The sequence below is a fragment of the Geminicoccus roseus DSM 18922 genome, from assembly GCF_000427665.1.
Classification (GTDB): domain Bacteria; phylum Pseudomonadota; class Alphaproteobacteria; order Geminicoccales; family Geminicoccaceae; genus Geminicoccus; species Geminicoccus roseus.
In genome coordinates, this window is record NZ_ATYL01000004.1 from 1 (window position 1) to 56344 (window position 56344).

A 56344-nucleotide genomic window follows, 5' to 3' on the forward strand; every position below is an offset into this window, starting at 1 on the left:
TAGCTGACGAAACGTGATCAAGGAGTTGATCCCGATTATCGCCAAAAGGCCCTGGCTGCAGCCATCTCGTCCTCGGCAAAGTTCTGCAGATGGAAGCGGTCATCCTCGTGAGGCGTGGCCTCGACGACGATCCGCGTTCCAGGCCGAAACCGCCACTCGGCGATGGCATCCCGGATCTTCCACTCGATGTCGGTCAGGAGATCGGCTTGCGCTGCAGCCAGGACATCACCTAGGCCGTCGACCCAGATCACCCGGTACCTTCGTGGCTCATTGGTCTTGTTGTTCATTGCATCACGCATCCAATCCTCTGCACCGTGCTGTGAAGCGCGGTCAGTTACGAATCGATAAATGTACAATCGACTGCAGGTGTTGCTGCTGACCAGCAAAGGATTGGGCCATTTCCTGCTGCGATACTCAAGCGGATCGTCGCACGATGCTGGGTAGGCCCAGGGTGCCGGGCTATCGGTAGATGTACCACGGAACCTACAGAATCATCTTGTGCGGTTACGAGCTGTCGCGGACCTTCGCCATCTCGGCCTCGACGTAATCCAGCAACTCGGTCTGCTCATCCTTTGGAGCATCAACCGTCACTGTCGTGCCGTACTTGAACTTCCGCTCAGCGATCATCTCACTGGCAGCGCGCCTCGCTCCCTCGACCTCATCTGCTTCGACACGGGCGATCCGCCCAGTGCTGTTGGACCAATCGATTTGGTATTTCGCTTGTTTGGCCATGTGATTGATTCCTTATTTATGCCCGCTACTGTAGAACCCTAAGCGTAGTAGGCTAGACTTGTCCTATTCCGGCAGGATGTCCAGAACCCAAGGGATAATAGATCAGCGCGATCCTATTACATCCCCATCTGCGCGCTTTCAGCCTCGCTGATCTCGATCATCTTGTCCGTGGCCGCGCCTCGCCTGGATGCTTAGGGAACACACTTCCGTCCTCACGTCCTTCGCGTTCTATTGGGCAAGACGCACTGAGGATAGAGCCGAACGAAGCCGAATCTTTGTCGGTTCCAAATTCATGAATAGTTCAGTGCCAGACTATACAATCAGCAGTGGTGACAAGTGTTCTCAAGCACCTTACGCATGAAGACCTTAAAGATCAGGGAAATTGAAAGGATCATCCATGCGTAGCCTCGCTATCGTCGCGGGCCTGTGCCTCACTGTCAGTGCCGGAGCGAGCGCAGCCGAAGTACCGGAACTGACAGGTACTTGGAGTGGGTCGGGACCTTCGGTGAGCGAGGGTGAAGGCTGGGAGACAGAGCGCTCTACCAACATGTCGATCGACGAGCAGCGTGGACGCGTCTTTCGAGGCGCGGTGAAATATGAGGGTGGGGAAGAGGATTTCGTCGGGATCATTCAGGCCGACGGCAAGGGTATCCTGATCTCAAACGAAGACGGCCATGTTACCGGGATCTTGACCGGCCCCGACGAGATGGAGGTCTGCTACGTCGAGGGTGGCGATGATGCGATTGCTACCTGCTCGACGATGAAACGGGCACAGTAGCCCTCCTGTCCCACAAGGCGGTCGATCCCCAAGATTGTTGATCGCAACGCTGCTGCTGGTTCGGCTTCGCGAGCGAGGATGCCAGCCGAGCCAGCCGCAGAGGGCATTTCAGGTACCGTTGGCGATGCCCAATCAGGCAGAACTGAAAGCCTCATCATGAGGGGCACCGATCCGGCCCTGCAATGTTAGCTCTCACGACAGCAACTGTAGGACAGGACGGGCACATGATGCGGCAGTGGATTCTCGGGGCAGCCTTTGTGAGCATGGCCGGCGTGGCACAGGCGCAGACCACCCCGGCGCTCGTCGAAGCCGAGGACGCGACCACCGTGGAGGCGTTCAACCTTACGGTCGACCAGGTGGAAGATCTTGATCTGATCGGTGCTGATGGTGAGCGGATTGGTGAGGTCGACGATGTTCTGATGACCCCGGAGGGGGAGATCACCGCAGTCTCTGCCGATGTGGGCGGGTTTCTTGGCTTGGGCGAGAAAGACGTCATGATCGAGATCGATCAACTGACTCCTGGCGAGAATGGTCTGGTGACCAACCTCACGAAGGAACAGCTTGAGCAGTTGCCGGACTGGGACGACTGATTAGGCGCGACGATCTCAAGTTCGTCGCAATCAACGTAGGTACCGAAATCCTCAGGAAGCTATCGAGCAGTCTGCTGGAGATAGCTGACATCCAGGTGATCGAGGCTGGCCAATCCACTCAATTAGCGAGGTGTTCGGTGTTGATAGCAGGAGCAGGCCGCTTAGAAAGGCGGCCCGCTCCATTTCGGCTCAACGTCCACTGGCCGCCATCGTTTGACCCTACGGTCCGACCCCTTGTCCTAGCCCAAGCCATCCCGCATTTGGCTTATTCGCGGCGCGGCGCGAGGAAATGCCGATCTTCGAGACACCTCGCTGCTGGAGGCACTCATCTGATCCCGCTCCTTCAGTTCAAGCTCGTTGACCCTTGGGTGGGATGACATTCTGTCTACTGCGCGGCCGATGACCATACGGCTGGTAGTCAGGTTTATAACCTTCATGGCGGACGGGTCACCGACGGGTTTTAAGGCAGCATGGCCGATCCCCGGCTCCTACGGTATTCGAGTTCGCTGGTAGGGGCGCTGTGGCTGAGAGACGGCCCAAGCCATGCTCAAGGAGTTCGTCTTGCTGAGGCGGGTGATCCGGCACGCCCAGCAATGGCTGCGCCGCCGGCGCATTCAGGTAGCCCGGCTGCTGCAGGGCGAGGCCCACCGTCGAGTGGCCCAGCTGTTGCGCTATCTAGGCTGGGTACTGGAACGGCTGCTGCAGCGGCGGTGGAACGACATTCATGGGTAACGGCCGCAAAGTCACCTCGTGTCCGTGCCTGTAACTGTCATAATATCCCTACCCAAAAAATTATGCCTCACATCATCATCTGCTCATAACCCGCTGGAAACCCCGTCATACGCCCTTGCCTTTGCGGGGCCGGCCCTCATAACCGAACACGAATATTTCGTAATGTAAAATGATAGGGGCGCCCGCATGGCGGAGATCTTGGGTACCGTCGGAAATGACCGGCTCGGCGGTACGGCACAGCGCGACCTGACGTACGGCGACCGTGGTGACGACATCCTCTATGGCGCTGCCGGTCACGACCGAATCCAGGGCGGCCAGGGCGCCGACTTCCTCTATGGGCAGGACGGCAACGACCAGATCGAGGGCGACATGGGTGCCGACACGCTGTTCGGCGGCACCGGAGACGACACGATCCTGGGTGGCCAGTCCCCGGACCACCTGCTCGGTGGCGCCGGCGATGATAACCTGCTCGGCGGCCAGGGCGATGATGTCCTGCGCGGCAACCTGGGCAGCGACCGGCTGGGCGGGAACGAGGGCAACGACACGCTGCATGGTGGCCTTGGCAACGACATCCTGTTTGGCAGCTCAGGCTCTGACCGTCTGATCGGCGGCGAGGGCGACGACACCTATTGGGTCAACGTCGGCCAGGGGATCGAGACGATCGTCGATCGGGAGGGCAGCGACACCCTGCGCTTCCATACCCTTATCAACTTCGACGATCTGACCTTCCGCCAGAACGGCAGCGACCTCGTGATCAGCCACGCGAACAAGCTCACGATCGAGATCGTCCGTCAGACCGAGTGGCGGGCGATCGAGCGGCTCGAGTTCGCGGACGATCCGCTCACCTATGTCTGGAACGGGAAAGCCTTCGCCGCCAGTGGCCCGAAGCCCGTTCCCAGCCCTAGCCCGCAGCCAAAGCCGCCGGCCCCGCAGCCCGTACCCGAGCCCACCAAGCCCACGCCCGAGCCCACCAAGCCGGTGCCAGAGCCGACCAAGCCTACGCCTCTCCCGCCCAAGCCTACGCCAAAGCCGCCACAGCCCGACCCGACCAAGCAGACCGGCACGCCAGGCGATGACCACCTGGTCGGCACGGACGGCAACGACACGCTGGACGGCGGCGCCGGCAACGACATCCTCGATGGCGGCAAGGGTGACGACCTGCTCTATGGCGGGCCTGGCCAGGACACCTTCATCGGCGGGCCCGGCAGCGATACTGTCTCGTTCGTCCACGAGATGCGCGGCGTCTATGTCGAGCTGTACGAGTGGCGGCAGATGGTGGCCTACGGCAATCCTGAAGTCGGCTTCTATCCTGGCGGGCCCGGCAACCCGATCGAGAACTGGACTGGCCCGATTGAGGAAATGTCCGGGATCGAGCGGGTCCGGGGCTCCCAGCACGACGACACGATCTGGGCCTACCACATGAATGAGGACCACCACGCGGAAGGCCCGCTCGCGATCTTCGGCCTGGGCGGCAACGATCGGATCCACGGCGACTTCGGCAACGACGAGCTGGAAGGCAACGACGGCAACGACTTCATCTATGGCGACGGCGGCGCCGACACGATCAAGGGCGGTGCCGGCGACGACTTCCTCGATGGCGGCTACAGCCGCGACGGCAGTGATCGCTTGACGGGCGGCGCTGGTGCCGACACGTTCCGCTACGTCGCCGGCTGGGACATCTCCATGGGCCCGGAGGGTGGCAAGGCGATCATCACTGACTTCAAGGTCGGCACCGACCGGCTCAGGCTCGGCATCGAGATCAGCGACGATTATGAGAGCGACGACCCGTCCGGCCGCTATCCAATCCCTGGCGTGCTCGTGGGCGACGCCGAGCTGCGCGATTTGCTCGACACCAACGACGACGGCAAGATCAGCGGGCTCGACAATTTCGTCACGGAGAGCGGCGGCAGCCTGACCATCAACCTCATGCCGGTGATCAAGGAGCTGCTCGATCCGACCCACTATGCCTATCGGGACGTGATGAAGGAAACGCACCTCCTGACCTTGAACGAGGTGACGGAGCTGGCCGCCTAAGCCGCCGCCACCTCGATGCCCGTCAGGAACAGGTGCTGGTCCTGCGGGCTGCCGGCGGCCGGGTCGCTCACCGGTCACCGCCGAGGAAGCTGATCAGGAAGAGGCTGTTCCAGTGGGTCCGCCCGAAGGTCTTCCTGCCGTTCACCCGGTACTCGACCGAGCTGTCCTGCCATCTCGAGCTGATCCGGGACGACCCCCGCTACGGCTGGTCCACCCGGCAGCGCCGGACGGGCGTACGGCCGAGCTGTGATCGGCCGGGCGGTCGTGCTTCGGGCAGGCGCGAACGCGGCGGGTTGACCGGCGAAGCGGGATAGATGGACCTGAAGGACATGGCGGAGATGTTGGAGGCGAGCGGTGACTACCGCGTGCTCCGCCGTCTCGTGCCACGCCGGCACCCGCACCTCGTCGACGGATCAGCCACCCGGATCGGGCTGTTCGCCGACGTGGAGACGACCGGCCTGGATCCGGGCCGCCACGAGCTCATCGAGCTGTCGATGGTCTCGTTCACCTATGCCCTGGACGGCCGGATCTTCGCGGTCGGTGATGCTTTCCAGCGCCTGCGGCAACCCGCGGAGCCGATCCCGCGGGAGATTTCCGTGATCACCGGGATCGACAACGCGATGGTAGCCGGCCAGACCATCGAACCGGCCGAGGTCGACGCCTTTGCCGCACCGGCAGCGCTGGTGATCGCGCACAACGCCGCCTTCGATCGCCGCTTCCTGGAGCGTTTCTGCCCGCTCTTCGCCCGCAAGCCCTGGGCCTGCTCGCTGGCGCAGGTCGACTGGGCGGCGGAGGGGCATGAAGGGCTCAAGCTCGTCTGTCTCGCCGCGGGTGCCGGGTTCTTCTACGACCGCCACCGCGCCGAGCGCGAATGCCCCTGCCGCCATCGAGCTGTTGGCGACCCCGCTGCCCAAGAGCGGCATCCCCCTCACCCGACTCCTGGCACAGGCGTGCAGGCCGACCTGGCGCATCTTTGCGGAAGACTCACCCTATGACCGCAAGGACCAGCTAAAGGCCCGTGGCTATCGCTGGAGCGATCGGGCGGGCCCGGCACCACGCGGCTGGTATCTCGATGTCGACGAGGCGGACCGGGAATCCGAACTGGCTTTTCTTCAAGCGGAGATCTACGGGCACCCGGTCCAGCTCCAGGGCACGCGCATCGATGCCTATGACCGCATTTCGGATCGATGCTGAACGTTGATGTCTCACCTCCACATCCGGCGCGGCGAGACATACCTTAAGATCGCCAGGCTAAAGTGCTGCTCGACGAGATGGGACAGACAATGGTTTTCTTGGCGGAAGTATCTTCCTCTTCGGAAAACAGAGCCCCATGCCCACCATCCAACTGTACTATGACGGCTGGCTCAGCCTGCCGGCCAGTGCCCGCCAACATCTCGACATCACCACCGGTGCTCGGCTGGAGATCGAGTTCACCCAACCTGGTCTGCTTCTGCGGCCGGCAAGGCAAGCCAAGGAAATTGCTGCTCCGGAACCCGAGGCGGTGCTGGCTCAGCCGGCAGCAGCGCCTGTCGAGCCGCCAGCACCCGTGGCAGCCGAGATGGAGGTCGCAAAGCGCGGGCCAGGCCGGCCACGCAACCCCGTGACGCAGGAGTTGGCGCCGCGCATCAAGGTCGGTGGCCGACGCAAGGGCGCGTAAGCCGCCTCCGATTGAGCAACAGTGTCCCACCGTTCCTTAAGGCGCCTCAGATCATTCGCTCAAGATGCTCGAATTCACCCGCCGACGCCCAGACGCGCCGGTGCCCGATGACATACAGGTTCTCTTTGGCGCGGGTGATCGCCACGTTGAGCTGGTTGACGGACTGACCGGCCCAACTGCGGGCGCCGCGCCGTTCCGGCTGCGCTGCGCCCAAGACCATGATCACGCTATCCGCCTCGCGCCCCTGCACCGTGTAGACGGTGCCGACACGCTGCTTCACCCAGGCGTCAGGCTCCTTGGTCCACCTCCGCAAAGCCGGCTCGCGTGCCAAAAGCTCCCGAAGCCGATGGGTTACCACCCGGAAGGGGGAAATGATGTAGAGGTCCAGTTCCGGCAGCTGGGCTTGGTCCAACTGCCGGAGCAGGTTTACCACCGCATCTCCTTCAGCCGCCGACCATTTGTCCTCGCATCGGTCAGGCTGAACATCGATCCAGCGAGATCTGCCTAGGATGGTGCGAATGGCTGACGGTTTCTCACCCCGCCCCTGCTCCATCAGGCCGCCATAGGCGATCGTGTTGGAAAGGGTGAACATCGGCTCGCTACAACGTCGATGCACCACCAGCGGCACACCAACCCATGTCGGCTCCTTGTCCTTGGGCTTGATCGTGGTGCCGAACATGCTCGAGGCATCAGCCAGTGTCTGAGCGGACGCTGCTGGAGCAACAAATCGGTGATGCTCTATCCTGAACGACTGGGCCACCTTGGCCGCCAGTTCCGTCGGCAGGCTGGTTACGGGCGGAAGCTGTATGGGATCGCCCACGACCACTGCCCGCTTGGTCCGAAGCAAAGCACCCACGGCCGCCTGGGGCACTGCTTGGCCTGCTTCGTCGATCAACAACCAACCAAGGCTTGTAGGCGGCAGATAGCCCAGCATCCGCTCGACCGATGCGAAGGTCGTCGAGACGACCGGAACCACTGTGAAGAAGGTCGTCCACAGGTCGGGCATCAAGGGCTTCATTCGGGGCGTCCAGGCTGACTTGCCGAAGAAGCTGCGGAACAGCAGGTCCAGATTGTTGCGGATGGGTTTGGCGGCAGCATCCACGAAAGCGCGGTGAAGCTCTATCGCAGCGACGAACACGTTCTCGCGCAGCCGTAAGGTCTCCGGGTCAATCCAGGCGGTATCCCGATGAAGGTCTGCCCGCTGGTTAGCTGCCCGCTCCAGAAAAGCAGCATCGACGAAGCGATCACCTGCTAGGGCTTCGGCACGCTGCAAAGCACCAGCCATGGCGTTGATCTGAAGATCGAGCGCATGTGCCTCGGCTTTGGCCAGTTCGACCTGTCTTCGCGCTTCCCCTTCGGCTGTGCGTGCTGCCTGAAGAACGGCTTGCGCCTTTTGCAGCAGGCTGGCCGCGCGGCTTTGCTCTGCTACCAGTTCATCACCCCTACGCTGCCAATCCGCCCGACTGGAACTAAACAGCGCGACGACGAAACCTGGCTCCGTTTCAGCATGGGCCGCCAGCGCATAATCCGCATCCTGGAGAGCCAAACGTCGACCAGGTAGGTTGGCCTCTGCGCTCACGCACTGCCGTTGAGCGTCCTGGTAGTGCTTCTCCGCGTCGACCACCCGTTGAACCATTGCAGCATGCCGGATGGCAAGCCCGCTGGAATCGAGAGCTTGCCGCCCTTGTTCCATCTCGCGGAGGCGCTGCGCGACTGCTTGGACGGCCGACTTGAACCTCTTGCGCGCGCTCTGCCAGCGTCTTCTTGCGGCTTCCTCGCCGGTCGGAGGTTTCTCCGCAGCCACGACCTTCGGCTTGCGGCGATCAACAATCCGACCAGTCTTCTTGTCCAAGGTCTCAATCATCTGGGGGTTGCCGCACACCTCCAGCAGATAAGTGCGTAGGCCATGATCTGGATCTGACCATGCATTGCGGCGAAAGGCAGCCCGGTTCGCAGCATTGCCCAGCACCGCTGCAATCAAACCCCAGGTTTCCTCATCCGAGGGCAGAGATTCTGCGGATGGCCGATCGTCGTCTTCCCCTTCTGGTCGAGGGTTGCGGGCGACGCGGTCTGAAATCGATCGAAAGTAGCATGGATCTGTGCGGGATCGGCCGATCTGCTTGAGTGCTGGCAGCTCCGCACTCACGTTCTCGACCGCCTTGTTGTTCGACGACGCAACGACGATCTCGAAGCCCTTCAGGCAGTCATCGATCTTGTAAGCGTGGGTGAAGGCGGATCCGGTCCGGAACTTTTCTCCAGCATGCGTAAAGGCAGTCAGCGGATCATCGAACTCGACAAGCACCTCGGCTCGATCAACGATAATGCCTGCCACCAGATCGCGCAGGAGCGTGGTCTTACCGGTTCCAGGTGGCCCGTTCACCGGCAAAAGCGCCGTCCGATCATCCATCCGGAAAGCCAAGTTGATGGCTGCTTGCTGGAGAAGAACCAGGGGATGGCCCTGCTTCTCTGGCCAGCATCCCTGGGGAATCCCGCCAGGTGCTACGGCTTCGGCCAATTCAGCATCGTCACACTGCAGGTCGATCCGCTGTGTCGGCATCGACATGCCCAGATAGTGGGCAAGCAGTGGCGGACAATCATCCGCAGCGAGTAGGACCTTGGCACGGGTCAAATCGCCCAAAAAGAAGCTGCCCATCGGCGGTGGGTCTGGCGGCTCTTCGGCCTTGTAGTACTGGTAAACGCGCAGTGCGAAGGCAGGCGGCGCTACCAAGTCTGGCGGCAATGCCAGCGCTTGCACGAGATGTTGATAGACTTGGTCGATCATCGACCGGTCGAGCGGTAGGAGCCGGCCATCGCCCCCAGTACGACGCACTGACTTGTCGACCAACTCGATCAGTTCGGCTTCGGCCTCGGGCCAGCGACCAAGCGCGGCAAGATTACGGTTCAGCGCGATGGGCAAGCCCCAGGCAAAGCTAGAGATTGCGACCGCATCGGGCTCAACGGGGCGCCCATCCCGATCCAGCGTCAGGATCCCGATCGGGGCAAAGCCTGATGCCGTGATCCGCTCCACATCCTCGTCATGGAAGGCCGTGAGGAGTTGCTCGGTCGCGTCGTCCATTCGAACGGCACCAAGAATGACCTGGTAGAAGAGCTGGGTGTTCGGCCGCGCCTTCTCTTTCAGCTCCCACGGCAGCATCGGAAGCTTATCGAACTCGGCGATCCGGCGACGATCGCCTTCAACCAGATCAGGTGGCTGTCGATAGGTCTGCGGCGGGGAGAGGACTTCAAGCGCGATCCAGCTGGAAAGGACGTTGCTGGCCTCACCGGTAGTAATCGACGGTGGACGGTTCGTATGGGAAAAGGCTCTGCGAGCTGAAGGAGCGCGTCTGGGCCGCTCTGCTGGTGCTGGTCTGGGTGGCGGAAGGTGTACTTCCTGATTCTCGGGCCCTTCTGGCAGGGAAGGTGGCGGAGGCGGCGCAAAGACAAGTGAGGTCTGTTGTGGCGCTGCTGGTGGTGACGCTTTGGGCGGCGGAGGTGGCGCTACCTGTCCCGTCAGGGATTGAAACAGTTGATTAGCTACACGTTTCAGGTTCAAAGCCCGCGGGGTCTGCCTGAACTCGAGCTCATATAAAAGTTTGCCGAGGCTAGCCAGATCCTTCTCTCGCTTGACACGCCTGCAAATCTCTTCAAGATCATCAATGGATTTAGAAAAAAGAGGCCGCATCATAGCTTATTTTTCATGCGTCTTGTAATTGTAGTTATTTTTATGACATTGCATAAGATATGTCAGTTTTATCGAAATCCTCACCTTTGAACAGCAAGGTGGCCTTGTTGTTCTTAGCAACGGCGTAGGCAAAGCAGTCACCGAGATTGAGCTGAGCAGGGTGCCCCCTGCCCTTGCCATAGCGCGCGAACGCGTCCAGCGCGGTGGCTGCTTCTTCGGCGCCGATCGTGGCGATGCGGATCCTGGCGGCTTTCAAAAACGCCTGCACATCCTCATTGGCCTCCGCCACGCTTGCATGCCGCTTGCGGCAGATGCCCAAGGTCGCCTCGAAGATGGCAACGGGCGAGGTGATGGGTGAAGACGCTGCTTCCAACACGTCTGTCAGCGCATCCGCCTCTGGCTCACGGGTGAGGATGGCGACAATGGCCGATGCGTCGACGAACATCTCATGCGTCGCCGCTGAGCTCGTCGTAGAACTTCTTGTCCGCCATGAGGCCGGTAGCCGGCCTGGCCATCACCCGCTCCTGGATCGGCCGGAGCCGTTCACGCAACGGCACCACCTGGTCCAGACGCCGCAACTCGTTCTCCAGAGCCAGCTTCACGGCTTCGGTCTTGTTGATGCCTTTGCGAGCAGCAAGCTTCTCGGCGAGCTGGTTGACCTCCTCGCGGCGGATGTTGAGCGCCATCTCCGTCTCCTTGTGTAGACAAGGAGATGATGGCATCTTTACGTGCCTACAGCAACGTCTCCCCTCTCCATCCTCAGGACCCTTGACCGGTCGGGAGACGACGAACCCACGCCTACCGACAGATCTTCTCGCACGGTATCCCATCCCGATCGCCGTCCAGACGGGACAGGCCGCACTGCTCCAGGTAGAACCTGGCCTCCGCACAGCTGGTCATCTGCTTGCAGTAGCGCTTGCCGCCGCAGCTGAACGCGCCGCTATCTGCCACCGTGGATCGGGCAACCGGCTGCTGCACCGTCCGACCACCAGCCTGCCGCCACTCCCAAGGCGGGGTGATCTGCGCTTCCGGCAGCGCCCAAAGCCCGCGACCGGCTTGGCGTGCCTCCGCTTCCAAAACCAGGAGGGACGGATCGCGGGCGTACTGGCGATACACCCAGGCGGCTCCTTCGCGCACCAAGGTGCGTTCACGTCGGTATCGCCGACATAGACCCGGCCGACGATGCGCCCGTAGCGGTCCCGATCCACCACCGCAACGCGGGCCTGTCTGCCGAACGCCAGCGCCGATAGGGCTTCCTTCGCCTTGCTCCCGAAAGGCTGCCCACTCTCCGGCGTGTCGATCTCCGCCAGGCGGACCTTGATCTGCTGCTTGTCCGGCGTGAGCAGCGTGAGGGTATCGCCATCGGTGATGCCGATGACCTTGCCGGCATATTCCGCGGAGCTGACTGGGGCAGCCAGCAACAGCACGAACAACATAACCAGGATGCGACTGAGCATGAGGATGTTCATTGGAGCATTTATTCGCATTACATCACTGCTTCAGAGCAAATCTTATGAGTACGCCCCTCTGCCTCAGAGCATTTTTGACATCTTTCCCGTGGCAATCGCTATAGCGGCAGTGCTTCAGCCGCCCTCCTCATCTTCGGCCGGATCGTCCTCTTCGAGGTCTTCATCCTCCGAGCCGAACACCAGCAGTTCGTCGAGCAGCCAGAGCGGCACCGAAGTCTGGATGCGCACAATCGGCCGACCGCGCCGGTCGAAGCCGGCCAGGTCCGCATGGTGCAGTAGCTGGGTCAGCACGGCGCGCATGGCGGCGGGCTGGCTCAGGTCGATGCGGTGGGAAGGCGGGGGCGTCGTCATGCCGACAGCATGCGGGCGGCATGGTTAATGCTGGGTTAGCGCGCCCGTTTGTCCTCTCGCTGGAAGCGCGCTGGTCACCACCAATCTTGCATCGTGCTACTCTTCTCGGCTGCTGTGACGGGAGACGGCCCCTGCCGGCAGCCCGGATGATCGATCCCATCAGTGCCTATCATGCCAAGGCTTCGGTGCTGGCGGCTCGCTATGAAGCGGTGACCGCCAAAACCGTGCATGCCGCCTTGCTCTCCTTCCTGCCGCAAGGCGCTGGGCTCTTGGCGCTCGATGTCGGTGCCGGCTCCGGCCGGGATGCGGCGTGGCTGGCGGGGCTGGGCTATGAGGTGGTGGCGGTCGAGCCGGCGGCGGGGATGCGCGCCGAAGCCCAAGAGCGGCACCCGGATCCGCGCATCCGCTGGCTGGACGACCGCCTGCCGGACTTGGCAGCCGTGCACCGGCTGGGCCTGGCCTTTGACCTGATCCTGCTGAGCGCGGTGTGGATGCGGAGGCGAGGATAGCGGAGAGCTGGGTCAGTTATTGGGACAGAAGGAAGATCACCAGCCCGATCAGTGGAAACAAGATGAGGGCGAGATAGAGACTGAACTCCCAAAGCCAGCGAAACCCATAATCAATTATAAGTGCTACATAGCAAAATCCTGTAATTCCCAAATCTGCAGATGACCTAATCATAAACCGCTTATAGTCAACGTCCTTGTGATCAACAGGTATTAACTTCAGTGCTTCGCTATATTTATCGTTGAAAGTCAGCCGTTCGACATTGGCCTGCTCGATCGTTAGGGCCTGAAAGCGATTGTAAAGCTCTGAGATGGCGAGCGCGCTCTGATGCATGCGATCCGCATCGCCAAGATAATTGCGCGCGGTTTCGACCAGGGTGATGATGATTAGGAAGACGGAGACGACCACACCTCCGATCGCGAGCACCTTGTTTTCAAGCGGAGTCAGCGCGTCGGCGAACGTCAGCTGGCAGAGCGACAAAGCGACAAGATACATCGCAAGCAGCGAGGTCGCCAACACCGACGCCCAGTGACGTGCCTTCAGGCGTGCATGCGCGTTGAAGCGCGAGCCCTTCGTCTTCCACATCTTTGACAGCAGGTGGTCACTGGCGCGGCTAGGGTGGTTCTGCATCGGATGCTCGGCCAAGCACGGCATTCATCAGACGATGGTGGGCGAGTGGAAGCACCAGGCCGTGGAGGGCATGGCCGGGGTGTTCTCGGGCAAGCCGGCAGTCCAGGAGAGCAGCAAGGCGAGCGAAGTGGAGGTCGAGAAGCTGCATGCCAAGATCGGCCAGCTGCTGGTGGAGCGGGATTTTTTGCGAAAGCGTCCGGACGATGAGCCTGGAGCGGCGACGGCAGATGATCGAGCCCGATCACCCGCAGCTCTCGATTGTGCGCCAGTGCGCGTTGGTCTCGATCAGCCGGTCCGGGTTCTACCACCGTCCAGGTGGGGAGAGCCCGCTGAACCTGGAACTGATGCGCCTGATCGATGCGCAATTCCTGGAGATGCCCTGGTACGGCTCCCGACAGATGGCCCGCCATCTCCGGCGCGAGGGCTATCTGTTGGCCGCAAGAGGGTGCGGCGGCTGATGGCGAAGATGGGGCTGGCGCCGATCTACCAGCGGCCACGCACGACGGTGCCGCATCCTGAGCACCGGATCTGGCCGTACCTGCTGAGGGACTTGGTGATCGACCGGCCCAACCAAGTCTAGTGTGCCGATCTGACCTACATCTGTCAACGCCGCTCGTAGAATCCTCAAATGTGCCGAAGTAAAAGTCCCCAGTTCTGCCTGGACGCTCTGGAGGAGGAGGCCTTGGCTCGTCATGGCCGGCCTGAGATCTTCAACACGGACCAAGGCAGCCAGGTAACCCTCCAGTGAGGCTTCCAATTACCCATAACTCGGTGAGGTTGTTGCAAGCATCACACCCAATCGGATGTCGGTGAGGCGTGTCAGCCCCCGCCACATGACGGTGTTCCCGGGCGGCGGGTCGTTGGTGCGGGCCAAGTAGCCGCCAAGCCGCGCGATTTTGAGCAGGTAAGCAGAGAGCGTCTTTGCCTTTGACGGATCAGGTCCTTGGTTGGGCACGAGCCGATCGAGGATCGTGATCTCCATATCCGTCAGAGCAAGCTTGGGCGTGGCAAGCGGCGCCGACCGCTGGATCATCGTCATCCAGAAGATTCGCCAGCTCAGAATGCAGAAGACGGCGATCAGCTTCACCAGCCGCTCGGCGGTTCGGAGCCGTGCCTGTTCAGCCCTGCAACCCGACTTCAGGATCTTGTGGAAGACCTCGATCTTCCAGCGCATGGCGTACCAGCGCAGCTTTTCGACTGCAGCCGCGCAGGAGAGAACGGGCAGATCGGTGATCAGCTTCCAGTCGATTGCAGGCCGGCCGGCTGGAGTGCCTCTTTCCTTGGCATGGATGACCGTGAGGATGAGCGCGGGGTAGCGCTTCTGCTTGCCGACAGGCGGAAGAACACGAATAGAGCGGTAGCGAAGTTCGACGGCCGCCGTGCCGATGCGGCCTTTGCCGTCACGCACCTCGACGTGATGCATGCCTTGAACACGTACTTCCTTCATCTCATCGGCGATCGTGTGGCCGCCATTCCCGGCCAAGCGATCGACGCAGGTCCTGACCAGGAAGTGGGTGCCGAGATTCTGTGCCAGGCAGAAGAGTTCGTAGATATCACTCTCCCGGTCGCCGACATGGATGCAGCGCGCCGGCTCGCCGAGCAGCGACGTGGACTGGCGCATGTTCTCCAGCCAGCGGATGCTCTCCTTGTGCTCGATCGGCACCCGCGTCGGATTGATCCTGCGCTTGAGCGCAGCCAGGCCTTTGAACTTCTGCCGCGACCAGAACCTGATGGCGGCCAAGCCCAGAGGCAGGCCTTCCATCGTGACAGCAAGGCTGGCGTGCATCAGAAGCCCGCACACCGTGTGCATCCTAAAGCGGCCGGTCCTGTCCATGCCGCTGTTCACGCGGTAGGTCAGGCCGATCGACTCGGTCCGTTTGCGTTGATAGGTGAATTCCGTGGTGTCATGGAGCACCAGGATGACGCCGTCGGTTGCGGCAAAGCGCGCGTGCGTCGCCTGGAAGTGCCCGGCCAGGATCTGCTCCTCGCTGACCCGGTCATTGGAGAAGAAGCGGTAGGCTGCCTTGGTGCTGGCCCAGTCCTGGCATGCCAGGGGAAGGCTTTCGCCGATCGCGCCCTCCATCCGCTCAAGCAGCTTGCGCAGGCGTTGGCCCAGCCGTGCGTCGGCGAAGACGCATCCAGCAAGCTCGTCGTCCCACCACCGGTTCGTCACCGCGTCCATGGCATCTCACCCCCTCAGTGGAGCAGACCCCAGACAGGATCATGACCGCGGCAAGCTCGGCAACACGCCCCTGCGCCAGCATCGATGACGATGAATGTGGGTAATTGGAAGCTTCAGCGGAGGGTTACGACACAGTCGCCGGTTGGCATCACGCAATGCCCCGCAGCATGAGCCGGCTCATGGCCGTAGCGATGCTCGCCAACCTGGTTTCGGGCAGTCGTCAGCAGGCTCGGGCGGAGCATGCTCATGCTGGTTGGGATATTATGGCATATTTAACTAAGATTAGTGCAGGCGCGGCTGTAGCGATAGGGTATGGAAATAATTGGCCGATGCCCAAAGGCACCGGCCAACGATTAGTGAAAGCAGCAGCACAATTACAAGGGAACAAAGGAAAAATTGTCTTTGCTGCGCAAGATCATGGAGAGATTGCCTTAGGCCGTCGTGATTAATAAGCGACGTTCTGTTCCCGGCTCTCTCATGCTTGATGCAGCTCGTAACCACGTCGACAGGTCGACCTTCAGCACAAAGCATCCATACCAACCTGTCACGTCCGTACGTCAGTATGTTGAATCACCGGTTATAAACATCCGGCACCAGCACGGTGTGGCATAAGCTCGCACTACTTCAAAGGAAATAATTGGATCTTGTAAAAAAACAAAACTTCAATGCATAAAACTACAAAGAGAAAAATATGCAGATTCATCTACTGATGGTCTGGCGAAAGATCTGCAATCATCACAGCTTTGTCGCGCAACGCATCTGGCAACAGCGGAAGCTGACTCCTCCCTTGTTACGACGAGAGGGAGCGGGTCGAGACGACATGGAGCCTGCTTTAGACGGCTTTCTTCTCCGGCTTACTGCCAAAGAAGCGCGGCGGTACGTCAGAGGATAGGAACAGTGGACGTGTTGCGCGATCCAATCCTCGCCGATTTCAGTCTGGCCGAATACGATGGTGCTGGGGCCCGCTGATCGTAGGGCATGCCGTCCTTACTGTAGCCAGTCGAGAATCAGATGCCACTATACCCACCGCGGCGAGACGTTCGCTTGAGATGATCACCTGCAAATCGTCGAGGCGGTACCGACACCCGTTGGTGGCATCTCACACCTTGCGCTCTCGCTTGCTTTCAAGGCCCGCACCCGAGCAGGAAGCTGCCGAAACCCGATCACATCCTCGGCAAAGGGCAGCCGTGCTCGAAGTAATCGACGACCTGCATGTGCCCGGCAAGGCGATGAAACAACTTCGGATGAGAAGCACGTCGTCCTCATGCTCCATGCTATTCTCCGATCCCCGTCGAATGAGGCACTGTGGACCTGTCGGACTGTGGTCAAGCCGACAAGATGCGCGATGATCGTGCTGGCAATCGTGACCGGGCTCACCATCCGGACTGGAGGCTATGACCGATGTGGCCCGCCGTATGGGGAGAACGACGTCCCGCATACGTGTGACGCCGGTTGTGACGTCGAAAATCACCATCAACCGCCGGATCCTGGGTGGCGATGCCCTGTCCAAGTCTCACCAACTAGGAAGACCTCACTCGGGCGACTGACGTCTCGGAGCGTGGGCTGGTTGATTGACCGCATCGGTCCCGGATGCAGCAAGGCCACCGCTCCGACACAATGAGCGGTAAAACCAGCGCCTTGCATAGCATCCTTAAATGACGTCGCTGGCGATCATCAAATGCCAGCGACTCAAGGAGATAGTGCAGGCACCCTATGCTGATCGAGCGTGGTTCCTGGGCGAGAAGATATAGCCTGCTCCGTGCACCGTCTTGATGAGCGATGGCAACTTTGGGTTAGGCTCGATCTTGCGGCGGAGCCGAGCGACCTGCTGATCGATGCTGCGGTCAAACGCAGCCCAGTCGCGCCCCTTGGTCAGGTCCATCAGCGCGTCACGATTGAGTACTTGTCCGGGGTGCGCAGCGAAGGCCATGAGGAGGTCGAACTCCACCGTCGTCAGATAAATCTCCTTGCCGTTGCGGTCGAGGAGACCGCGGGTTCCAGGATGCAGCTCCCAGCCGTCGAACCGGTAGACCGGCTCACGCTCGATCCTGCCGAACGACGCGGATGACTGCTGGTGGCGCCGCAGCACGGCACGAATCCGCGCCAGAACCTCCCGCGGGTGGAAGGGCTTACACAGATAATCGTCGGCACCCATCTCCAACGCGGTGACCCGATCGATCACGTCAGCCAGACTGGAGAGCATGATGATCCCAACATTCGACCGGCGCCGGATCTCCCGCATCAGTGTCAGTCCATCCTCACCCGGCATGACGATGTCGAGCAGGATCAGGTCAATCGATACCTCCTGGTCCAGGACTTGGCGCATCAGCGGCCCATTTGCGGCCTCATGGGAAATGATGCCCTGAGACTGAAAATACTCAACCAATAACGCTCTTATTAGTTCATCGTCGTCAACGATGAGAATACTGATAGAATTCCGAGTTTCGGTTTTATTAATTTTAAACATTATATTCTTTCTCTAATATTTCTATGAAATGTGCGAACAAATATATATTCGTCACAATTCTATTTGAGGCTGTCAAACTCCGTCACAAGCTAAAAAGCGTAAGCCGCTCGTTGGCACAAAAGCGAAACGCTCTGGGCCTACACCTGCCCACGAAGGCGCTTTCCAAGTGGCCCTTAGCAGATCGCGTTGCGTTGTTGCAGCGACGAGAATGCATTGGGCTAATCCGCGAATTTCTGCAACACAAATACCCATTCATGTTCACTAGGGCTTAGTCCGGCATCCTAGTGGCTAGAACTATATGCTCGCCACCGGAAAATGCTATATCCTAAGCAAGGAAAAAAAATGTACGACAAGAAGCGTATACTCGTCACGGGCGGAGCGGGATTTATTGGGTCGCACCTCTGCCGCCGTCTACTCAAAGCAAAACATGAAGTGGTCTGTGTGGATAATTATTTCACGGGGAGCAGAAGCAACATTTCTTCATTGATGCCGGATCCATTATTTGAAGCGATTCGGCACGACATCACCAGCCCGCTACATCTCGAGGTGGACGAGATTTACAACCTCGCCTGCCCCGCCTCACCGGTGCACTACCAAGCCGATCCGGTCCAGACCACCAAGGTGAGCGTGCAGGGGGCCATCAACATGCTGGGCTTGGCCAAGCGCCACAAGGCGAAGATCCTGCAGGCCTCTACGAGCGAGGTCTATGGCGACCCGGAAATGCATCCCCAGCCAGAAAGCTATCTTGGCAGGGTAAACCCGATCGGGCCGCGCGCCTGTTATGACGAGGGCAAGCGCTGCGCCGAGACCCTGTTCTTCGACTACCACCGCCAGCACCAACTGGTGATCAAGGTAGCCCGCATCTTCAATACCTATGGTCCCGGCATGCGCGTCGACGATGGGCGGGTCGTGTCGAACTTCATCGTACAGGCGCTCGGCGGCAAGCCGATCACCATCTACGGCGACGGCTCGCAGACTCGATCCTTCTGCTATGTCGACGACCTGGTCGATGGCCTGATCCGGCTGATGGGAACGCCGGACCATGAAGCCGGCCCAATCAACCTGGGCAATCCCGGCGAGTTCACGATGCTGGAACTGGCCGAGCTGGTGATCCGGCTCACCGGCTCGCGCTCCAGGATCGAGTTCCGGCCCCTGCCGCAGGACGACCCGACCCGCCGTCGGCCGGACATCACCCGCGCGCGGGTGTCGCTCGGCTGGGAGCCCAGGGTGAACCTGACCGATGGCCTGAAGGACACCATCGCCTGGTTCCGGCGGCAGATCGACCAGCGGCCGGTGCGCATCGTCGAGCCGGTCCTGGCGTTCGGCTGAGCGGGCATCGCCGCATCCACGATCGCGGCTCCTTCCGGCCGCACGTCTCAATGATCCTGCGAGGACCGGTCGCGCCATAGGGCCAACCGGCTCGTGAAGCAGCCACCGCCGAGCTGTCCCGATGCTGTCTGATCATTCCCTGGCGCACCACGAGCGCCGGCAGGTAGCCCGCATGCCTGCGGTGCCGGCTGGTGGCGCAAACCGGGCGCGTCTCTCACCGCAGGTGCTGCGCGACACCGTGATGTCGGCGGGCCCGCTGCTGGTGGCTGTTACCGGCCCGGTCGCTTTCGCGATTTCTGCGGCACTGGCCGAGTTTGCCAGCATCGCGGATCCTGGGCTGCTCACCGTGCAGAATCAGCGCTATCTGGCCATCAGCCTCCTGGGCGCGCTGCTCTACACGCTGATCGAGCGAGCCGGCCGCCGCTCTGACTGGTCCCATCCCTGGCGTGGAACCAGTCCTGCCGACGCCACTAGAGCGTGGCTGCTGACGATGATCGTGCTGGCGATGCTGGGCATGCTCGCGGGGCCTGGCGTCCAGTTGTCGAAGCTGTGGGTGCTCGTGTGGTTCGGGATGGTGCTTGTCATCCTGCCAGCGGCGCACTGGGCCGCGGGTCTCCTGCTCGGCAGGCTCGCCGCGACGGGGCGGCTGGGCACCCGCAGGATTGCGATCGTCGGAGCAACGGAGCAGGCGCGGCATCTGTTGCAGAACCTGTCGAGCACGGCTGCCGGTGACATGCCACATCGGGTGGTAGGCATCTTCGATGATCGGCTTGAGCCGCACCGCATTCCCGCCGAGATCATGGACCTGGCACCCTTGTCCGGCACCGTCGCCGACCTGGTGGCGCTCGGCCGCAGGGAGGCGATCGACGCGATCATAATCGCCTTACCGCACCATGCGGTGCCAAGGGTGAAGCAACTCGCCTCGACCCTGGGATCCCTTCCGGCCGATCTGCTGCTCTGCCCGGATCTGATCGGCACGGCGAACGCCGGCGGGCCGCGGCCCAACGTCCTGCTCGGCGGGCTGCAGTTTCCGGCACTTTACCGGCAGCCTCACAGGGACTGGGGCGGACTGGTCAAGTGGCTCGAGGACAAGCTGATCGCCGGCTTGGCCCTTCTGGCACTGAGCTCGGTCATGCTGCTGATCGGCTTGGCGATCCGGCTGGACAGCAAGGGACCAGTCTTCTTCCGCCAGCCTCGGTTCGGCTTCAACAACCAGCCGTTCCACGTCCTGAAGTTTCGGACGATGTACCACCACCTCGGGGACGTGACAGGGGCGAGGCGGACCGTGCGGGGCGATCCCCGGGTGACGCAGATCGGCCGCTTCCTGCGCCGCACTTCGCTCGACGAGCTGCCGCAACTGATCAACGTGCTGCGCGGTGACATGTCGATCGTCGGGCCGCGCCCGCATCCGATCGAGATGAAGGTGCTGGACCGGCTCTACGACGAGGCGGTGAAGTCCTACCCGGCGCGTCATCGGGTGAAGCCGGGCCTCACCGGGCTCGCCCAGGTCAACGGGCTGCGCGGCGAAGTCGACACCCTCGAGAAGGCGCAACGCCGGGTGGAGTTCGACCTCCAGTACATCGAACGCTGGTCGCTCTCCCTGGATCTGAAGATCATGATGCTCACGCTCACGCGCGGGCTGCTGAGCACGGAGGCCCGCTGATGCTTGCCACCATTCCTTCGACCGGCCGTCTCGACGGTGCCGCCCTTGGCGACCTTGCCTGGCCCGCCAAGCATGAGGTGATCGGCGTTCCGGTCAGCGCTACCGATTATGCGGAAGCGGTCGAGCTGCTGACCGCCGCGGCCCGGCAGCACCGGCCTGCGATCGCCACGGCCCTTGCGGTGCATGGTACTGTCGAGGCAGCCCACGATCCGGCTTTGCTTGCCCAGATAGCGAGCTTCGACCTGGTCTTGCCCGATGGCCAGCCGGTGCGCTGGGCGCTGAACCTCCTGTTCCGCAGAAAACTGCGGGACCGTGTCTACGGACCGGAGCTCATGCTCCGCCTGTGTGCCCGTGCGGCGGCCGAAGGGATCGGAGTCTACCTCTACGGCTCGACCGCCTCGACCGTCGGCCGCCTGCGCGAGTCGCTGCAGTGCGGCTCGCTGGCGCTGCGTATCGTGGGCTGCGAGCCTTCCCTGTTCCGTCCACTCACGACGGAAGAGGACCGTGCGCTCGTCGAACGGATCGCGGCAAGCGGTGCGGGCTTCGTGTTCATCGGCCTGGGCTGCCCGTTGCAGGAACGATTCGCCTTCGCGCACCGGCACTCGATCCGCGCGGCCCAGATCTGCGTCGGCGCCGCCTTCGACTTCCACGCCGGCACAAAGCGGCAGGCACCGCGCTGGATGCAGGATTGCGGCCTCGAATGGCTGTTCCGGCTGGCCCAGGAGCCGCGCCGCTTGGCCCGCCGCTACCTCGTCACCAACAGCGCCTTCCTCTGGCGCCTGTCCTCCCAGTTCCTCGGCCGCCGCTGAGCGACGGCCTCATACCCACGCATTCATGCTGAGAAGGGGCTCATTCATGCCCGAGACCGTCCTTGTCACCGGAAGCGCCGGCCTCATCGGCGGCGAAGCCGTCCTTCACTACGACCGGCGCGCTCAGCGCGTGATCGGCATCGACAACAACATGCGCCGGCAGTTCTTCGGTCCGGATGGCGACACTACCCGCCAGCGACGCCGCCTCGAAGAGAACTGCCGCCGCTACCGGCACGTCGAGGCCGACATCCGCGACCGGGCTGCGGTGATGCGGCTGTTCGAGGAGGTCCGGCCGGACGTGGTGATCCACTGCGCCGCACAGCCGAGCCACGACCTAGCGGCCCGCATACCGTTCGAGGACTTCGACACCAATGCCGGCGGCACGCTGAACCTGCTGGAGGCTACCCGCCGCCATGCACCCGAGGCCTGCTTCGTGTTCATGAGCACGAACAAGGTCTACGGCGACGCGCCGAACGACATCCTGCTGGAGGAGTTGCCGACCCGTTGGGACTATGCCGATCCGACCTTTGCCGGCGGGATCGCCGAGGACTTCACCATCGACCAGTCCAAGCACAGCCTGTTCGGGGCGAGCAAGGTCGCGGCCGATGTCCTGGTCCAGGAATATGGCCGCTATTTCGGCATGAGGACCGCCTGCTTCCGCGGCGGCTGCCTGACCGGGACCGGGCATTCCGGTGCTGAACTGCACGGCTTTCTCGCCTACCTCGCCCGGGCGGTCGCGGAAGGCCGGCCCTATACGGTCCATGGCTACAAGGGCAAACAGGTCCGCGACCAGATCCACAGCCGCGACGTAGTCGGCGCGTTCGACGCCTTCATCCAGAACCCACGCAGCGGCGCGGTCTATAATCTCGGCGGCGGCAAGGACAACAGCATCTCGGTGCTGGAGGCAATCGCCCGTCTCGAGCATCTTATCGGACGTCGTCTGAATTTCAGCGTCGCCGAAGAAAACCGGATCGGCGATCATATCTGCTATTATTCCGATCTTTCGCGTCTGCGCCGGGACTACCCGGGTTGGCAGATCACTACCGGCATCGATTCGATTTTCGAAGAGTTCGCCGCTGCCGCCTGGCAGTTGAGCCGCTCGGCCGCCTGAGCCCGCGTGCGGCGAGGGCCCATGAACAGCAAAGACATGGTGGACCAGAACCGATGAATCCGCTCGCCGGCACGCCGTCGGCCCTATCGCCGCCCTACGGAGGCGACCTCCGCCGGGTGGGGCCGCACCGGGAGGGTGGTGCCGCGCCGAGCGGCATCGAGATCGATTGGCTGTTCGCGCTGTTCTGGCGCCGCCGGGGGCTTTTCCTGCTGGTGGCCCTGGCGGTCCTGGTGCCGGCCGCCATTGGCATCCTGAGCCTGCCGCATCTCTACATGGCCTCGGCACGGGTGATGGTCGAGGCGCGACCAGCCCGGATGGTCGACATCCTGCCGGTGGTGGGCGCGCTGCCCGATGACCGGGCGGCGGTCCTGAGCGAGCTGGAGGTCATCCGCTCGCCGCAGATCGCCCGTGAGGTCATCCAGGCTCTGCGCCTCGACCAGGTGCCAGAATTCAACGATGCGCTCCGTCGGACCGAGGCCGGGACGCCCAGTCCTGCAGCGGGATGGTTGGGAGGGGCGAAGGCGGTAGCGTTGGAGATCATCGCCGAGGCACGCCGGCTCGTGCGGTCGGTCATGGGTACGCCCCAGATGCTCACGCCGGAGCAAGTGGAGGCTCGGGTCGTCGAGAAACTCTTGAAGCAGCTCGACGTTGTCTCGCTCGGCGAGTCCCGGGTGATCGAGGTGGATGTCACCGCACGCGATCCGGAACTCGCGGCGAAGATCTCGAATCAAGTCGTCGAGGCCTATGTCCGGCACCGCCGCGAGCTGCAACAGGCCGGCACCCAGGAAACCAATCGCTGGCTCAAAGAGCGCCTGGCCGGCCTGGAGGAGGACGTCCGCCAGGCGGAGCAGGCGGTCGAGAATTTCCGCGAACAAACCGTGGTCGGACGAGGCCTGGACCTCGCCCTGATCAACCAGCAGCTCAAGGAGCTGAGCTCGCTTACCGTCACGGCGCGCGCCGAGCTCGAAAGCCGCCGGGCGGAGCTCGCGAAGACCGAAGCGGCGGCCGTCCATGCGACGGAGGCGCCGAGCTTGTCGCTGTTCGCCTCGCCGACCTTCGACCAGCTCCGCTCTACCCTTGCCGACCTTCGCCAGCAGCAGGCCGAGCTGACTGGAACCTATGGTGAGCACCATCCGCGCATCAAGGCGCTAGGGGACCGGATCTGGAGCATCCAGCAGCAGATCCATGTCGAGGTGCAGGACGTCATCGCCGGGATCCGCACCAAGGTCGCGATCGCCGAGGTCGAGCTTCAGGCGCGGCAGGCGGACCTGGACAGGCTGCAGCACGAGCGCATCGCCGCGACCCGTGCGCAGACCCGGCTCGATGCGCTGGACCGGACGCTCGAGGCGAAGCGCGACGTGCTGACGACCTTTCTCCAGCGTGAGCAGGAGACCGCGCAGTTCACCGACGAGCAGCCGCAGGTGCGAGTCGTCTCCAGCGCTTCAGCGCCGCCGCGCAGCTCCCAGCCGAAGACGTTCCTGCTGCTCGCCGTGGCGGCCATGGGGGCGGGGCTTGGTGGCGTGGGCGCCGTGCTCGTCGCGGAGAATACCCGGCGCGAGGGCTTCTTGAGCCTGGATGAGATCGAGAACAGCTATGGCCTGTCGGTGCATGCCGTCGTGCCCGTGATCGACCGGAAGCGGATGCGCAAGGCGGGCGGAAGTGTGGTCGCCGATGCCGTGGCGCAGCCGCGCAGCATGGCCTGCGAATCACTGCACGGGATCGCTCTCGGCATCGTCGGCGCGGTGCGGACGCAGGGGCTGCCGCCCTGTGTGCTGTTGACCTCGGCCATGCCTGCGGAAGGCAAGAGCTCGATGGCCGCGGGCACGGCCATGGCGCTGGCGAGCCTCGGCTTCCGGGTGCTCGTCATCGACGCCGACCCGCATCGGCATCGGGCCTGCCAGCTCCTGCGCACGCCTGGAAACGCATGCCTCGCCGATCTGCTGGACGATCCCGAACTCCGGCCGGGCGATCTCGTCCAGCGCAGCCCGCTCGGCAATCTCGACGTGGTGGCGATCGGCAAAGGCAGCTTCGGCCTCGCCCACACGCTCGGCAGCGCCGTCGTCCTTCAGGCCATCGACCGCCTGAAGGTCGGCTACGATTTCGTGCTGATCGATGCGCCGCCGGTCCTGCCGGTCGCTGAGACGCGGCTCCTGCTCGCGCTCACCCGGCACTGCGTCATGGTCGTGCGCTGGAATCACACCAGCCGCAAGGCGGTGGACCACGCCCTGCGGCAGGTGGCGGGAGCTGGTGGGCTGTTGTCCGGCGTGGTCCTGAATCTGGTCGACGTCCGGCGCATGGCCGCCTTCGACTACACGGAAACGCACCTGCTGACCGACAAGTCCTACCGGCGTTACTTCAACGAGCGGAGGCATGCGTGACGAGACCCGTCTCCGCATCGCTCCCGGCAATCGTGCGGCTGGGCATCTACGCTGGGGTGACCGCCAGTGCGGCGTTCTCGACCTTCCTCGCGGGCCCGGTCCTGGTACGGCTCCTGGGTATCGAGGCCTTCGGGACCTGGTCGCTGATCGAGCCGCTCGTGCTCATGGCCGCGGCCGCGGCACTGCTGGGTGTCGATCATGGCCTGATCAAGCAGGTCTCCCACGACGGCAACGATCTTTCACCAGCACTCGGCCGACTGGTTCCCATCGGCCTGCCGGTGCTGCTCGCCGTGGCGGGGCTGGCCGGCATCGGAATCGCTGTCCCTGTTCTGGGCTGGGGCGCTGTTCCTGCCCTTGCGGTGCTCATCGTCGTGGAGGCGGTGCTCGGAATCCTGCTGTTCGGGTGCCGGGCCGCCAACAGGTTGGCGCCCTATGCCATCGGTCAGGCCGGCCGGCCGGCGATCTTCCTGCTGGCGCTGGGGATCGTCCTCGCCCTGACATGGCCCACGCGGCTTTCCCTCATGGATATCGTGCTGTTCCGCCTCCTGGCGGCGGGGTCCCTGGCACTCCTGTTAGTCATGATCCTACGGCCAGGGCCGCTCGCGCGACGCGGCGCCTATGCGGATGCCGTTCGCTACGGCGGCTTCATCCTGCTGACGGGCATGCTGGCTCAGGTCGCCGAGAGCGGCGACCGCTTTCTGCTCGCCTGGTTCGGTGAGCGAGCGGATGTCGGCGCCTACGTGGTCTACGTCAAGCTCACCGCCTTCGTCGGCCAGGGCATCACCATGCCCTTCATGCTGTGGTTCCCGGTTGAGCGCTTTGCGCACCTGAACGATCCGGACGGCGGTAGCGCCTTCTTCGACCAAGCGGCCCACCTGCTCCTCGCCCTCATGCTGACGGTGGCTGGCATGGTCGGGCTGGCCGGGCACGAGCTGGTCGACCTGTTCGCCCCCGGGCTGGCCTACGACCCTTGGACGCTGGTTCTGCTGATCATGGCAATCGTCACCGTCGGCATGACCTACCCCTTCAACGTCGGGCTGCTCAAGCCAGGCCACACGCACCGCAACCTCTATCCGGTCGGCGCCGGCGCACTGGCAGCCATCGCGATCGGCGCCGTCCTGATCCCATGGCTCGGCCTGCAGGGAGCGGCACTCGCCAAGCTTGGCGGTGCCATCGTCGCCTTGGGCACGCTGATGGTCCTGTCCCAGCGCATCCACCGGGTTGCCTTCCGCCATGGGCGGATGGTCGGCCTGTGCCTGGGCACGGCGATGCTCGGGACGCTGCTCGGTGCCGACCCACTTGCCGGCCTGCCTCTGGCCGTCCGGCTGGCGATGTTTCTGACCGGCATGGCCGTGGTCGTCGGGCTGACCGCCGGCCGCGGCCGCCTGCACAAGCTGGGGTCGCTTACCGGTGCCGGCCGAAGCGGTGCGGTGCCATCCCCGACAGCCGGGCGCGTGTCATGACCCTGTTCGTCCTGGGGGAGCCGGCCCTTCTCCGAGCCGACCACCCGCCCAGCCTGCTACGGCTACCGTATACCGCTGCCGGCCGGACCGGTATCGTCCTCCCGCACCTGGTGCTCCTCGGCATCGCCACGGCGGCGCTCGCCGCCGACTTTCCGCTCATGGCGCCCGGAAGCGGCCCTGCGAGCCTCATGCTGTTCGAGGTCGTCACCTGGGCGCTGTTTGGCATCATCCTGGTGAACGACCTGGCGCACCGGCGGCTGGACATCGCCAGCAACGGCCGGGATTTGCTGCCGGAACTTTTCCTCTACTGCATCTGGTGCATGGTGGCGGTGGTCCTGGCGCTCGGGATCAAGGGCGCCTCCGATACGGTCGGCAAGCTGAAGAACCTTCTGCCCGGCATTCTGCTGTTCATGCTGATGGCACGCATGCTGCACACGCGAAGACAGATCGTCGTGGTGCTCGTGATCTTCTTCCTTGGGATCCTGACCAATGCCGTCTTGGGCATAGGCCAGTTCCTGACGGGCAACTTCTATCTGGTGCCCCAGGTTTACAACAATGTCTGGAAAGCGGACATCTATGGTAATTTCCTCAGCCACACCGCCAACGGCCTGACCAACACACCCAACAACCTCGCCGCCCTCCTCATGCCAGGCCTAGTGCTCGGCACGACGCTCCTTCTCTCTGGTGAGGTCCGGCGGCGGCCGTTCCTGGCCATGTCGCTGCTAGGGTACCTCGGCATCGTCGCCCTCAGCATGTACTTCACCTTCAGCAAGGGCGGGATGATCTGGAGCATCCTGGGAATCGTGGTGGCACTTGTTCCGCTGCGGCCCCGCTGGCGGCTCTGGTTCGGACTCCTCGTCCTCCTGGGCGGCGTCGCTGCCATCCTGGTCTTCGCGACGGGCGGGTCAGGCGGTGGCGGCTCCGTGGACGTGAACACCGTCTCATCGCGGATTCTCCTGTGGGATGCCACCGGCCGCGCCATCGTCGACAGCGCCTATGCCTGGTGGTTCGGCGACAGCATGGAGATGGTGCGCCATGCCAATGCCACTCGCGCCTACTGGCCCCTTCCGACGGCACATAACACGTGGATGGACCAGCTCGTCTTCTTCGGATTGCCGGCCCTGCTCCTCTACCTGCTCCTGTGGTGGAACGCGGCGCGCCGGATCAGCGCTGCCCTGCCGGGAGCGCAGGGCCTGGACGCCCTCCTGCTCCGCGGCCTGCTGGGTTGCCTCGTCGCCATGGCGGGCATTCTGGTCTTCGAGCCGCGCGCCGACGGCGTTTTCCAGAGCGCGCAGATATTCTTCCTGATGGCCCTGGGCCTCTGCCTAGCCCGTCATGTTCGCGCGCTGGCTATTCCTCGATCGTCACATGGATGGATTTGGACATAATCAATGAGAATCGCCATTCTGCTCGATGACGCCTATGGGGGACGGGGCGGGATCGCCCAGTTCAATCGCGACTTCATCGAGGCCTGCTGTACCGATCCGGCAGGGCACGAGATCGTGCTGTTCCAGCGGATCGGAACCCAGGAGGCTCCCGCTCCCCTGCCTGCCGGCGCACGTTACGCCGTCCATCCGCCCGAGACCTTCCGCCACGGGCGGAATGTGAGCATCCGTTTTGTGCTCCTGAGCGTCTTCCGCCTCCTGCGCGAGCGCCGTTTCGACCTGATCGTCTGCGGGCACCTGTACCTGCTGCCATTGGCTGCCCCCCTGGCCGCGGCGACCGGCGCGCAGCTCGCCACGGTCATGCACGGGGTGGAGGCCTGGGGTCCGAGCCGGCACCGACTGGCAGACATGATGGCCCGCCGCGTCCGCAACATCATCAGCGTGAGTGGCCATACCTACGCCCGGTTCCTCAAGTGGTCGGGCAACCGGAACAGCCGCCCGTTCTTCATTCCGAACACGGTGGACGTGGATCGTTTCCGGGCACCGCTCGACCCGGCTGCGCTCAGGTCGCGGCTGGGCCTTGAAGGTCGGCGCGTCATCCTCACCCTTGGCAGGCTCTCCAGCCAGGAGCGCTACAAGGGCTACGACGAGATCCTGGAGGTGCTGCCGCGCGTGCGCCAGGCCCACCCGGACGTCGTTTACGTGCTGGGCGGCGACGGTGACGACCGCCCGAGGCTCGAGGCCAAGGCCGCACAGCTTGGCGTATTGGACCTGGTCCGCTTCCCGGGCTACCTCCCCGAGGCGGACAAGCCTCTCTACTACCAGATGGCCGACCTGTTCCTCCTGGCCGGACGTGGGGAAGGCTTCGGGATCGTGCTCCTGGAGGCACTTGCCAGCGGCTGCCCCGTCATCGCGAGCAACCTCGATGCGTCGGCCGAAGCGGTGCGCCATGGTGAACTCGGCACGGTCGTCGATCCGGGCAATCCGCACGAGCTGACCCAGGCGATCGTCAACGCCCTGAAGGACGCCCACAAGGGCGTGCCGGAAGGCCTGGACTATTACCGGCACGAGCACTTCGCCGAGCGAGTGCAGCAGATGCTGCGCTGCCTAGCCCTGCCGCAAAATCCCGCGAGTGCGCTGCCGCTTGCAGCGGCGCGTCGAATCAGCACGAAAGCCGACCGATGAAGAGCGACCAGGCCATGCTCGGGGACAAAGGGAGGCAGCTCCGTCTTTGCCTCGTTTCGAACTTCAACACCTTCTACCGCAACGGCGTGTTCGAGCACGTCGCCCACAGGCTCAAGACCCAGTTCCTGTTCTACTCGAACGGCTCAGAAAGCTATTGGCTGCCCGAACACGGCGTCTGGCGCGGGGATATCGAGCATGTTTACCTGAAGGGCTTCGATATCGCCGGCACCCGAATCACGCCAAGCCTGCCGTGGCACCTGTTAAAGGCTCCTTACGACGTCTACCTCAAATGCATTAACGGCCGGTTCGCCCTGCCGGTGACCTATCTCGTAGCGCGGCTGCGCGGCCGTCCCTTCGTGTTGTGGACGGAGGTCTGGATGCGCTACCGGACCCGCGCGCACCGATTGGTCTACCCGCTGACCCGCCACATCTATCGACATGCCGATGCGGTGGTCGCCTGCGGTGAGCATGTGGCGGCGTTCCTGCGCGAGGAAGGCGTGGATCCTGAACGGATCTTCGTGGCCCGCCATGCCGTCGACAACGCGGTCTATGCCCGGCCGGTTAACGAACTGGAGGTGGCCGCACTCCGAAGCCGGCTCGACATCGCGCCTGAGCAGAAGGTTGTCCTCTATATGGGGCGCATGACCGAGGTAAAGGGCCTGCCCTACCTGCTCCGCGCCTTCAGTATGGCCAAACGTAACGATGCGGTTCTGGTGCTGGCAGGCTCAGGCTCCGAGGAGGCCACACTTCGCGTCGAGGCAGCCGCCTTGGGCATCGCCGACCGCGTGCGCTTCGCAGGTTATGTTTCGGCGGAGCAGACTGTCAGCTATTATGCGCTTGCCTGGACGATGGTGTTGCCGTCGATCGAACTTGATCACATTAAAGAGACTTGGGGGCTCGTGGTCAATGAGGCTTTCAATCAGGGCGTGCCAGTAATCGCTTCCGATTCGGTCGGCGCGGCGGCCGGCGGTCTAGTCGACGACGGCGTGACCGGCTACGTGGTCCCGGAGCGGGACGCCGGCGCACTGGCCCATGCCATGACGGCTCTTTTGGACGATTTGGGCCTACGTCAGCGGATGAGCGCCACCTGCCGCGCGGTCATCACCCGGTGGACGCAGGAAGGGATGGCCGAGAGCTTCCTTGCCGCCGTCCACCACGCCCACCTGCATTTCAGCAAGACCGTACCATTCCGGCTAAGGCCGCCGCGTGTTCTTGGGGGGAAGCACCTCTGAGCCCGAAGATCCGTCCAGCCTACACGCCAACCTTCCGGAGGCAGATGGTGGATCTGGTCCGTGCAGGCGCTGAACCCACCCAGCTAGCCCAGCAGCTCGGGCCGTCGGCAGAAACGATCAGGAACTGGGTCAGGCAAGCCGATCGCAACGAACGACATCAATTGGCCGTTCCGATCTCAATCCTGCGCGACGAACTGGCGAAGCTCCGTCTGGAGAACCGGCGGCTGCGCGAGGAACGGGACATTTTAGCCAAGGCGTTCGCCCTGTTCGCCCGCCATCCGAGCTATACTTCCGGCGACTGAGTGCGCTTGCCGTGCCGGTCCAGCGTGCGGCAGGCGCTCTTCCGGAAGCGCCTGTCAGCACCTTTTCGTCAGCCCTGCCACGCCCCGATATGGCCGCCATCGGTCGCCGCGCCGAGGCAGATCGAGTCCGAGGCAAGCGACATGTTGCCCAGGGCCGTACTGGCGAAGCGGGGGTCTCCGCCCTGGTTGCCATAAGCCTTACCTCCCGACGCCGCCTGGAAATCGGCAATAGTATCGTAGAGTTGCTCCCAAGTAAGGAAATTTGTTCGTTCTGGGCCCGTACAGTTGCTGTAATATAGGTTCCCCTTACCTTTTCCGGATAAATTGGCACCACCGCCGACCACATAGAGCTGCTGGTTTGGGCTGCCGTAGAAGATATTGTTCCGGACGATGTTGTCGTCGAAGGCTGTGACGCTTTGCCCGCCGATCTCGGCTGCCCACCATCCGCCGCGGACCGTGTTGTGCTCGATCGTGTTTCGGGCGGCTCCGCGACCATTGTTCCCTTGAACGGAAATACCACCAGTGTAGAGCGCCTTTCCGCATGAATCGATACTGTTGGACTGGACAACACAGTCGTCGCTCTTCTCAATGAAGATGCCGCGAGACTGGCAGTTGGCGATGCGATTTGCACGCACCACCTGCGGCGCGCGAGGAGCAAAAACCTCATCAATCCAGATGCCGCAACCATGGTTATGCGGCGCTTGGTTCTCGGGCGCCCAGGCATGGATCCGGCAGTCCGCCACCGAGTTTCCCTCGATCAATAGGCCGCCCTGGATGCCGCTTGCCGCCCAGCCCCAGATCTTAATGCCGGCAGTCCATTGATGGCCGGGATCGGCGCCGACCATCTCGTTGTGGATCCTGCCGCAGCCGATCACTTGGTTGCCGCGGATGGTCCACCCGTTCATCCGTCCACCGCCGTTAATGCCGGTCTGCCCATGCTCGCTGACGAGGTTCGCCTCAATTAGGCCATTATCGTGCGTATGTTCCGTTCCAAACTCAATGCCGTTTTGAAAAGCTTCGACAATCTCACAGTTACGGATTACCGGTGCTTGCGCAGCACCCAAGACGACACAATGCCGGCGGGCACGCTCTAACCGCAGCCCCTCAATACGAATGCCTGGGAAACCATTCGTATTGAGGACGATGTCGCGGACGCTCGCCTCCACTAAAGGCCGGGTGCCGCTATCCTTGCCGCGGACAGTAAGAGTGCCGCTGGTCCAGCACCAGTCGCGGTAGGTAGTACAGGCAGCCACAGAGATCACGCGCCGGCCACGGCCATTGTCGATAAATACCTGGGTTGGCCCTGTCGAGAGTTCGACGCGCCAGATCTGCGGAGTGCTCGTTTTCACGAGAGAGCCATCCAGTCGATTGGCTCCGGTCAAGACCGGTAGTGTCCCGGAACCATATGAGCCTAGGCGCAGGGCTCCTGTATGCACGAGGAAGCTCTCCCGCCAGACTCCACCACGCTGGAAAAGGATCGTATCACCGTAGGCGCTGGCTCGGACGACCGCACGGACTGTGCGAAGTGGTCTGGCAGTTCCAAGCCCATCGTTGGTGTCCTGGCCTTGAGGCGACACGTAGAAGGTACGCGCAGCTCCGATGTAAACGGGGTTCTTGACTGATATTTTTGGGGAAAATCCGACTATCGCCCCCACGCTGATGAAAGACCGTCGATCTACCGGAAATTGCATGATATCTTCTCCGAAACTCATAATGAAGCTTAGAATCTGTTTACCATCATTGTCATGGCAAAAATTTGCAAAAGACGAGTTACCGGCTGCTACCACACATTTTTACAAAGGGATGGCTTTAAGCTCAGAATCGAACGTGAGGTGACCCGGCGGAAGTGGTCCATGTCGAACGTTAGCTTTTGGCGGATTTTCCCCCAGCGGAGGATTGGCCATGAAGCGGAAGCGGTTTTCGGTCGAGCAGATCGTGGCGGTGCTGAAGCAGGCGGATCTCGGCCTGCCGGTCGCCGACCTGATCCGGCAGGTTGGGATCTCGAAACAGACCTTTTATCGGTGGAAGAAGCAGTACGCCGGCCTGGAGTCGGACCAGGTCCGCGAGCTCAAGCAGGTGGTGGACGAGAACGCCCGGCTGAAGCGTTTGGTGGCTGAGCTCAGTCTGGATAAGGCGGTGCTGCAGGATGTCTTGTCAAAAAGTTCTCCGGCCAGCGCTCATGAAGGACGTTGTGGCCTATGTGGTGGCATCCCACGGCTACAGCGAGCGGCGGGCCTGTTCGTTGACGCGCCAACGCCGCTCCACCCAGCGCAAGCCGAGCAGGCGGGACCCACGCCTGGAGATCCGGAAGCGCATGCACGAGATCGCGGCGACGCGGATCCGCTTTGGCTACCGACGCGTGCACATCATGCTCAGGCGCGACGGCTGGGCGATAGGCAAGAACCTGGTCTGGCGGCTCTAAGGTAAGGAAGGGCTGGCACTGCGGATCAAGCGGCCACGGCGCCGCAAGATGGTCGTGCACCGTGAAGCAAGGTGCCAGCCGAACCGGCCGAACGAGGCTTGGAGCCTCGACTTCATCCACGACCAGCTGAGCAACGGGCAGAAGTTCCGTGCCCTGACGGTGGCCGACGTATTCAGCCGGGAGGGCCTGGCCATTGAGGTAGGCCGGGGCTGCGGGGCGAGCACGGCGTGGAGGTCCTGAACCGCCTGGTTCGGCAGCGAGGTGCGCCGAGGTACCTGTTCGCCGACAATGGCACAGAGTTCACCGGCCATTTGGTCGACCTCTGGGCCTACCACCATGGCACCCGGATCGACTTCTCCAGGCCCGGCAAGCCGACGGACAATGCGTTTATCGAGACCTTCAACGGCAGCTTGCGGGACGCGTGCCTGAACCTGCACTGGTTCGCGACGGTGGCCGAGGCGAAGGCCATCATCGAGGCTTGGCGGAGGTACTACAACGAGAGCCGTCCTCACATGGCTTTTGGTCATCGGACGCCACAGGAATACCTATTACGAACAGGCTCTTCGGGGCCGACGAAGGGTTCACAGAGCGTCAAAGGCTAACGCCGAACCTGGACCACCAAAGCCAAGCGCCTCAAGGCCGGCGAAGGCCATACCTCAGGGAGGATCACTCTTCAGGGGGCAGGCCCGGTGAGCTCGAAGGTCAGGATCTCACCTGTCCCGGCGTCGACGGCGAGGTGGAGCTTGTACTACGTGCGGTGCTTCTCGCCGTGCTTCCGCCGGTCCCCCTCACCCGGGCCATAGAAGGCCACGCCGGTGTTATCCAGCACGAGATCGACCGGCGCTTGCCGCTCCAGCGCATTCATGTCGATCGGCACCTTCCGTTTCCATCTTGCCAGGGTCTACCCCAGAAAGACATACCATCGAGACACCCTTCCCTGTCCCACATGGGTTGTTCTTGATCTTCCGAGACAGTAGATGGAACGGGTCTAGAAGCCAGCGAGACAAAGAGGCCCCTCCCCTCATGCCCACTTATGGCTATGCCCGGGTCAGCACCCTCGACCAGGACCTCACCCTGCAGAAGACTGCGCTGAGGGCCGCGGGCTGCAGCGTGGTCCGTGCGGAGAAGGCCAGCGGCAGCCGGCGCGACGGTCGCACCGAGCTGCAGGTGCTGCTCGACTTCGTTCAGCCAGGCGACACGCTGGTGGTCACCCGGATCGATCGCCTGGCCCGCTCGATGAAGGACCTGCAGGACATCGTGCACGAGCTCAAGGCCAAAGGCGTGAGCCTGAAGGCGACCGAGCAGCCGATCGACACCGGCACCGCGGTCGGCAAGGCGTTCTTGGACATGCTGGGGGTGTTCGCCGAGTTCGAAACCAACCTCCGCCGTGAGCGGCAGCTGGAGGGGATCAAGGCGGCCAAGGCCAAGGGCGTCTACAAAGGCAGGAAGCCCAGCATCGATGTGGCGGAGGTCAGGCGCCTGAAGGAAGAGGAGCAGCTCGGTGCTTCTGCAATCGCCAAGCGACTCCGGATCGGCCGGGCCTCGGTCTATCGGATCCTTGGAACTACCCGACGGTCCTGAGCGCAGCCAAAGGCTGCAGCCATCCCCGCCGCAGGATCATTTCGTCTAGACCCATTCGGCCGGTGCAGGTTTTCAGCTAGCGGATGCCTCACCCTCCAAACGATGTCTAATCTGCGGCCGCGCTCCCTCCCCTGCTCGAGCGGCACTGGCCGCCGTTCATGGAGTGCACCCCGTTTGACCGGACAGGGTCTGGGTTGGGCTAAGCACTGAGTTTGCGGAACTCGGCAGGCGATTGGAAGCGCAGCGCCGAGTGCGGGTGGATGGTGTTGTAGTCGTCCATCCATGCCGGCAGCAGACGGAGGACGGTAACGGCATCTGGCAGGATCGAGAGCTGCAGGTAGTCGCGCCGGAAGGTCTTCACGAAGGCCTCGGCGATGCCGTTGCTCTGGGGCGAGCGGACCGGGGTGAAGCACAGGCGCAGGCCAAGGGCGGTGGCGGTGTTCCGGGTGTCCTTGGCGATGTAGGCGCTGCCGTTATCGGACAACCATTCCACCGGGTGAGGCGTCTTCAGGCTGCCAAAGCGCTGCTCGACGCAGGCGAGCATGAGGTCCTGGACCATCTCGCCAGCAATCCCGGCAGTGGTGGCCGACCAGGCGATGATCTCGCGGTCGCAGGCGTCGATCGCGAACAGGACGCGGACGATCTCGCCATTGCGGCAGGTGAGTTCGAAGTGGTCGGAGCACCAGCGGACATTGGAGATCAGCGCGACGACCGCGCCGTCATGGGTACGACCGAGCTGGCGGCCGGTGTGCCGCTGCAGGACAAGCCCGTGCTTTTGGAGGATGCGCAGCACACGCTTGCTATTCACCTTTGGCAGGTTCTTGCCCTGGAGGCGGCGGTTCAAGAGCACGGTGATGCGCCGATAGCCGTACGAAGGCCGCTCCTCGACCAGCTGGCGGATCAAGGGCAGCAGCCAGTTGTCCTCGGCTTTGTGGTAGCACCCGCGCGGCTTGGAGGTGCGTGCCAAGCGCTCGACCAGGTTGGAGCGGGCAACACCGAGCGTGCTGGCGATGGTGGTCATCGCGAACCGTCCCTGCGACCGCTCCACGACGGCAGCAGCGAGATCGGTTTTTTTGCCCGTGCCACGTCCAGCGCCTCTTTGAGGATCTCGACCTCCAGGGTCTTCCGTCCCAGCAGCCGCTCCAACTCACGGACCCGCTTCTCCAGGTCGCGCACCTGGGTCTGGCCGACCACCGGCTCATCCACCTGCACGGCTTCGAAGCCGCCCTCCAGCATGCGCCGCCGCCAGTTGAACAGCATGCTGGGCGCAATGCCGGCTTGGCGGGCGACCAGGGATACGCTCATGCCCGGCTGCATGGTCTCTTCGACCAGCCGCACCTTCTCGGCCGTCGAAAACCGGCGCCGGCGCTGCACCGACGAGATCACCTCGACACGGGGCGGAGGTCCGTTCGGGTCTGAAGCCATCGTATTATCCATAGGCGTATGCCTATGCCTTATCGGCTATCGACCCTGTCCGGTTCAAATGGGGTGCAGTCCAGTTCAGTATCAGAGGCAGAACTGGAAAGATGTCAGCACTAGCGAGTCATTGCGTCCAACGTCAGCCGATGGCTATTTGTCAGCTATCTGATAGCTACTAGTTAGCTATCTAGGAGATGTCTACTTATGATGTTAGCCTAAGATATCTGGTAGCTATCTGGTATTGATCGCGACTTTCATCGCACTATATTCGCTGCTTCCACTTGATTGGCTAGCCATCAGCTATCTGGTAGCTATCCTACAGCTATCGGATGAGTGAGTTGTTAACCATACACACTGTTGATGTGTCCGTTCGGTTATCGCGCCACCCTCCAATAGCTGATAGCTACCAGCTAGCTGAACCAAGAATTAATCTTGCAGAGAAGGGGCGGGTATGCCGACCATCGTGTTTGCAAGTCCCAAGGGAGGGGTGGGCAAGTCCACCTCTGCGGTGTTGCTGGGGGCGGAGCTCGCCCTGAAAGGCGCGGCAGTAACGGTGATTGACGCTGATCCCAACAAGCCAGTGTCCGACTGGGCCCGGCGCCCGGGCCGGCCTGCCAACCTTATCGTCCGTGCCGACGTCACGGAGGACACAGTGATCGATGAGATCGAGGCGGCGGCGCGCCGGACCGCGTTCGTGATCGTTGACCTGGAGGGCACCGCCTCAATGATGGTGGCCTATGCGATCAGCCGAGCCGATCTAGTGATCATCCCGACGCAGGGCTCGCAGCTCGACGCTGCTCAAGCCGCCAAAGCCATTAAGCTGATCCGCCAGCAGGAGAAGGCGTTTGCCCGCCAAATCCCCTACGCAATTCTGTTCACCCGCACGAGTGCTGCAATCCGACCGCGCACGCTGCACTTCATCCAGGAGGAGTTCCGCCGCTACGGTGCACCGGCCTTTGACACACATCTCCACGAACGTGATGCCTATCGCGGGATGTTCTCGTTCGGTGGCACGCTGGAGTCGCTGAACTCGGGCCAAGTCAGCAACCTGGATGCAGCGATCGTCAACGCCCGTGCATTTGCGACCGAGGTGATTGGCATGCTACGCCGTGAGGCACAGCCTAAGGCGGCGCCGGCCGAAGCGGGAGCGGCCGGATGAACGGGGAACGTGCCAGCATCTTCGGCGACGACGATTTCGACGTCAGCGATTTCCAACCCCGACTGCCAGATCGGCCAGCGGCACCTCCAGAGGAGGTGAGGGCGGTTTCCGAGGCAGCAAGCTTTCGTAGTCGTGAGCCTAAGGACGTGGCGCAACTGCCGGCCCGGCGAGAGCAGCGCCGCTACCGTACCGGCCGCAATGCCCAACTCAATATCAAGGTCCGGCCTGAAACCCTTGAGGCCTTCTATGCGCTGGTCGACCAACATGGCTGGGTGCAGGGCGAGGCATTCGAACGCGCGCTTGCAGCACTGGAGCGTGAGCTTGACCTGCAGAAGTGAGGTACACCCTCAGGGTGTGCAGATTGGTTACAGGTATCGAGGAAACGTGATGCCGCCTAGCGCGTGCACCTCGATGCACATCCGTACTTTGGGGCCTTTTTTCCACAAGCCTTCTTGGACTCTGATGGCGGATTCTTGGACTCTGGTGGCGTTACGCGTAGTTATCCACTGGACTCTAGTGGCTCAACTAATAAAGAGAGAATCAAATATCTCTTCAAATAGCTAGCGCCACCAAAGTCCAAGTTGACGGGGTGGATTGTTCTGACCAGTGTCCTGGCATGGCCGACGTCCACCACCTGATCCTCCAGCACGGGATCGACGAAGCTCGTCGACAAGCGGTTACTCGCCATGAGCGAGCCGTGGTGGAAGCAGCCTATCAGGTGCTCGGCGACGAGACGGAAGGCATCGGCTTCACCTATTCAGGCTTCGCGCTGACCTCGCTCCCCCACAAGGAGCAGAGCGAGACCATCTGGAAGCGTGAAGGGCATAACCTTACCCTGATCCTGCAGTCTGGTGTCGACCGGCAGGGACAGGAAGTAGGGCTGCCCTATGGATCGTATGCCCGTTTCATTCTGTTGTTTCTGCAGTCCGAGGCAGTCAAGACTCGTTCACGCGAGATTGAACTGGGTCGCAGCATGCAGGTCTGGCTCGGCAGAATGGGCCTCTCGATTGGTGGGAACAGCTATCGGCTGGTGAAGGAACAAGCCAAGCGCATCTCCTTGTGCCGGCTAACTTTCTTTGGCGGCCTTGGGGACCAGCAGCTTCTGCGCAACGGCGCGTTCGTAGAGGGCGCCATCACGATGTCTGGCACTCCTACGCAGCCGTTCTTGTGGCAGGATCGAGTGCGACTGGATGAGGCCTTCTACCAAGCGCTACGCGACCATCCGGTACCGGTGAACGAGGCCTCGCTGCGCGCAATCGGTCCTCGTTCCATGGCGTTGGACGTCTATATCTGGCTGGCCTATCGGCTTCATGCCCTTAAGCGTGACACCGAAGTGAGCTGGCCTGCCTTGCACACGCAGTTTGGCGCAGGCTTCAAACGGCAGCGAGCTTTCAAAGCTCAATTCTTGGAAAGCCTTGAGTTAGCAGTGGCCGTCTATCCAGGCGCCAAGCTGGACGTCCACGAGCGCGGCGTAACGCTGTGTCCTTCGCCGGCAGCGATCACTAAGGCATAGGCGCCACCAGAGTCCAAATTCACGTGGCCTGTTCAAGTTAGATCAAGGCGCCTAATCCGAACCTCGGATTCTCAGGTGTAGGGTTTGAAGACCTCGTTGCACCTCGCCCCATCCTACCGGCTCGGCTATCGCCCGATCCCATCACGGTCAAAGCCGCTCCTGGCAGCGAAGAGACGGGATGGATGCACGCACCCGGCTGGGCTGGATCCGGTTCTACCAAGCGATCGGCAACGCCGGCATCGTCTGCCGCCGCTGCGGCATCTCCCACCCTACGCTCCGCAAGTGGTGGCAGCGCTATCGCGAGGCCGGCATCGCTGGGCTGGAAACCCGCAGCTCCCGACCACATCGTTCCCCAGGGCGCAGGGTCTTCCCGCAAGATATAGCTCTGATCCTGGACCTGCACCGCGGTCGGTGGCTCGGGTCCAAGCGCCTCCGCAACGAGCTCATCCGCGAGCATGGGCTCAAGCTTGGCACTCGACACCATCCAAAAGGTCCTGGTGCGCCACGGCGAGCGCTACCTTAAGCGCTAACCGCTGCAGCACAACGATACCAAGCGCTATAGCCGGCTGAAGCCTGCTAATCGCGTCCAGGGCGGTGTCTGTAAGATCGCGCCCAAGCTCTACCAGCTCGGCGGGCAGACTCGCTCGAGCGGGTCTGCGAGCTCATCGCTAAGATTCCGCTCAGCGACGACGTGTGGGACACCTACTATTTTGCCAAGGAGCGCATCCGCACCCCGGGCTACTGCTGGGACACCATCTTCGCGCGCCTGCGGTGACCACAGACCCTATACATCAGGCAGGAGCAGTTGGACTCTGGTGGCGCCTTCTAAAGCTTGGGAGGGAGTATCACACAACTGAAGCTATCTGATAGCTACTATATAGCTATCAGATAATAAAGCTGGCTGTGGCTAGGTCGGATGACGTTCCGGGTTCTTGAAGGGGTTTCGTGCTGAATCACAAGGCTTCGTGCTGCAGCGTGGAGCGGATGATGGCAACCAAGCGATACGAGCTGCGCGAGGAGCCGTGGACGCCGGTTGCAGCGTGCCGCCGGGCAAGGGGGATGACTTGGGCCGCTGGAGATCAGACAACCGCTTGCTGGTAAACGGATGCTTATGGGCGCCGCAGCCGGTGGAAGACAATGCACCGGCGGTTCGGCCGCTGGTGCCATGCCGCCCTGTCGAAGCGGGTGTTCAGTGGGCTGACCGGAACAACCAGCACTGCATGATCGACGTCACCATCATCCGGGCGCACCCGCAGACAGTGAGCAGGAAAGGGGCGTTCTTGCGGCGGACTGACCATCAAGGTCCACCTGCTTGCGGCCGCGCCCATGGCAGACCTGGGGAAACCCCATAGACTCTGGCAGACTGCCTGGGCCGGCGAGCCGGACACCAGAAGAGGTGCGGATGCCTTACCGATTGCCGCCATTGAATGGCCTGCGCCTATTCGAGGCAGCAGGACGACACTTGAGCTTCAAGCTGGCGGCGGAAGAATTGTGCCTCACCCCCAGCGCCGTCAGCCATGGCATCCATTCGCTTGAGGAGTGGCTGGGCGTCTCCTTGTTCGTGCGGGGCCACCGCGGCCTGGTCATGACGGTGGCAGGCGCCGCTTATCTGCCGCGGGTCCGCGAGGCGCTGGAACTCCTAGCCACGGCGACCGAAGCCGTTCCGGGGCGGCGACCGAGCGGTCGCTTGTCGATCAGCGTGGCACCCAGCTTCGGCCTGCGGTGGCTGATCCCAAATCTTCCCCGCTTCGGGGCGCAGCACCCTCATATCGAGGTGACGGTGGATACCTCGCACCGCCAGATCGAGTTCCCGCGCGACGGGATGGATCTGGCCATTCGCATGGGCCGGGGTGACTGGCCGGATCTCCATGCTAGCTGCCTGATTGTCGAGGCGCTCGTGCCGGTCTGCGCGCCCGCAGTGGCAGGCAGGATCGCAACGGCAACCGATCTGACGCGGCAGACGCTGCTACACGTCACGAATATATCTGAAGACTGGGCGCAATGGGCTCGTCTGGCAGGGGTGGATGGGCTGGATCTCAGCCGGGGACTGCGCTTCGACACTATCCATATGGCCATGGAAGCCGCAGCGCAGGGGCTGGGTGTTGCCATCGGACGCCTGCCGCTGATCGCGATGGACTTGGCTACCGGCCGTCTGGTTCCCGTTCTTGCACCGGCGCGGCGCGGCCGGACCGGATACTGGCTGACGACCAGCCGGGAGGCTCTGACCCGTCCCGAGGTCGCCGTCTTCCGGAACTGGATCCGCGCCGAGCTAAAGGAGACGGCATCGCCCGTGCTACCTCAGCGTCCGGCATAGGCCGATGGAGGGGCAAGGTGGCGATGCCGTCCACAAATCTCGCAGAAAATTGAATTCAGCTTGAACAGTGCCCCATGACTGGCTGATGCGTCACTCTTCCGGCGTCGAGCTCGAGCCGTGGAGGACAGTAGTCTTCTCAAGGTGGTCCAAAGGAGCGTTTCGACTGGGTTCGATCTACAATCTGACGTTCGATCTCGTCCGTGAGCTTCTTTCCATTGCGCGAGATGAGGTCGGCGGCCTCTCGGTCCCGCCGCCGCTCGGCGCGGGAAGCGAGACCATCTACGGCCCAGCGGATCGAACCCCGCAGGACCCTGATGAGCCAGTTCCGCTCACACCGTTGCTCCGCCGGAGGCTGCACGCTCCCGGTGTTCTCGCAGATCGCGCCCCGCGGCTGATCGATTCTGCGTCCGGGGAAGGCAGGCTGATTCGGCCAAACCGGGTCGCGGTCCCGGTAGCCCTGTGCCTGGGATGCGGCTTCGCACGCTTCGATGGACATGCGACCAGACCTTCTCGCGTTGCGCCAGTGGATACTGCGGCGCAGACCAAAGGCTGCCGCTCCCGGTCTTCGCCGGCAAACGCGAACAATTTGTGCGCGGGTGAATCCCGCTCATGCAGCGGCCGGTCAGGCCGGATCAGCCTGCCCTGCCTGGATGCAGGATGACTTTTGTGGAACGGATATGTTCAGCGAGCGCTGAATCAGGAGCGGGTCGGCCAAAACGAGAGGCTCCATCAGTTCCCCGCTCGGCAGAAGCGGTCGACCTCTTCCGGCGTACCCAGTGGGACGAAGCCCTTCAGGGACAGCATGATGGCCTTCATGCGTGGCCCCCGTTGCGGCCATCGCTGTTGGACGCTGTCGACTGCAAACACGGGCCCGCGACGGTGACGGACTGTGACACGCTGCGGGCGGACGGGGGGTGACGGTGCGGCTGGAGGACCTCGCTGTTTCAAAGCGCATCGAGCAAAGCCTTGGCCTCCTGCAAGGTCGGCGTGTCGAAGCCCTCGGTGAACCAGCTGTAGACCGGGGCGAGGACGTCATGCGTTTGGCGACGATCGCCCTGCCGCGCCCAATGCCTCGCCACCGTGGTGGCGGCCCGCAGCTCCCACCACTTGCCGCCCTGCTGCTGAGCCACCGCGATGGCCTTAGGCAAAGAGATCTCGGTTTCGGCGGAAGGGTCCTGGGTAAGCGCCAGCAGGACTTCCCCCTTAAGCCGATGGAGTTCGGCCTCAACCAGTGCTCATCGAGACGTTCGACCGCCGCCAACGCGTCGTCGACCAGCTGCAGCGCCTCTGCAGGAGCGCCAACTCCTGATTGCGGCCGAGCATTGGCAGCAGCTGAGCCGGGCGGTGGGCGTCGAAGCGGCTGCCGGGGGCGAAGCCCTTGTGCTGGGTCGCGCCGAATGGACATAGCACGAACATTTCGCCTACGAGGTGACGTGTGCCGTCCGCCACCACCACCGCGCCTGGAGCAGCTGCCTCCTGTAGCCGTGCGGCCAGGTTCGGGTTTTCGCCGATGACCGCCTCCTCCTGCGCAGCACCCTCGCCAACCAGATCGCCCACCACCACGAGCCCGGTCGCGATCCCGACTCGCGCTGCGAGCGCTTCACCGGTAGGGCTCGCCAATCGTAGGACGGCCGCGGCGATGTCGAGCCCGGCGTAAACCGCCCGCTCGGCCTCATCCTCCTGTGCCCGCGGCCATCCAAAGTAGGCGAGCACGCCGTCGCCCATCAGCTTGGCGATGTGGCCGCCGTAGCGCGCCACCGCGCCCGCCACTACGTCCTGATATGTGCGGAGAACCTCGCGCATCTCCTCGGGATCGAGGCAGGCTGAAAGCGCGGTCGAGCCGACTAGGTCGACGAACATCACTGTCAGATGGCGCCTTTCGGCCGCGCTCGCCCGAGATGTGGCTGGCGCCTCCGCGGCGTCGCGCACACGCAGGTCGGCGATCGCGTTGAGCAACTTGCGGCGGTGGCCGATCGACGAGATGCCAAGGTCGGCAACGTCCTCGGACGTGAGTTGGGGTAGGATCTCCGCATCGATGTCGTTGGCACGGAACGTCGGCGCGTACCGTTTCAGGCCCAACCCTTCGAGCCAGGCCGTAACGTCCATGTCTCCCCCAGGTCAGCGGCTTAGAGTATCCTTCAAAAGCTACCCGTTACTGCGCCGGAGCGCGTTATGGAACGTTACTGACTGAAAGATCACAAATGGTCCCAGCTCAAGTCTCACCTGCCATTCAAGTTGCGCTCTGGACGGTCTGAACAGCCCCGGCTTTGCCGTACAACCGGGTGATACAGCGCAGGGAGGATAGGGATCATATGACGGTCATGCCTTTAGTCGACGAATTAGCCTCTTCGCGATCAGCGGTTGGTCATCGCTGTCTCGCGAGTTGCAGGATCTCGATATCCCGGAGACCCATCGTCGGTTCCACGATCGAAAGTAGACAAGTCTCTGGCCTGACGAACAGGTCACGGTAGCCCTGCCCGCTGGAGGCCGTTTGTGAGCCGCTTCCTGTGGTTCGGCTGGGCATAGGACGCAGCGAAATCCTCAGCCGCAAACAACGGGTTTAGCCGTATCACCCTTGCCGCTGCTTCTCGTGCCTGCGTTTTCAATCCGAGTTCCGCATAGGTGGCCGTCAGTACCGCCCATGCCGCTACTCGATCTGGCTTTCGGGTGAGGTTTTGCTCCAGGATATCCACTGCATCCTGCAGGCGACCCGCGAGGTAGTAGACGGTGCCCAGGTCCATCCATGCAGGATCATTAAACGGGTCGAAGGAGAGAACGGTCTCATACTCGTGGATTCCTTCGTCGAGACGGCCTCTGTCTATGTGGACTCCCGCGAGCAGGGCACGAACCTCAGGATCGCCGGGGTTGAGCTTGACGGCCTGATCGATTTCAGCTTCCGCCAGATCCCACTGGCGCTGAAACCCATATGCCAAGCTGAGCAGGGCGTGGCTCCTTGCGTCGTCGTTGTCGAGTTCGACGGCCTTTCGCGCCATCTCCTCAGCACGCTCGAGCGCCTGTGCTGGCCATTCGGTCCAGCCAAAAAGCGCTGCGTCCAAATAGGCACGGCCGAGGCCGGCCTGGGCGGCTGCGTACCTTGGGTCCAGCTCAAAGGCCTGCTGGAAGAGCTTACGAGCTTGGGCGTTGGAGGTACGGGTGCGTTGCGCCAGCTGCTCATGGCCACGCAGGACATAGTCGTAGGCCGCAAGATCTCCTGGCGGCTTGGCCAAAGCCCGCTCCTGCTCGACCCGGGTCACCCTCACCGCGAGCATCCTGACTAGGCGCTGCACGATGGCGTCCTGCACGGCAAAGACATCGGTCAGGTCTTCATCATACCGCTCCGACCAGAGAAGGAGCCCATCGCGAGTATTCATGAGCTGGATGCCCACCCGGACGCGGTCACCAGCCCGGCGGACGCTGCCTTCAACCACATAGCGTGCCTTGAGCTCCCGTCCGATCCGGGTAAGGTCAGCAGCCTTGCCCTTATACGCGAAGGTCGTGCCGCGGCTGACCACACGCAGACTCGAAAAGCGCCCTAGCGCCGCAATCAGGTCCTCGGTGATCCCGTCGCTGAAATAATCCTGTCCTGGATCGCCGCTCTGATTGGTAAATGGCAGGACAGCAACCACGGGTATGGTGGTGGCCGCCGGATCAGCCACCTCTGCACGCTCCTGGTGTCTTTCCTCCATCGGGCCTGCACGTGTGAACCACAAGCCGACGACAGCCGCAGCAATGAGCAGAAGGACCGCTGTCATGAGCCAGATTGGCTTAGCGCGCATCCGCCGGCGCGTTTGCGGCTGCACAACAGAGGAGCCTGACCCATTAAAGGAGTCTGACCCATCCAGGCACACGCGGAAGATTGCGACAGCTTGGGAGATGTTCTTGACTTGATGCATGCCCAGCGGCTCGAAGCCGACGTCAAGCTTGCCGCGGACATGGTTGTAAACGGTCTGCGAGATCAGGATGCCACCTGGTTGGGCGAGTTGCTGCAGGCGCGTGGCGATGTTGACGCCGTCGCCGTAGATGTCATCACCATCGATGATTACGTCACCAAGATTGATGCCGATGCGGAACTCGAGCCGTTGTCCTGGGGGAAGGGCGGCATTGTGCTCGCGCAAAACCTGTTGGATGTTGATGGCGCTGGTCAGCGCCTCGACGATACTTGGAAAGTCGGCTAGCACGCTGTCGCCTGCCGAGCCGACGATGCGGCCATCATGCTCGATGACGAGCCGATCGATGATTTGGCGGCAAGACCGCAGGCGCGTATGCGTGCCAGTCTCGTCTTGGTGCATCTGGCGCGAAAAGCCGACCGCGTCGGCGCTCAGGATCGCAGCTAGCTTGCGCCTGCGGCCGCGTACGGCCTCTTCGGGTTTCGCGTTTGTGGGTTCGGCCGCCATTCCGCGTCTTCGATGCAAGCCCCTTTGTAGCTTCCTGCCCAGGCAAGGCGTACAAGGAGTACTTGGCATAGTGGGGGTTCGCGGGAGATGCCGCAATGAACCTTGATCAGCATGTCATGGGCTGGAGGCTGCACGTCCTGGTCTTCGCTGCTCTCCTTACAGCCTCCACCGCCGCCGCCGGGGAGAGGGTCAACAAGGACGCCAGCAACCTTGCCATCCGCGGTTATGACACGGTCGCCTACTTCACCGATGGCCGGTCGATCAAAGGCAAGCCCGAGTTCCAGTACGTCTGGCAGGACGCGCGGTGGCTGTTTGCCAGCGCCGAACACAAGACTTTGTTTGCTGACGACCCTGTTCGCTATGCTCCGCAGTTTGGCGGCTTCTGTACAGGCGGCGTGAGCCTTGGCCGGCTCTCACCCATCGATCCCGAGGCCTGGCTCATCGTCGAGGGCCGTCTTTACCTCTACTACGACAAGCAGGGCCGGGATGAGAGCTTGGCCGAGCTAGAAGCCGATATTGCTGCCGCTACTGAAAAGTGGGAGGCGCTGCGCAACGTTCCTTGATGAAACGCGTTGCGGTGGATGTGTCGGGTCGTTCGAGACAATGAGGTTGCCCAAAGTAAATTAATAGAAGTGGCTGAATTGGTCACCAGGAATGGACTTGCACAGGACCGTGTGATGGTGGGTATCTTAACAGGCTGATCTGTCTCGCATGTTCTAGATCGGTTCCACCTAGCGTCTCGGAAGATCAAGAACAACCCATGTGGGACAGGGAAGGGTGTCTCGGCTGATCGTCTTGCTGGGGTACACCCTTGAGAGACATGCGTATGAGTGGACCCTTGGCGCGGCGTGCTGGTGGCACTGGTCGAGCGAGTGGCCAGTGCAATGCCCGAAGACCTTGCCGAGATCGAGATCACCCGGCGGGGCTAGTGGCTTGAGTTAGAGGTCCGTTGGCAGAAGCGAGCGACGCTGGCGAGAATGGTATCCGCGCTCTTGGTCCAGACGAATGGTCTGGGATCTGCGTTGTTGGCAGCGATGTAGGCTCGGATGGCCTCCTCCAACGCCTCGGTGCAGGTGAACACGCCGCGCTCGATCCGGCGCCGGGTCAGCAGAGCGAACCAGCACTCGACCAGGTTGAGTCAGGAGGCCGAGGTCGGGGTGAAGTGCAGGTGGAAGCGAGGCCGCTTGACCAGCCAGTCCTGGACGATCCGGGTCTTGTGGGTGGCGGCATTATCGAGCACCACATGAACGTCGGCATCCGCCGGCACGCTTGCCTCGATCGAGTCGAGGAAGGCGCGGAACTCGATGCTGCGATGCCGGCGCTGGCAGCGGCCGATGACGGTGCCGGCCTTGATGTCCAAAGCTGCGAACAGGTCGGTGGTGCCGCAGCGCCGATAGTCATGGGTCTGGCGCTCGGGCTGGCCGGGTCGCATCGGCAGGATGGGCGCCGTCGGCCGCAGCGCCTAAATCTGCGGCTTCTCGTCGACGCACAGCACCAACGCCCGGTCGGGCGGGTTCAGATACAGGCCGACCACATCGCGGACCCTCTCCACGAAGGCTGGATCGGTCGGGAGCTTGAACGCCTCCACCCGGTGCGGCCGCAGACCAAAGGCCCGCCAGATCCGGCTCACCGCCGTTTGGCTCAACCCGGCCCCCCTGCCATCGACCGGGTGCTCCAGTGGGGGCGTTGGCCGGCATCTCCTCCAGGGTCAGCGCGACCAGACGTTCCACGGCCTCGTCGTCGATCTGTCTTGGCGCACCGGAACGTGGCGCATCGACCAGACCCTCCAGCCGATGCAGGGCAAAGCGCCGGCGCCACAGGGCCACCGTCGACCGGCTCACACCAAGTACCCAGGCTACTCCAAGATTGGTGGCGTCAGGCTCGGCACAGGCGAGCACCACCCGGGCACGTTACGCCAGCGCCTGTCCCAGGGTGTCGCCGGATCAGGTTCTCCAACGCCGCCCGTTCCGTCGATGTCAGTTCGACAGCAAGCGCCTTCGGACCCCGAGCCATGGCAGCCTCTCCTAACGAAGATGCTACAATCGCCCACTTCATCCAGAGTGCAAGCCAATCTGTAACTCAGACCACTAGCAGGAGTTCGTCAAGTTAGAGGACTGGCTGCCCCACCAGATCATCAGCCGTTGAGGATCGAGGAAGGGCATTTCGGCCTCACACGCCACTGCACGCAATGCATCGCTCATCGCGTGGATCGTCCGGGGTAAACACCGATTAATGATCGGCGTGGTTATGCAGGACGACCAGTTGTTCGTCGGCAGCATCGCCGACAACATCAGCCTCTTTGTCTGCTAGCCCGACCGGGAAGCGGATCGAGGCCGGTGCCGCAATGGCCACGGTGCACGACGACATCGTCGCCATGCCGATGGGCTACGGCACCTTGATCAGTAACATGGGCGCGCTGCTCTCCGGCGGCCAAAAACAGCGCGTCCTGATCGCGCGCCCGCTCTACTGCGACTCGGCCTGATGTTGTTGGACGTGGCCAATGAGCAGGACGACGCGCCGCTCGCGTTGACCGGGCAGGCTATCTCCCAAGTGGCGACCGCTGATCGGGCCTGCCTGTTCGCGGATGAAGAGATGGTCGAGATGCGTAATGATTGAAGAGACAAGCTCAAGCGGGTCGGGCGCAAAGTTCCTGGTCGAAGGCTTTAGACAGTGGTCGAGACATCATCGCCGCCGTCGCACCCGCGAAGTCCTGTGGCCGTGAACCTACATTATCCCTCGAAGGGCAGCCAGCTTAAGCCGCCGTCGCTACTGGCGATGACGCTGCCGTCATGGGTCGCTGCAAACAGGCGCTGCGGATCAGCCGGATCGGTTGCCAGACGGAGGATGTAGTAATCTCCGGCGCCTACCCTCTCGAACTCCGCCTCATCCTCCTGTCTTCGCATGAGGCCCTGCCCAACGACGAAGGCATAGAGCGTCCCATCCGGGGCTACCTCGACCATCGTGATCGGTGATCGTTCGATCAACGCATCCCAGCTCTTCCCGCTGTCGTTGCTGCGCAGCAGGCCATGGCGGGTTGCGGCGTAGATCCTGCTCGGATCGGTTGCCGACGTGGCCAGATCAATCAGTCCTTCGGGCAAAGGGCTGGTAGTCTTCCAGGTTTGCCCGCTATCTGTGCTAACCCGCAAGACATCATCGGCTACGTAGAGTCGAGTGGGATCGGCCCCGCTGACCGCCACTTGGTGGTAGTCGCGACGCGCCTCCACGCCGGCCAGGATTTCCTGCCACGTAGCCCCCAGGTCTTTTGAGACCAACAAGCCAAGATTGCCGCCTGCCAATGGATGGCCGCTTGCGTAAAGCTGTTCCGGATTCCCTGGATCAAGACTGAAACGCTTCAAATCTTGGATCGCTGAGACCCGCTGTACTCTGCCGCCTGGCTGTGTTCGGAACAGACCGTGATGGGTCGCAATTAAAAGCTGGTCTCGCTGTCGCCGATCTACCGCCAAGTCGTGGATGTGCGTGCGTCGAGCGAGTTCGTCGAGGCTGAGATCCTCGACTGCTAGCACCGGCCCAGTAACAGCCATCCCTATCGTCAGAATGGCTAGGCAAGCCACTGTTCGACCTAAAAAAGCATGCATGGGAGATCCTTGTTATGATGGAATGAAGGCCGTTCGTTTAGGGGAAGCAGACCAGCGAATGCGCAGGAACGAGAGATGATCGTGTGGACGAGAAGACGGACGGGCGCGGTTGCTTTGGCGGTCCTGGTGGTAGGGGCTGCCGCTGTGTGGATGCAGATCCCGGCCGAGGCCGGGATCGACCCGAACGATCCTGCCCAGGTCGCCACAGGCCAGGCCATCTATGCCCAGCACTGCGCTTCATGCCACGGCGTGGATCTGGAGGGTGAGCCAGACTGGCGGGAAGCGAAGCCGGATGGAAAGCTGCCGGCCCCGCCTCACGGCATCACCGGCCACACCTGGCATCATCCGCAGGACATGCTGTTCGACATCACCAAGCATGGCATCGCGGCCATGGCCCCGGCAGGCTACCCGACCGACATGCCGGCGTTCGACGGAATCCTCACGGACGAGCAGATCCGCGCGGTGCTGGCTTTCATCGCCAGCACCTGGCCGGAAGACATTCAGGAGCGCTGGATGGCGGCGTCACGCCCGTCGCCGGAGTGACCGCCGCCCCGCCACTCGTCTGGTCTCAGAACGAGATGCGAACACCCACCAGGAAGGACAGGTTGTCGACATCCTCCCCCTCGTCACGGGCAAGGTCGGCCGTGTTGCCGAGCTGGCGTTCCCAGCTCACCCCGATATAGGGCGCCACCTCGCGGATGACCTCGTAGCGCAGGCGCAGGCCCAGCTCGATGTCGTTGAACCCGCTGGCACTGCCGATCTCCCGGTCGTTGCCGAACGCGACATTGGTCTCGAGCTTGGGCTGGAGCACGAGCCGCTGCGTGATCAGCATGTCGTATTCCAGCTCCAGGCGCGCCGACGCCACGCCCTCCTCGCTCACGAAGCCCTGGAGGTCGACCTCGAAGTAGCCGGGTGCGAGCCCCTGCAGCCCGATGACGCCATAGGCGCGCGACGGGCTGGGCTCGAAGTCGTAGCGCAGGCCTGCCTGGACATCCCAGTAATAGCCGAGCAGCCGCGAGTAGAGCAGTTGCACCTCGGCCGACTCGAAGGATTCCGACGCAGCATATTCACCCTGCGTCTTCAGCCATACGCTGTTGTAGTCGCCGCCATACCAGGCCTGGGCATCCCAGCCGACCACGGGCTTGCCGTCGCCGAAGCGATACTCCAGCTCGTCCACGATGACCTGGCCATAAAGCTCTGCGCCATGGGCGGGCGGCGTCATCTCTGCCGTGCCGGCCGCAGACTGTGCGGCGACGGACGATGCCAGAAGAAAAGGCGAAATCACTCCGGCGGCGCCGAGAACTGCCGTTTCGTACCATATCCTGTTCACTGCCCGTTCACTCCGCCGCTGCCGTCTGGCGCTGGACGACAACCTTGCGCATCATCCCGGTTTCCATGTGGTAGAGCAGGTGGCAGTGGAACGCCCAGCCGCCCTCGGCATCCACCGGGATGTCCACGTCGAGCGACGTGCCCGGCTTGATGTTCACGACATGCTTCAGCGGATCACGGGCATCGTTGCCGACCCGGGGCAGCATCCACATGCCATGGAGATGCATCGGATGGTTCATCATCGTCTCGTTGATGAACCGGAACCGCACCCGCTCGCCGTAGTTCAGGACGATCGGCTGGGCATCGGCGAACTTGTTGCCGTTGATCGACCAGAAATAGCGTTCCATGTTGCCGGTCAGCCGGACTTCGATGATCCGGTCCGGCTCCCGGGCGTCGAAGGGCGAGGCGAGCGCCTTCAGGTCGCGGTACGACAGGACCTTGGTGCCCGCGGGCGCGCCCGTATCCACGGCGATCGGATCGGCCATAGCCATGCCGGCCATGTCGCCCATTCCCTCCATCTTGGAATGATCCATGCCGGCCATGTCGCCCATTCCCTTCATGTTGGAATGATCCATGCCGGCCATGTCGCCCATCCCGTCCGTCTTGGCATGGTCCATGCCGGCCATGTCGCCGTGATCCATGTCCATCGGCGGGACGTGGCCCGGAGCATCGGTCTCGGGTCGGGGCGTGCCGCGCTCGAGGCCGGTCGGGCCGAAGCTCATCCCCATGTCGGCCATGGTCAGCATCGGCCGGGGCCGATGCGCCGGCAGCGGCTCGACCATGCCCTTGCGCGTGGCGAGGGTCGCGCGGGCGAAGCCCGTCCGGTCCATCGACTCGGCGAGGATCGAGTAGGCCCTGTCCTCATCCGGCCGCACGATCACGTCATAGGTTTCGGCGACCGCGATCCGGAACTCGTCCACCGGCGTCGGCTGGACGTTGTTGCCGTCCGCCTGCACCACGGTCATCTTCAGGCCGGGAATGCGCACGTCGAAATAGGTCATCGCCGACGAGTTGATGAACCGCAGCCGGATCCGCTCGCCCGGCTCGAACAGGGCCGTGAAGTTGCGCTCCGGCGACTGGCCGTTGACCAGGAAGGTGTAGCCGGTGACATCGGCGATGTCGGTCCGGTCCATCCGCATCTTGGCCCACGCCCAGCGCTCCTGGACGACGTCCTTCTTTGCTTCTGCCGAATCGGCGTTCCACAGATCACGGACGAGGTCCGACCAGGTCGGCTTGCTGTAGTTGTAGTAGCCGGGGTCCCGCTTGAGGTTGTCGATGATCCGTTCGGGGTTCTCGTCCGTCCAGTCGGAGAGCTGGATGATGTACTCGCGGTCGTAGCGGAACGGCTCGCGCTTTTGCGGCTCGATCACGATCGGCGCATAGACGCCAAGCTGCTCCTGGACGCCCGAGTGGCTGTGGAACCAGTAGGTGCCGGCCTGCCGGACCGGGAACCGGTAGGTGTGCGTGGTGCCCGGCATGATGCCGTCAAAGCCGTCGCTGACGCCGGGCACGCCATCTTCGGAACTCGGCAGCAGCAGTCCATGCCAATGGACCGACGTCACCTCGTCGAGACGGTTGGTGACGTTGATCGTGACGTCCTCGCCTTCCTTCAGCCGCAGCGGCGCGCCCGGGAATTGGCCGTTGATCACCATGCCGGGCCGGTCCACGCCGGTCACGTTGAGGGTCTGCTCTTCGATCACGAGATCATAGGTCCCGGCGACCAGGGAGGGTGAAGCCAGGGTGCTGGCGGCCGTCGCCGCCAGCACCAGGCCCAGAGCACCCAAGAAATTCCTGGGCATCATGTCATCCTTCGCTTCTGGGAGAGCGCATTCAGTCAGTTGCGGATCTTGATCGGACCGACCATGCCCGATTCGTAATGCCCGGGAATGTTGCAGGCGAACTCGAGCGCCGTGTCCTCGGTGAACGTCCAGACCAGTTCGGCCTTGGCACCCGGCTCGACCAGCACGCTGTTCGGGTCGTCGTGCTTCATCTCGGCCATGTCCATGCCACCCATCTTGGAGTGGTCCATGTTGTCCATGTCGTGGTTCATGCCGGTCGGCGTGAGCATGCCATGCTCCATCATCATCGCCATTTCCTGCTGATGCTCGGCATGCATGGCAGCCGTGCCGATGTTGAACTCGTGCAGGAATTCCCCGTTGTTGGTGAGCATGAACCGGATCGTTTCGCCGGCGCGCACCTGAACCGATTCCGGCTCATAGAAATTATCGTTCATCTTGATCTGGATGACGCGATCGGCATCCGAGGCATCGCCAGGCTTGCCGATCGACGAGCTGCCATGACCTGCGTCGGCCACGGCCGTGCCGACCGCGACCGAAGCCAGGAGCAGGGCGGCAACGGACAGACGGGCAGCGCCCGTCGCGAAAGTACGGAACATGTCAAAGTCTCCACGATCGATCTGATGGATTGCCGGTCTCGCCGAGGAGCGGCGGGCAGACACGGCAGAGCAGCCATGATGAGGGCAGTATCCGGACACGGATCCTCCCTGCGGAAGCGGTCATCTCGTACCGGTCCCGGACGGGAGGCGAACCTGCCTTTACTCAGATCTGGAGACGTGGAGGACGACGCGGGGGAGACCCCACGTTCGGGTGCGCCTTCTGGTTCATCCAAACGAAGCGGTGACGCGCGGAACGGAACGCTCCGCCGCCCGGCCTGACGAACCAGGCCGGCTCCGGGCAGACGCTAGAGCAGCACGGGTGCGAGTCGACGGTACGGTGCCCATGATCGGGGACTTCGCCGGGACAGGTCTTGGCAGGCGCACCAAGTTGCGGCTCACCGCTCCCGATGCTCGACAGATCCACCACGGAGGAGGTCGGCGACCACGCCGCCGCACGATCATGACCCGCCGCGGCGTCGACGCTTGCGAGCGTTCCAAGGGTCACCAGGGCGATGACGAGCCGTGCGATCAACCGTACCATCGTCGAGTCGGACAGACCTTAGTGGGTAGGAGCGCTATATAAGTGGGCTTCGACAGCACCCATCTAGGACAGCAACGGATCCCCGACTCCGAAAGCCGCCGGTGCCTTGTCATCGGGACAAATGAACAGAAGCCTCGCCAATTGCAACGGTGGTCAATCGGCGAAATCCGCTACTGTGACAAAGTGGCCGGTGGAGCGGATCCCTGGGGTTCCCGATTGCGCCTAGGCGGGAGACAGACCCGACATGCCAGGCCGCAGCGAGATTTCCAGGGGGTGCAGCCGTCAACGGACCCGTCGGCAACGCAGGCAGAAAGTTGCATGCGAGCGAGCAATATGGACCGGGCAAAGAGAGCTACTTACAGCCTCTTGTCGCAGGAAGTGTTCGATGCCACTCTACCCCACCATGTCCGACTGGCTCTCGCGCATCGCCCTTGCTCTGCTGTTCGTCTCCATCCTGGTGATGGGGGCTGCGACCTCCATGGCCACGGCCAGCAACGAGCCCTGCTTGATGGGCGCTCCTGCACAGATGGACGCGCAAGGGCCCAAGGCTGGGGACTGCGGCAGCACGGGTGGCGATATGGAGGCGCTGGCCTGTGCCGTGCCCTGTATGCTTTCCGCCCCTGCGGTTCTGCCTCAGACGTTGCCGATGCGGCTGCGCCAAGCGTCGGCGCCATCGTCGCGGGCCCAATCGCTCCTGGTCGGCAGGCAGGTCTCGCCCGACCCTCATCCGCCTAGATCCACCGCCACCGCCTGACGCAGCCCGGCCGCCCCGCGTGCCGGTCCCCCTGCGTCCGAACGCGTCTGGGATCTCCCCCACCTCAGGCAGCGTCCTCACGTCGACCGGAGGTCGATGACGTTCGCCATCTGCCGCGATCGCGGCACTGTCGAAGGTGGACAACAAATTGAACGTGATGATTTCCCGCAGGGCATTCGCTCTCGCAGGAACAGGGATCGTGGCGGCCGTGGCAAGGACGCCGCGGCCGGCGCAGGCGGCGGACCGGTATGATCACCGGATCGCGGCAGCGCCCTGGTGGGCCAACCTGAGGGGCGCGCCCGGTCCAGCCACCGCCGTCTGGGCCTACGATGGTCGTGTGCCGGGCCCGGTCCTCCGGGTGCGGCAGGGGACGCCGGTGCGCATCGCCGTGGAGAACCGGCTCGACCAGGATACCACCGTTCACTGGCATGGAATCCGGCTGCCCTTCGCCATGGATGGTGTGCCCGGCCTGACCCAGCCGCCGATCAAGCCGGGTGGCCGCTTCGTCTACGAGTTCACCCCACCCGATGCCGGTACCTTCTGGTACCACCCGCACGCCAACAGCCTGCAACAGATTGGCCGCGGTCTTGCAGGAGCGCTGATCGTCGACGAGGCCGAGCCTGTGGACGTCGACCGTGACGTCCTCTGGATGCTCGCGGACTGGCGGCTGACCAAGGAAGGGCAGGTCGCTCCCGGCTTCGGCAATGCCATGGAAGCGGCGATGTCCGGCCGTGTCGGGAACACCGTCACGATCAATGGGGCGACGCCAGCCGACCAGCCGGTACGGGCTGGCGAGCGTATCCGCCTGCGCCTCGTCAACGCCGCTCTCGCCCGCATCATGGCCTTGCGCTTCGAGGGTCATCGCCCGGTGGTCGTGGCGGTCGATGGCCAGCCATGCCAGCCATTCCAGCCAGAAGAACACCTGCTGCTCCTCGGCCCGGCCATGCGTCTGGACGTCATGCTCGACATGCAGGGCGAACCCGGCCGCCGCTACCCGGTCATCGACGACTTCTACGACGGCTTGGCCTATCCACTCACCCATCTGGCCTACCTCCGGCAGGAGCCGCTCCGTCGGAGCGGTTCCGGCGGGGTGTCGACCCTGCCGCCCAACCCTTTGCCGATTCCCGACCTGGACGCGGCCGAGCGGCATGAACTCGTGCTTCAGGGCGGCATGATGGGCGGGGACGCTTTGGCGAACGCCGGCAAGATGCAGGGGAGTGGCATCTGGGCGATCAACGGCGTGTCGATGCACGGCGACGGCCACGCAGGCATGACGCCGTCCCTCGTCCTTCCCCGCGGCACCAGCCACATCCTGGCGCTGCGCAACGAGACGGCCTGGTGGCATCCCATGCATCTGCACGGCCACAGCTTCCTCCTGCTCAGCCGGAACGGCTCGAACGTTCCACACCAGCAGTGGGGCGATACGGTCTTACTGGCCCCGTGGGAGCGGGTCGAAATCGCCTTCGTCGCGGACAACCCGGGCGACTGGATGCTGCATTGCCACGTCACGGACCATCAGGTGACCGGCATGATGACCATCCTCCGGGTCGACTGATCATGATTTTACTTACGGAGACGATCATGAACCGAATTCTGCGCCTTGGCGCCATCATCACGCTGCTGGCTCCGCCGATGCAGGCCATGGCTCAGCAGACCTCCGCGGTCCTCTACAAGAACCCGCAATGCGGATGCTGCGAGGGCTATGCGGACTATCTGCGGGACAATGGATTCGAGGTCGACGTGAAGCCGACCAACGATCTCGCCGAGATCAGCCGCAGAGCCGGCGTGCCCGAGGATTTCCAGGGATGCCATGTCACCTTTGTCGATGGGTATGTGGTGGAGGGCCATGTGCCCGTAAACCTGGTGCGCAAGCTCCTGTCCGAACGCCCCGACATCGCCGGCATCACTCTTCCCGGCATGCCCATGGGATCACCCGGGATGGGTGGTGCCAAGGAGGAGCCGTTCAAGGTCTACGCTGTCGGCCAGGATGGGGCGCCCACCGTCTACGCAACGGAATGATCAGGATGGCCGGTGCCGTTACGCGGCAGGTCCATGCTGAAGCGATACGGTCGCGGGTCCGCCAGTTTCGGGGAGAACGGTCTTGAACCGACGGATCGTCGCGGTGGTGGCGGCTGTGCTCGCCTTGGCCGGACCTGCCGGGGCGATGGAGGTGCCCGCCGACTTCGCGCTCGCCGAGACACCCAGAGCCCTGCCGGCGCTTGCCTTCGAGGACGCCGATGGGCAGCCGCGGCTGCTCAC

At 62.9% G+C, this 56344-nt stretch carries 50 protein-coding genes and 6 pseudogenes (1 of these 56 cut by a window edge); 34 read left to right on the plus strand and 22 right to left on the minus strand.

Annotated elements, in window-relative coordinates; genetic code table 11:
- Positions 1-35 precede the first annotated feature (35 nt).
- Positions 36-287, minus strand: a complete 252-nt coding sequence (locus GEMRO_RS0100590) for a hypothetical protein (RefSeq protein WP_027132486.1) — start codon at positions 285-287, stop codon at positions 36-38.
- 217 nt (positions 288-504) lie between these two features.
- Positions 505-732 carry a hypothetical protein gene (locus GEMRO_RS0100595; protein ID WP_027132487.1) on the minus strand — a complete coding sequence of 76 codons (228 nt, stop codon included), beginning with the start codon at positions 730-732 and terminating at the stop codon, positions 505-507.
- Between the two features lie 505 nt (positions 733-1237).
- Here GEMRO_RS0100595 and GEMRO_RS0100600 point away from each other — a divergent pair.
- The 6 genes and pseudogenes from GEMRO_RS0100600 (at position 1238) to GEMRO_RS0100630 (ending at position 6523) form a co-directional block, all read left to right on the plus strand.
- A complete protein-coding gene (locus tag GEMRO_RS0100600) occupies positions 1238-1510 on the plus strand; it encodes a hypothetical protein (RefSeq protein WP_027132488.1) in 273 nt (90 codons plus the stop codon).
- A gap of 224 nt (positions 1511-1734) precedes the next feature.
- Positions 1735-2100: a PRC-barrel domain-containing protein gene (locus tag GEMRO_RS32185; protein WP_027132489.1), complete on the plus strand. Its 366-nt coding sequence runs from the start codon at positions 1735-1737 to the stop codon at positions 2098-2100.
- A gap of 543 nt (positions 2101-2643) precedes the next feature.
- A complete protein-coding gene (locus GEMRO_RS0100610; RefSeq protein WP_027132490.1) occupies positions 2644-2832 on the plus strand; it encodes a hypothetical protein in 189 nt (62 codons plus the stop codon).
- Positions 2833-3018: 186 nt separating this feature from the next.
- Positions 3019-4866: a calcium-binding protein gene (locus GEMRO_RS35570; RefSeq protein ID WP_027132491.1), complete on the plus strand. Its 1848-nt coding sequence runs from the start codon at positions 3019-3021 to the stop codon at positions 4864-4866.
- A gap of 314 nt (positions 4867-5180) precedes the next feature.
- Positions 5181-6060 (plus strand): annotated as a pseudogene (locus GEMRO_RS26610) (3'-5' exonuclease).
- Between the two features lie 136 nt (positions 6061-6196).
- The gene (locus GEMRO_RS0100630) at positions 6197-6523 is read left to right on the plus strand and encodes a hypothetical protein (protein ID WP_027132493.1); all 327 of its coding nucleotides are present in this window, start codon (positions 6197-6199) and stop codon (positions 6521-6523) included.
- Positions 6524-6569: 46 nt separating this feature from the next.
- Here GEMRO_RS0100630 and GEMRO_RS0100635 read toward each other — a convergent pair whose 3' ends face one another.
- From GEMRO_RS0100635 to GEMRO_RS0100655, 6 genes and pseudogenes are all read right to left on the minus strand, one after another.
- On the minus strand, positions 6570-9677 hold the full coding sequence (locus GEMRO_RS0100635; protein WP_051328527.1) for a DEAD/DEAH box helicase: 3108 nt from the start codon (positions 9675-9677) through the stop codon (positions 6570-6572).
- Between the two features lie 568 nt (positions 9678-10245).
- Entirely contained in the window at positions 10246-10650 is a 405-nt protein-coding gene (locus GEMRO_RS0100640) for a type II toxin-antitoxin system VapC family toxin (RefSeq protein ID WP_027132495.1), read from the minus strand.
- A gap of 1 nt (position 10651) precedes the next feature.
- Positions 10652-10891: a type II toxin-antitoxin system VapB family antitoxin gene (locus GEMRO_RS0100645; RefSeq protein WP_027132496.1), complete on the minus strand. Its 240-nt coding sequence runs from the start codon at positions 10889-10891 to the stop codon at positions 10652-10654.
- Positions 10892-11003: 112 nt separating this feature from the next.
- Positions 11004-11105, minus strand: a complete 102-nt coding sequence (locus tag GEMRO_RS35875) for an excalibur calcium-binding domain-containing protein (RefSeq protein WP_205624862.1) — start codon at positions 11103-11105, stop codon at positions 11004-11006.
- A 195-nt stretch (positions 11106-11300) separates the two neighbouring features.
- Positions 11301-11692: pseudogene (locus GEMRO_RS34795) on the minus strand (thermonuclease family protein); the annotation flags it as partial.
- Positions 11693-11788: 96 nt separating this feature from the next.
- A complete protein-coding gene (locus GEMRO_RS0100655; RefSeq protein ID WP_027132497.1) occupies positions 11789-12025 on the minus strand; it encodes a hypothetical protein in 237 nt (78 codons plus the stop codon).
- A gap of 146 nt (positions 12026-12171) precedes the next feature.
- Here GEMRO_RS0100655 and GEMRO_RS26620 point away from each other — a divergent pair, with 146 nt between their 5' ends.
- A complete protein-coding gene (locus GEMRO_RS26620; RefSeq protein WP_051328528.1) occupies positions 12172-12534 on the plus strand; it encodes a class I SAM-dependent methyltransferase in 363 nt (120 codons plus the stop codon).
- 16 nt (positions 12535-12550) lie between these two features.
- Here GEMRO_RS26620 and GEMRO_RS0100665 read toward each other — a convergent pair whose 3' ends face one another.
- The gene (locus GEMRO_RS0100665) at positions 12551-13186 is read right to left on the minus strand and encodes an SLATT domain-containing protein (RefSeq protein ID WP_027132498.1); all 636 of its coding nucleotides are present in this window, start codon (positions 13184-13186) and stop codon (positions 12551-12553) included.
- Here GEMRO_RS0100665 and GEMRO_RS35025 point away from each other — a divergent pair.
- A pseudogene (locus GEMRO_RS35025) lies at positions 13173-13901 on the plus strand (IS3 family transposase); the annotation flags it as partial. The gene GEMRO_RS0100665 and the pseudogene GEMRO_RS35025 overlap by 14 nt on opposite strands.
- An 18-nt stretch (positions 13902-13919) precedes the next feature.
- Here GEMRO_RS35025 and GEMRO_RS26630 read toward each other — a convergent pair.
- A complete protein-coding gene (locus GEMRO_RS26630) occupies positions 13920-15344 on the minus strand; it encodes an IS4 family transposase (protein WP_035484456.1) in 1425 nt (474 codons plus the stop codon).
- A 179-nt stretch (positions 15345-15523) separates the two neighbouring features.
- Between GEMRO_RS26630 and GEMRO_RS33850 the strand changes: the two genes are divergently transcribed.
- A complete protein-coding gene (locus GEMRO_RS33850; protein ID WP_157505372.1) occupies positions 15524-15793 on the plus strand; it encodes a hypothetical protein in 270 nt (89 codons plus the stop codon).
- 1262 nt (positions 15794-17055) lie between these two features.
- Here GEMRO_RS33850 and GEMRO_RS0100685 read toward each other — a convergent pair.
- A complete protein-coding gene (locus tag GEMRO_RS0100685; RefSeq protein ID WP_051328529.1) occupies positions 17056-17811 on the minus strand; it encodes a response regulator in 756 nt (251 codons plus the stop codon).
- Positions 17812-18153: 342 nt separating this feature from the next.
- Here GEMRO_RS0100685 and GEMRO_RS26635 point away from each other — a divergent pair, with 342 nt between their 5' ends.
- The 10 genes from GEMRO_RS26635 to GEMRO_RS26650 all read left to right on the plus strand — a co-directional run bounded on the left by GEMRO_RS26635 (position 18154) and on the right by GEMRO_RS26650 (position 30668).
- Positions 18154-19140, plus strand: coding sequence for a UDP-glucuronic acid decarboxylase family protein (locus tag GEMRO_RS26635; RefSeq protein WP_035484458.1), 987 nt, complete (start codon positions 18154-18156; stop codon positions 19138-19140).
- A gap of 121 nt (positions 19141-19261) precedes the next feature.
- The gene (locus GEMRO_RS0100695; RefSeq protein WP_084506375.1) at positions 19262-20803 is read left to right on the plus strand and encodes an exopolysaccharide biosynthesis polyprenyl glycosylphosphotransferase; all 1542 of its coding nucleotides are present in this window, start codon (positions 19262-19264) and stop codon (positions 20801-20803) included.
- Positions 20803-21612 carry a WecB/TagA/CpsF family glycosyltransferase gene (locus GEMRO_RS0100700; RefSeq protein WP_051328531.1) on the plus strand — a complete coding sequence of 270 codons (810 nt, stop codon included), beginning with the start codon at positions 20803-20805 and terminating at the stop codon, positions 21610-21612. Before GEMRO_RS0100695 ends, GEMRO_RS0100700 begins: the two co-directional genes overlap by 1 nt.
- Positions 21613-21658: 46 nt before the next feature.
- Positions 21659-22723 carry an NAD-dependent epimerase/dehydratase family protein gene (locus GEMRO_RS0100705; RefSeq protein WP_027132503.1) on the plus strand — a complete coding sequence of 355 codons (1065 nt, stop codon included), beginning with the start codon at positions 21659-21661 and terminating at the stop codon, positions 22721-22723.
- Between the two features lie 53 nt (positions 22724-22776).
- A complete protein-coding gene (locus tag GEMRO_RS0100710) occupies positions 22777-25101 on the plus strand; it encodes a GumC family protein (RefSeq protein WP_027132504.1) in 2325 nt (774 codons plus the stop codon).
- 32 nt (positions 25102-25133) lie between these two features.
- Positions 25134-26564, plus strand: a complete 1431-nt coding sequence (locus GEMRO_RS0100715; RefSeq protein WP_027132505.1) for a lipopolysaccharide biosynthesis protein — start codon at positions 25134-25136, stop codon at positions 26562-26564.
- Positions 26561-27952, plus strand: coding sequence for a hypothetical protein (locus tag GEMRO_RS0100720; protein ID WP_027132506.1), 1392 nt, complete (start codon positions 26561-26563; stop codon positions 27950-27952). Before GEMRO_RS0100715 ends, GEMRO_RS0100720 begins: the two co-directional genes overlap by 4 nt.
- Positions 27953-27955: 3 nt before the next feature.
- Positions 27956-29134 carry a glycosyltransferase family 4 protein gene (locus tag GEMRO_RS26640; RefSeq protein ID WP_051328532.1) on the plus strand — a complete coding sequence of 393 codons (1179 nt, stop codon included), beginning with the start codon at positions 27956-27958 and terminating at the stop codon, positions 29132-29134.
- Positions 29131-30366, plus strand: a complete 1236-nt coding sequence (locus tag GEMRO_RS32190) for a glycosyltransferase family 4 protein (RefSeq protein WP_027132507.1) — start codon at positions 29131-29133, stop codon at positions 30364-30366. The genes GEMRO_RS26640 and GEMRO_RS32190 overlap by 4 nt, the downstream gene beginning before the upstream one ends.
- Before the next feature lie 8 nt (positions 30367-30374).
- Positions 30375-30668 (plus strand): transposase, encoded by a 294-nt coding sequence (locus GEMRO_RS26650; protein WP_276202814.1) that lies wholly within the window; start codon positions 30375-30377, stop codon positions 30666-30668.
- Positions 30669-30736: 68 nt separating this feature from the next.
- Here GEMRO_RS26650 and GEMRO_RS33165 read toward each other — a convergent pair whose 3' ends face one another.
- Positions 30737-32050 (minus strand): right-handed parallel beta-helix repeat-containing protein, encoded by a 1314-nt coding sequence (locus GEMRO_RS33165; protein WP_169728288.1) that lies wholly within the window; start codon positions 32048-32050, stop codon positions 30737-30739.
- 520 nt (positions 32051-32570) lie between these two features.
- Here GEMRO_RS33165 and GEMRO_RS26655 point away from each other — a divergent pair.
- Positions 32571-33692: pseudogene (locus GEMRO_RS26655) on the plus strand (IS3 family transposase).
- A 146-nt stretch (positions 33693-33838) separates the two neighbouring features.
- On the opposite strand, the gene GEMRO_RS35575 reads toward GEMRO_RS26655, so the two are convergent.
- Positions 33839-33967, minus strand: a complete 129-nt coding sequence (locus GEMRO_RS35575) for a hypothetical protein (protein WP_276202812.1) — start codon at positions 33965-33967, stop codon at positions 33839-33841.
- Positions 33968-34113: 146 nt separating this feature from the next.
- On the opposite strand from GEMRO_RS35575, the gene GEMRO_RS0100750 reads away from it, so the two are divergent.
- Positions 34114-34671: a recombinase family protein gene (locus GEMRO_RS0100750; RefSeq protein ID WP_027132508.1), complete on the plus strand. Its 558-nt coding sequence runs from the start codon at positions 34114-34116 to the stop codon at positions 34669-34671.
- A 199-nt stretch (positions 34672-34870) separates the two neighbouring features.
- On the opposite strand, the gene GEMRO_RS0100755 is transcribed toward GEMRO_RS0100750, so the two are convergent.
- A protein-coding gene (locus GEMRO_RS0100755) for an IS3 family transposase (RefSeq protein WP_157505378.1) occupies positions 34871-36108 on the minus strand; the annotation gives its coding sequence in 2 pieces (ribosomal slippage) (positions 34871-35748 and positions 35748-36108; 1239 coding nt in all).
- A gap of 433 nt (positions 36109-36541) precedes the next feature.
- Between GEMRO_RS0100755 and GEMRO_RS0100765 the strand changes: the two genes are divergently transcribed.
- The 5 genes from GEMRO_RS0100765 to gcvA all read left to right on the plus strand — a co-directional run bounded on the left by GEMRO_RS0100765 (position 36542) and on the right by gcvA (position 41076).
- The gene (locus tag GEMRO_RS0100765) at positions 36542-37249 is read left to right on the plus strand and encodes a ParA family protein (RefSeq protein WP_027132511.1); all 708 of its coding nucleotides are present in this window, start codon (positions 36542-36544) and stop codon (positions 37247-37249) included.
- On the plus strand, positions 37246-37587 hold the full coding sequence (locus GEMRO_RS0100770; RefSeq protein WP_027132512.1) for a hypothetical protein: 342 nt from the start codon (positions 37246-37248) through the stop codon (positions 37585-37587). Before GEMRO_RS0100765 ends, GEMRO_RS0100770 begins: the two co-directional genes overlap by 4 nt.
- Positions 37588-37865: 278 nt before the next feature.
- Positions 37866-38762, plus strand: coding sequence for a replication protein RepA (locus GEMRO_RS0100775; protein ID WP_027132513.1), 897 nt, complete (start codon positions 37866-37868; stop codon positions 38760-38762).
- 178 nt (positions 38763-38940) lie between these two features.
- A complete protein-coding gene (locus GEMRO_RS35880; RefSeq protein ID WP_084506378.1) occupies positions 38941-39285 on the plus strand; it encodes a helix-turn-helix domain-containing protein in 345 nt (114 codons plus the stop codon).
- An 879-nt stretch (positions 39286-40164) separates the two neighbouring features.
- On the plus strand, positions 40165-41076 hold the full coding sequence (gcvA, locus tag GEMRO_RS0100785) for a transcriptional regulator GcvA (protein WP_027132514.1): 912 nt from the start codon (positions 40165-40167) through the stop codon (positions 41074-41076).
- Between the two features lie 944 nt (positions 41077-42020).
- Here gcvA and GEMRO_RS0100795 read toward each other — a convergent pair.
- From GEMRO_RS0100795 to GEMRO_RS26660, 3 genes are all read right to left on the minus strand, one after another.
- Positions 42021-42224: a hypothetical protein gene (locus GEMRO_RS0100795; protein ID WP_027132515.1), complete on the minus strand. Its 204-nt coding sequence runs from the start codon at positions 42222-42224 to the stop codon at positions 42021-42023.
- A 76-nt stretch (positions 42225-42300) separates the two neighbouring features.
- Positions 42301-43182, minus strand: a complete 882-nt coding sequence (locus GEMRO_RS0100800; protein ID WP_027132516.1) for an adenylate/guanylate cyclase domain-containing protein — start codon at positions 43180-43182, stop codon at positions 42301-42303.
- A gap of 356 nt (positions 43183-43538) precedes the next feature.
- Positions 43539-45470 carry an adenylate/guanylate cyclase domain-containing protein gene (locus GEMRO_RS26660; protein ID WP_051328534.1) on the minus strand — a complete coding sequence of 644 codons (1932 nt, stop codon included), beginning with the start codon at positions 45468-45470 and terminating at the stop codon, positions 43539-43541.
- Positions 45471-45565: 95 nt separating this feature from the next.
- Here GEMRO_RS26660 and GEMRO_RS26665 point away from each other — a divergent pair, with 95 nt between their 5' ends.
- A complete protein-coding gene (locus GEMRO_RS26665; protein WP_157505380.1) occupies positions 45566-46033 on the plus strand; it encodes a YHS domain-containing (seleno)protein in 468 nt (155 codons plus the stop codon).
- A gap of 362 nt (positions 46034-46395) precedes the next feature.
- Here GEMRO_RS26665 and GEMRO_RS32195 read toward each other — a convergent pair.
- Positions 46396-47483 (minus strand): annotated as a pseudogene (locus GEMRO_RS32195) (IS630 family transposase).
- A gap of 213 nt (positions 47484-47696) precedes the next feature.
- Between GEMRO_RS32195 and GEMRO_RS35785 the strand changes: the two are divergent.
- Together GEMRO_RS35785 and GEMRO_RS35580 are read left to right on the plus strand one after the other, a co-directional pair.
- Positions 47697-47937: pseudogene (locus tag GEMRO_RS35785) on the plus strand (peptidase domain-containing ABC transporter); the annotation flags it as partial.
- A gap of 14 nt (positions 47938-47951) precedes the next feature.
- Positions 47952-48086, plus strand: coding sequence for a hypothetical protein (locus tag GEMRO_RS35580; protein ID WP_276202813.1), 135 nt, complete (start codon positions 47952-47954; stop codon positions 48084-48086).
- Positions 48087-48199: 113 nt separating this feature from the next.
- On the opposite strand, the gene GEMRO_RS0100830 is transcribed toward GEMRO_RS35580, so the two are convergent.
- Positions 48200-48826, minus strand: a complete 627-nt coding sequence (locus tag GEMRO_RS0100830) for a WD40/YVTN/BNR-like repeat-containing protein (protein ID WP_157505383.1) — start codon at positions 48824-48826, stop codon at positions 48200-48202.
- 315 nt (positions 48827-49141) lie between these two features.
- Here GEMRO_RS0100830 and GEMRO_RS26680 point away from each other — a divergent pair, with 315 nt between their 5' ends.
- Positions 49142-49609 (plus strand): c-type cytochrome, encoded by a 468-nt coding sequence (locus GEMRO_RS26680; protein WP_035484464.1) that lies wholly within the window; start codon positions 49142-49144, stop codon positions 49607-49609.
- A 25-nt stretch (positions 49610-49634) separates the two neighbouring features.
- Here the strand turns inward: GEMRO_RS26680 and GEMRO_RS0100840 are convergent, their stop codons facing one another.
- From GEMRO_RS0100840 to GEMRO_RS0100850, 3 genes are all read right to left on the minus strand, one after another.
- Positions 49635-50288, minus strand: coding sequence for a copper resistance protein B (locus GEMRO_RS0100840; RefSeq protein WP_084506382.1), 654 nt, complete (start codon positions 50286-50288; stop codon positions 49635-49637).
- A 115-nt stretch (positions 50289-50403) separates the two neighbouring features.
- Positions 50404-52197 carry a copper resistance system multicopper oxidase gene (locus GEMRO_RS0100845; RefSeq protein WP_169728289.1) on the minus strand — a complete coding sequence of 598 codons (1794 nt, stop codon included), beginning with the start codon at positions 52195-52197 and terminating at the stop codon, positions 50404-50406.
- A gap of 32 nt (positions 52198-52229) precedes the next feature.
- Positions 52230-52790, minus strand: coding sequence for a cupredoxin domain-containing protein (locus GEMRO_RS0100850; protein ID WP_084506384.1), 561 nt, complete (start codon positions 52788-52790; stop codon positions 52230-52232).
- Positions 52791-53716: 926 nt separating this feature from the next.
- Here GEMRO_RS0100850 and GEMRO_RS32200 point away from each other — a divergent pair.
- From GEMRO_RS32200 to GEMRO_RS26690, 4 genes are all read left to right on the plus strand, one after another.
- A complete protein-coding gene (locus GEMRO_RS32200) occupies positions 53717-54085 on the plus strand; it encodes a hypothetical protein (RefSeq protein ID WP_051328536.1) in 369 nt (122 codons plus the stop codon).
- Between the two features lie 157 nt (positions 54086-54242).
- Complete coding sequence (locus GEMRO_RS0100860) at positions 54243-55640, plus strand: multicopper oxidase family protein (RefSeq protein WP_035484468.1); 1398 nt, start codon at positions 54243-54245, stop codon at positions 55638-55640.
- Between the two features lie 26 nt (positions 55641-55666).
- Positions 55667-56104, plus strand: coding sequence for a DUF411 domain-containing protein (locus tag GEMRO_RS0100865; RefSeq protein WP_027132523.1), 438 nt, complete (start codon positions 55667-55669; stop codon positions 56102-56104).
- 82 nt (positions 56105-56186) lie between these two features.
- Positions 56187-56344, plus strand: the start of a protein-coding gene (locus GEMRO_RS26690) for a TlpA family protein disulfide reductase (RefSeq protein ID WP_051328537.1). 406 nt of this gene lie beyond the right edge of the window; only the first 158 of its 564 coding nucleotides appear in the window; it begins with the start codon at positions 56187-56189; the stop codon falls past the right edge of the window.

What these genes read in the sequence shown, in the direction of transcription:
- GEMRO_RS0100635 (WP_051328527.1), bottom strand. Translation starts at nt 9,677, where the DNA reads ATGCTGCCGTGGGAGCTGAAAGAGAAGGCGCGGCCGAACACCCAGCTC.
- GEMRO_RS32185 (WP_027132489.1), top strand. Translation starts at nt 1,735, where the DNA reads ATGATGCGGCAGTGGATTCTCGGGGCAGCCTTTGTGAGCATGGCCGGC.
- GEMRO_RS0100705 (WP_027132503.1), top strand. Translation starts at nt 21,659, where the DNA reads ATGCCCGAGACCGTCCTTGTCACCGGAAGCGCCGGCCTCATCGGCGGC.
- GEMRO_RS0100695 (WP_084506375.1), top strand. Translation starts at nt 19,262, where the DNA reads ATGCTGTCTGATCATTCCCTGGCGCACCACGAGCGCCGGCAGGTAGCC.
- GEMRO_RS0100865 (WP_027132523.1), top strand. Translation starts at nt 55,667, where the DNA reads ATGAACCGAATTCTGCGCCTTGGCGCCATCATCACGCTGCTGGCTCCG.
- GEMRO_RS0100610 (WP_027132490.1), top strand. Translation starts at nt 2,644, where the DNA reads ATGCTCAAGGAGTTCGTCTTGCTGAGGCGGGTGATCCGGCACGCCCAG.
- GEMRO_RS26620 (WP_051328528.1), top strand. Translation starts at nt 12,172, where the DNA reads ATGATCGATCCCATCAGTGCCTATCATGCCAAGGCTTCGGTGCTGGCG.
- GEMRO_RS0100720 (WP_027132506.1), top strand. Translation starts at nt 26,561, where the DNA reads ATGACCCTGTTCGTCCTGGGGGAGCCGGCCCTTCTCCGAGCCGACCAC.
- GEMRO_RS0100645 (WP_027132496.1), bottom strand. Translation starts at nt 10,891, where the DNA reads ATGGCGCTCAACATCCGCCGCGAGGAGGTCAACCAGCTCGCCGAGAAG.
- GEMRO_RS26630 (WP_035484456.1), bottom strand. Translation starts at nt 15,344, where the DNA reads ATGGACGCGGTGACGAACCGGTGGTGGGACGACGAGCTTGCTGGATGC.
- GEMRO_RS26635 (WP_035484458.1), top strand. Translation starts at nt 18,154, where the DNA reads ATGTACGACAAGAAGCGTATACTCGTCACGGGCGGAGCGGGATTTATT.
- GEMRO_RS32190 (WP_027132507.1), top strand. Translation starts at nt 29,131, where the DNA reads ATGAAGAGCGACCAGGCCATGCTCGGGGACAAAGGGAGGCAGCTCCGT.
- GEMRO_RS0100840 (WP_084506382.1), bottom strand. Translation starts at nt 50,288, where the DNA reads ATGACGCCGCCCGCCCATGGCGCAGAGCTTTATGGCCAGGTCATCGTG.
- GEMRO_RS35880 (WP_084506378.1), top strand. Translation starts at nt 38,941, where the DNA reads ATGGATGCACGCACCCGGCTGGGCTGGATCCGGTTCTACCAAGCGATC.
- gcvA (WP_027132514.1), top strand. Translation starts at nt 40,165, where the DNA reads ATGCCTTACCGATTGCCGCCATTGAATGGCCTGCGCCTATTCGAGGCA.
- GEMRO_RS0100595 (WP_027132487.1), bottom strand. Translation starts at nt 732, where the DNA reads ATGGCCAAACAAGCGAAATACCAAATCGATTGGTCCAACAGCACTGGG.
- GEMRO_RS0100770 (WP_027132512.1), top strand. Translation starts at nt 37,246, where the DNA reads ATGAACGGGGAACGTGCCAGCATCTTCGGCGACGACGATTTCGACGTC.
- GEMRO_RS33850 (WP_157505372.1), top strand. Translation starts at nt 15,524, where the DNA reads ATGGCCGTAGCGATGCTCGCCAACCTGGTTTCGGGCAGTCGTCAGCAG.
- GEMRO_RS35580 (WP_276202813.1), top strand. Translation starts at nt 47,952, where the DNA reads ATGTTGTTGGACGTGGCCAATGAGCAGGACGACGCGCCGCTCGCGTTG.
- GEMRO_RS0100640 (WP_027132495.1), bottom strand. Translation starts at nt 10,650, where the DNA reads ATGTTCGTCGACGCATCGGCCATTGTCGCCATCCTCACCCGTGAGCCA.
- GEMRO_RS26665 (WP_157505380.1), top strand. Translation starts at nt 45,566, where the DNA reads ATGAACCTTGATCAGCATGTCATGGGCTGGAGGCTGCACGTCCTGGTC.
- GEMRO_RS26660 (WP_051328534.1), bottom strand. Translation starts at nt 45,470, where the DNA reads ATGGCGGCCGAACCCACAAACGCGAAACCCGAAGAGGCCGTACGCGGC.
- GEMRO_RS0100630 (WP_027132493.1), top strand. Translation starts at nt 6,197, where the DNA reads ATGCCCACCATCCAACTGTACTATGACGGCTGGCTCAGCCTGCCGGCC.
- GEMRO_RS0100710 (WP_027132504.1), top strand. Translation starts at nt 22,777, where the DNA reads ATGAATCCGCTCGCCGGCACGCCGTCGGCCCTATCGCCGCCCTACGGA.
- GEMRO_RS0100860 (WP_035484468.1), top strand. Translation starts at nt 54,243, where the DNA reads ATGATTTCCCGCAGGGCATTCGCTCTCGCAGGAACAGGGATCGTGGCG.
- GEMRO_RS0100800 (WP_027132516.1), bottom strand. Translation starts at nt 43,182, where the DNA reads ATGGACGTTACGGCCTGGCTCGAAGGGTTGGGCCTGAAACGGTACGCG.
- GEMRO_RS32200 (WP_051328536.1), top strand. Translation starts at nt 53,717, where the DNA reads ATGCCACTCTACCCCACCATGTCCGACTGGCTCTCGCGCATCGCCCTT.
- GEMRO_RS0100775 (WP_027132513.1), top strand. Translation starts at nt 37,866, where the DNA reads ATGGCCGACGTCCACCACCTGATCCTCCAGCACGGGATCGACGAAGCT.
- GEMRO_RS26640 (WP_051328532.1), top strand. Translation starts at nt 27,956, where the DNA reads ATGAGAATCGCCATTCTGCTCGATGACGCCTATGGGGGACGGGGCGGG.
- GEMRO_RS35875 (WP_205624862.1), bottom strand. Translation starts at nt 11,105, where the DNA reads ATGACCAGCTGTGCGGAGGCCAGGTTCTACCTGGAGCAGTGCGGCCTG.
- GEMRO_RS0100590 (WP_027132486.1), bottom strand. Translation starts at nt 287, where the DNA reads ATGAACAACAAGACCAATGAGCCACGAAGGTACCGGGTGATCTGGGTC.
- GEMRO_RS0100765 (WP_027132511.1), top strand. Translation starts at nt 36,542, where the DNA reads ATGCCGACCATCGTGTTTGCAAGTCCCAAGGGAGGGGTGGGCAAGTCC.
- GEMRO_RS0100845 (WP_169728289.1), bottom strand. Translation starts at nt 52,197, where the DNA reads ATGATGCCCAGGAATTTCTTGGGTGCTCTGGGCCTGGTGCTGGCGGCG.
- GEMRO_RS0100700 (WP_051328531.1), top strand. Translation starts at nt 20,803, where the DNA reads ATGCTTGCCACCATTCCTTCGACCGGCCGTCTCGACGGTGCCGCCCTT.
- GEMRO_RS35570 (WP_027132491.1), top strand. Translation starts at nt 3,019, where the DNA reads ATGGCGGAGATCTTGGGTACCGTCGGAAATGACCGGCTCGGCGGTACG.
- GEMRO_RS0100750 (WP_027132508.1), top strand. Translation starts at nt 34,114, where the DNA reads ATGCCCACTTATGGCTATGCCCGGGTCAGCACCCTCGACCAGGACCTC.
- GEMRO_RS0100685 (WP_051328529.1), bottom strand. Translation starts at nt 17,811, where the DNA reads ATGTTTAAAATTAATAAAACCGAAACTCGGAATTCTATCAGTATTCTC.
- GEMRO_RS0100655 (WP_027132497.1), bottom strand. Translation starts at nt 12,025, where the DNA reads ATGACGACGCCCCCGCCTTCCCACCGCATCGACCTGAGCCAGCCCGCC.
- GEMRO_RS26680 (WP_035484464.1), top strand. Translation starts at nt 49,142, where the DNA reads ATGATCGTGTGGACGAGAAGACGGACGGGCGCGGTTGCTTTGGCGGTC.
- GEMRO_RS0100665 (WP_027132498.1), bottom strand. Translation starts at nt 13,186, where the DNA reads ATGCCGTGCTTGGCCGAGCATCCGATGCAGAACCACCCTAGCCGCGCC.
- GEMRO_RS0100850 (WP_084506384.1), bottom strand. Translation starts at nt 52,790, where the DNA reads ATGTTCCGTACTTTCGCGACGGGCGCTGCCCGTCTGTCCGTTGCCGCC.